This window comes from Chlamydia serpentis (genome assembly GCF_900239945.1).
Taxonomy (GTDB): domain Bacteria; phylum Chlamydiota; class Chlamydiia; order Chlamydiales; family Chlamydiaceae; genus Chlamydia; species Chlamydia serpentis.
This window is the reverse complement of the sequence record NZ_LT993738.1, coordinates 115,344-173,014: the sequence shown is the minus strand read 5'-3', so window position 1 is coordinate 173,014 and position 57,671 is coordinate 115,344. Positions and strand designations below refer to the sequence as shown.

Below are 57,671 nucleotides of genomic sequence, written 5' to 3'. Positions count from 1 at the left end.
TTTCTCCTGGCGTTTGCCCGAATTGGGCAGCCTCTGTTATGAGTAAACTGGATTCTTATTTTTGTTTAGGGGGCAAGACTACTCGAGTTATTTCTTACCCATCTCCTTCTGAGCTTACTTTAGCGAAGGAAGAACATACCAAAGTTTCTACAATAGTAAAGATCTTAAAAATTATTTCCTTTATCATCTTCTTCCCTCTTGTGATAGTTGCCCTAGCCATACGCTATCTCTTACACAAAAAATTTGATAGGAAGTGCTTCTATTTACCAGAAGGAATCACTAAAGAAGAAGAGCTTATCCTTGCTGCCAATTCTAAATTAGTTAAAGAAGCTGCTCTAGAGGTTTCTCCTTCATTCTTTGCACTTCCTAAAAAATATCAGGTTATAAAAGTTGAAACTCCCGAAGGACAAGCTCCTAAAATTACTTTCTCTATCAATATAGAACTGCTTTTAAAAGACTTGGATCTGCAATCTATTGATTGGCCTACAGTACATCTATACGATGACATAGACTTTACAGGTCATCCAGAAGAGAAAGCCCTAATTGATAAGATTCGTAAAATTGAAGGAAAAGATAGCAAGCAGATGAGTCTAGAGAGCAAAATACTCTTAACACGTCATCTCTTAGAACATGTTTTTGTTTATAGCACAAAGGACCTGGTCTCAATAAACCCGGAACTTACAGATTATCCTTCTGGTAGAGCTACATATATGTCTTGGCAATCTCCGTCCTTTGAAAAAAGACATGAACCCAGCTTTTGGAAGAAAATGTATTTCGATATTCTACCTGGCCAAACCCGTGATTATAAAAAAAGTGATTGTGGAGTTGGCTTTATAATCTATGATAGGCTCTTAGAACTCGGATTAACCCTCCCTATACCAACAGAACAACTTATAGACCAATATGGCTATCCTGTGAATCTAAGATACTTCATGATATTCTGGGAAAATGAGTTTCAGTCTGTTTTAAAAGATCAAGGGCTTATTCAAGAGTAATCTCCAAAAAAAACGATTAAAAAGGCTAGTCTTATATGGGCCAGCCTATAATTTCTCTCTTATTTTGAACACAACCGCTCTTTTGTTCTTTGGTTGAAATATTTGTCATTCTTAAAAAATTCTTCTTTATAAAGTAACCATCTCCACTAACTTGATAAATAAAAATAAATTTTAACAATTGCATTAATGCGGCCTAAAAACTAAAATACATGTTTAACTCATTAAAAATAATAATTTTATGAACGTTTATACTTTTTGTCCTAGCGCTTCTCCTAGTTGGCAAGCCTCTCTTATGAGGAGTTTAGACTCTTATTTCGATTTCTCTGGGATTAGAGAAAGAATTGTTCTTATAGATTCTAATGGCCTTACTTTAGCCAAGGAAGAACATACTGAAGTTTCTACAATAGTAAAGATCTTAAAGATTATTTCCTTTATCATCTTCTTCCCTCTTGTGATAGTTGCCCTATCCATACGCTATCTCTTACACAAAAAATTTGATAGAAAATGGCTTTATCTACCAACAGAAATAACTAGAAAAGAAGAGCTTATCCTTGCTGCCAATTCTCAACTAGTTACAGCAGCTGCCCTATCCGTTACTCCTTTATTCTACGGCTTCCCTAAAAAATATCAGATTATAAAAGTTGAAGTTGTTAAAGAGCAAGTTCCTAAAATTACTTTCTCTATCAATATAGATCTGATCTTAAAAGACTTGAATCTGCAATCTATTGATTGGCCTACAACACATCTATACGATGACTTAGACTTTACGGGTCATCCAGAAGAGAAAGCCCTTATTGATAAGATTCGTAAAATTGAAGGGAAAGATAGCAAGCAGATGAGTCTAGAAAGCAAGAAACTCTTGGCAAAGCATTTCTTACAATATTTTTGCTGCAACCTACCTGATCCTACTATAAAGAGTGCGCCCTTACTTTTTTATACATATAATAAAGACAAATATGGAGACTATAAAACCATATGGCATGAGATCTACTTTGTTCAGACGGGCTCTATATTCCACAAAGTATCTGGAGCGCTACTCTACGATAGGCTCCTAGAGCTAGGGTTTGCTCTTGGACGACTAACTTCTATGGGAGCTGTTCTTGGAACCCGTTTCACTATAGAATGGGATAATGATACTAGGGTTGAGTTTTTACAAAGCATAGACTTTTTGCCAAAGTAGACTTATGAAAAAATATATGTTTAACCAAGAAACAGCGTTAAACTACAATATATTTACTTTTAGAAAGACTTGATTAAAAAAATAGATAGCTAACGATTAGCGGAAATAGCGGTAGTCGGATTTGAACCAACGACACGCAGATTATGATTCTGCTGCTCTAACCACCTGAGCTATACCGCCAATTAAATTGGTAATAGCGGGAGAAGGATTCGAACCTCCGACCTTTGGGTTATGAGCCCAACGAGATGACCTCTACTCTATCCCGCGATATGACAACGACTTTATCAAACTTAACTATTTTTATACAAGGGAATATAGCTTTTTAATGCATTCCATGTACGATCAAAAGCTATCTCTTCTGTTTTTAAAAAAGCTTTTCCTTTTTGTATATAGCTTTCACGCGCTTCGATATCGTGTATCAATAGAGACACAATATTAAATATAGGTTCTGTTCCTTCTAAACACAGTCCTGCGCCAGAAAGGAGTAGGCGCTGCGCAAGTTCTGATTGCGATGCAATAAATGGGCCAAAGAGCAAAGGAACCTCACACTGCAATGGTTCCAATAAATTATGTCCCCCAATTTTCGGATCGAATGTACCTCCGACAAAAGCTAGGTCACCAGCAGCATAAAGTTGCTTTAATAAGCCAATTTCATCAACAAGCACAACCGGAGCATAAGAAAAATTTGCTCCACGACTCCACAAACCGTAGGGAATACGAAATCGGCTTAAAGTCTCTTCAATATCTTTAGTCTTTTCAATATGTCTAGGCACCCATAAAACAGAAACATTCTCTTTTACTAACTTTTGTACTGCGGGCAGCCACTTTTCAGCATCACTCCTATGCATCGAGCCTAAAACGATTAACTTTGATTCGTTAGTTAATCCTAGCCGCTCTCTCCAAATCTCGCGCTCCATATAAAGAGAATTTTGCTTTTTGAAATAGGTCTTGATATTTCCTGTAACATGCAATTTGCTTTCAGGTATCCCTAAAGAAAGAAATCGCTGCTTTTGAACCTCGTCTTGCAACAAGAATTCGTCTACTGGGGAAAAATAATTCTTACCTAAACGTTTTAAAAAACTAAATCGCTTTGAAGAATCTAGAGAAATTTTACCGTTAATCACTAAAGTAGTGGCTCCTACGCGCTTTGCTTCTTCAATAAAATTCAACCAGCAATCACCTTCAGAAAAGACTACAAGAGAGGGATGTAATTTACGCACTAAAGGTTTGATAATTACGCTAAAATCTAAAGGTAATATCGAAACTGTTACACCCATAGGAGAAAACACTTGTCGTGCTACCTGTTCTCCAAGTTCTGTACATGAGGTAACTATACAACGCCAACCAGGAAATTCCTGAAAAAACTTCTCAACTACAGGTAAAAGCAAACGCACTTCTCCAACAGAAGCTCCATGGAACCATACCAAAGGGCCATTTCCAGGAACCTGTGGTTTTTTTAAACCAAAACGAGTAGCCAGAGATTTTTTATACTTACCGTAAACTACCATTTTATAAAGAAGCTTAGGAAGCGCAATTACAAATGCGCAAACTAAAACAACATCGTAAAAGCACTTAAAAATACGATATATACCTCGTAGCATCATAGGACAAAATTCACTAATTTATTAGGAACATAAATTTCTTTTTTTACTTGAGCATCTTCTAAATACTTGACAACTAAATCCCGAGACAAAGCTAAAACATCTTTTTCAGCAGTTCCTTTGTTAATCTGCATACGTCCTCGCAACTTCCCATTCACCTGAACAACAAGAGTTACCGTTTCAGAAACTAAATAGCGTTCTTCTACTCGAGGCCAATTTGTTTGATCAATCCCTGGAGAATTCCCTAAAGCAACCCATAGTTCCTCGCTAATATGCGGAGCTATAGGAGCCAAGACACGCACAGCCATGGCTAAAGCACCTTTAGCGTAAATTGGCAGCCTTGAAAAGTCATTCAAAAACTCCATAAATGAAGACGGTATAGTATTTAAAGAAATTTTTTCAATACATTCCGTAATACGGTGTACTAACCTATGAGCAAGGGCAAATCCCTCATGATCTTCTATATCCTTAACCTTTGATGAAGTAACTAGATCATAAAAGCGATTTAAGAAACGACGACACCCTCCAACACCTTCGTTGGACCAGATTTTATTTTTGTCTAAAGGACCTGAGAACATAGCATACATACGTAAGGAATCGGCACCATACTCCTCGATAAGAATCTGCGGATCCACGCCATTAAGCTTTGACTTTGACATTTTTTCTTGACGAACCTCTACAATCTCTCCTGAAGTCGAAACCCATTCTCCATTTTCTTCTCTAATCTGATCTAAGCTCAAGTACCCTTTACCAGGAATTCGATATGAGGGGGCAAGTACTAGCCCTTGATTAATAAGCTTCCTAAATGGTTCTGGTGTAGAAACAAACCCAGCATCATAGAATACACGATGCCAAAATCTAGCGTAGAGCAGATGCAAAACAGCGTGTTCCGCCCCTCCGATATAGAGATCTACAGGCATCCAGTATTGTTCTTTTTCTTGATCCCAAGGAGCCTGAGAATTGTGTGCATCACAAAAACGCAGGTAATACCAACAAGACCCTGCCCATTGTGGCATGGTATAGGTCTCTCTACGTGCACGTTTTCCTGTTTTTTCATCATGGATATAGACCCAGTTTTGATCCTTTGCTAATGGGCTTTGACCGAATCCCTCAGGACGATAGTCGTTAATATCTGGAGGGAGAAGGGGTAACTCATCATCTTCTAAAGGCCGACAACTTCCATCCTCGAAATGCAAGATAGGGATAGGCTCGCCCCAAAATCTCTGTCTAGAAAAAAGCCAGTCACGCAATTTGTACATAGTTTTAGCCCTTCCCAAGCCGCGTTTTTCTAAGTATTTTAATACATAGTCTCTAGCTTCTTCTCCAGATAAGCCATTTAAACAAAACCCTTCATAATTACTATTAATGCATACCCCGTGCATATCTATCACTTGATGCGCAGGGAGAGAAAACATTTCAGCAAACTCTCGATCTCTTTCGTCATGAGCAGGAACTCCCATTACAACTCCTGTTCCATATCCTAAGACTACATAATCTGAGATCCAAATAGGTAAAAGCTTTCCTGTAACAGGGTGCTTCACATAGTTTCCTGTAAAGACTCCTGTTTTTACCTTAGCAGCGCTAACGCGCTCTCGTTCACTTTTCCTTAAGCTCTGTTCAACATAGGTGGCAACCTCCTCCTTCTGTTCTTCGCTTATTAAAAGATCCAAGTCTGGGTGTTCTGGAGCAATCACCAAGAAGCTCACTCCTAATAAAGTATCTAACCTAGTGGTAAAGACTTCTAAACTTCCCTTTTCCATACCAAATGTTACAACGGCACCTTCTGATTTTCCTATCCAGTTTTTCTGTAATTGTTTGATATTTTCAGGCCAATCAAGATCATCAAGCCCATCGAGCAACTTGTCAGCATATGCTGTAATCTTGAGAATCCACTGACGTAACATCCTGCGTTCTACAGGGTATCCTCCTTCTATAGAAAAGCCATTTTCAACCTCTTCATTGGATAAAACAGTACCAAGTTCTGGACAATAGTTCACTGCCATATCAGCCATATAGGCTAACCCCTTTTTATAAAGGAAAAGAAAGAGTTTCTGAGTCCAACGGTAATAATCAGGATCACTTGTAGCAAACTCGCGTTCCTCATCATAAGAGAATCCCATAGCAGAGAGTTGCTTTTTAAAATTAGCAATATTATTTTCGGTTGTAACTTTGGGATGGGTTCCCGTGCGAATTGCGTATTGTTCTGCTGGCAAGCCAAAGCTATCCCAGCCCATAGGATGGAGAACTGAGAATCCCTGGGCCCTTTTATATCTTGCGATAATATCTGTAGCTGTATAGCCAATAAGATGTCCTACATGTAAACCTGCACCTGAAGGATAAGGGAACATGTCTAAAACATAATATTTTTCCTTATCGCTACATTCATATGCTTGAAAGCTTTTATGTTCTTTCCAAAATTTTTGCCATTTTTTTTCTATTAAGCTAGGATCGTATCGCATAGGAAGCTTGAAACTCTCGTATATATTAAAACTTAAAAACGTTTAGTGTACGTTTCCTAGAGTGAAAAAACAAGAGTCTTAAAGATTTTTCATTTATATCCTTCCTAATATTGACAAAAACAAGTAACGCCCTCTAATCTATTAGGCACTACTTTTAAATTTTTTAATAAAGATGTATAAAGCTATTTTTTTAGCTGCTTTCCTTTTTTCAATAATTCTAAAGACTTCAGCAGCTCCAATACAAATTCCAGGATTTCCTCAAATCCCAGAAGAGCTTGCTCAAATAAGTACGCAAGTTCATCCAAAGCAAGAAGTCTGTTTCGCAATTACAATACCCTGTAGTGACTATAACCTTCTTGGTGTATTACATCTTCCTAATACTCCCACTCCAGAATCAGGATTTCCTATTGTTATCGTGTTTCATGGCTTTCGAGGGACAAAATTCGGAGGCCTAACGGGATCTTATCGACAATTAGGACGGAAGTTAGCAGCTGCTGGTATTGCTACTTTACGTGTTGACATGGCTGGTTGTGGCGATAGCGAAGAATTTGCTCAAGATATTTCAATTGCCAACTATTTGCGTGATGCTTACACAATTCTTGAAACTGTAAAGGAACACCCGGATCTTAATGCCTATCGACTAGGAGTTGCAGGTTTTTCTTTAGGTTGTCATATAGCGTTCGAACTTGCTAAAATCTATAATCCAAGCGAATTAAATATTAAGGCCTTAAGTTTATGGGCTCCCATTGCAGATGGTGCTATCTTATTAAAAGAGCTTTACGAGAATTTTACTAAACACGGAGAAGAGGATATTGTTTCTCTTGGTCAAGATTTTGGTTTTGGTGCTCCTCCTCTAATTCTTCGCCCTGGAGATGCTGAACTCTTGATACGCATTCAAGATCATGTTATAGCAAATTCCCTACCTAAAAAAACTTATATTCTCCACCAGCAAGGCTCTAACGATAGTTTAGTTTCCTCTACTCAACAAATGTTATTTAAAAATACAGCTCCTGGAAGAATGGTTTTTAGTACTTATAATAATACAGGACATAACCTAGCAACTGCTCCTGATTTAGGTACGATTTTGGATGAAATTGTGAATCACTTTAAAGAAAGACTATGAAAGCTTGGCTTTTTTAAAGTAGTAAGGAATACATTCTATTTATAGTTCTCAAAATTCGTTTCTTGATTCCTCTTAGTTGTTATTTTATAATATTATCAAAACCTCTCCTTGCACTCCGAGGGCATTTATGGCAGACGTCTTAATCATAGGCGCTAACCCTACAGGTCTTATTTTAGCAAATATGCTAATACAATATGGGATCTCAGTAAAAGTTATCGATAATAGAAACTCTCCTGACGATTCCAGTTTCTTGGATTGTGGTAAGCTTCCTATAATTTTGTCTTGTTCTTCTTTAGAGCTTCTTCATAACGGAGAAATGCTAGGTCGTTTTGTCCAAGAAAATCATAAGATTTTTGGAGCTCGCTATCACTGGAAAAAAAGAACGCTCCTATTTAAGTTCAGTCAAGCTACAGACTCTCCAGTTCCTTTTTCGCTATCCACAACTTATGAAAATTTAGAAAAACATCTTATTAACGAATTTCTAAAGCGCGGGGGAATCATAGACTGGGCAACACGTCCAGTCACTTTAGTTGATAACAATATCTTTATTGAAAGCACAAAGGTAAGCCAGAATTTCGAAAATCGTGAAATCTATAATCCAAAATGGATTATTGCTTGTGAAGCCGATAACAACTTAGATATCAAGGATCTTGTTAAAAATCATCTCAGAGCCCGGAAGATCAATCGAGAAGTTCTTTTTATCAATTGTGATGAAGGTGAACCCTTTGAAGAGGATCACATCCATCTCCTTCCTATTACTAATAACTTCTTAAACTTTGTTTTTTATAATCCCCAGGAAAGAACCAAACAGCTCTGTCTTCCTCAAGGAACTCATTCTATCTCGACGAAGCTCAAGCAAAAACTATTATATACTTATAATCTAGTCATTTCTGAAGAAAATTTTTATCTTAAAACTAGCCATCTAACTTTTCCATCTGATTATGGAAATTTATTATTCCTAGGGAGCCTATCAAACAATCTCCTTCTCTCGTATCTTAACGGTATTAATACGAATATTCACGCCGCCTTTAACCTCGCTTGGAAATTGCTTCCTGTATTAAAAAAGGCTGCACTGAAACATTTGGTAATCACAAAAGAACAGGAGGATGGGAATATTCTTCCTTATGTTAGCCCTAATACGGAAAAACGAGCCAAAAAGCTACCCTTTTCCCGGCTCTATACACCTGCTTTGATGTACTATTTTTTAAAAGGATGTCGGAAGTTTAATACTACAGGAGAAGAATACTACTATCCTCCCTACAAAGCGTTAAAATATCGTTCGAGCGATATTATTAAAATGTCTCCTCAAGACAAAGAAATCAGCGGTCCTGGGCCAGGAATGCGAGCTATAGATGCGCGTCTAGAAAGTGGATCTTTTCTCTTAGACCCTTTAAAAAGCAGTAAACATCTTCTTATCTTTTTTAAAGATATTCCCGATCTAAAACAAGCTCTCCAAGAAGAGTATGGTGAGTGGATAGAGGTTAGTAATATTAAAGAACCTCGAATCCTCAAGCTCTATCATGCTAATCCAAACTCTTTATTTATCATTCGTCCAGATCGCTATATTGGCTATAGAACACATACTTTCAAACTACACGAACTCATTTCTTATCTCCTAAGAATCTTTGCTAGTGAGAAGACCGTATAGCAAAATTTCTCTTCCTCTCTAACGTAGAACTAATATCTCAATCACTTAGAACTAGCATAAAATAGCTCCTAATCTTTCTCAGGCATTGTTTATTTTTATTTTATAACAGGAAAAAAAGGAGTTTAAATAAACCAATGCAAAAATTTTAGGTATGAGACTCATTGCCTACAATCAGACAATCCTTTCCTCTCTTGAGACTTTCTTTTTTCAATTATTCTTCCTATATTTAGAACTGTACATTGTCAAGAGCCTAGGGTAATAATATTCCTTTTAGAAGTATGAACTTCTCAACTCAAGATTATAGTTGTGTATTAGCCCCTTCAATGCTTGCCTTTTTCTAATATCATGAGGATAAAAATAAACTCTGCCTGCATATCTCTTTTTGAATCTTTCAGGATATACTTTGACAACCACTTTCTTTTAAAAGGAGTTTACCCTAAGTTATTTTGAATAAAATTAGAAATTTGTGTGCTGAGAAGACCTAACTCCATTCTTAAATCTTTCTTGGAGGCATTTATTTGGCCAAGAACTTCTTCAATCTTAGTTCGCAACTCTGTTTCCACTGCACCCCCCCTGTTTTCTAGGGTATCTAATTCATCAGAAACTAGATTAGAACGTATTTCTAAATCCAAAAGTTGACTTTGATTCTCTAACCACTCCTTTTTATCCTCCAAAGCACCTAGTTGGAGAGAAAGTTCTTTAGTAAGAGATTGTAAATTCAAAAAGTCGGACTTATCTTCCAACCAAGTTTTTTGATCTATTAAACGATCGTATCTATAAGAAACTTGTTGAACGCGAATTTCTAAATTCAATAACCAATTCTGATTTTCTAGCCATGTTTCACTATTCAATAGGCTATTCAACTGGATAGAAATTCCTAAAAGAGAGATTTGTAAATTTAACAGCTTAATTTCTCTTTCGAATCCCGTTTCTTTACTATGTAATACCTTTAACTTGTCATCAATTTCTGCGAGTCGTGCCTGAGCCGTTTCCCAATAAGGATGAAATACTTTGCTTTTTTCCTGAATATAACCTTCTGCTTCAGCCTGAGCTATTTTAGTTTCTTTAAGGTTATTTAATTCTGTGACACTAAGTAAACAACGATTTTTAGCATGTCTAAATGCCACATATAATCCGCTAACAGGAAACTTAAGAAGTTTTTGTAAATACTTATGATATCTTACATCTTCGGTCGCTGCCTGGTTACTTTTTAGATGCTCAACGCAGGCCTGCAATATATCCATAATACTACCTACGGAAGATTCTTTATCAACACTAGACTTATCCAAAACAGAGTTTATAAGATGAAGAATCTGATCATTTCGATTAACCTGAGATAAGGTTAAACTTGTCTCAACTATCTGTCGAGCAGCATATAGTTCTCGCATCATTGTTGTGACTGTAGAGTTCGTTCCTGGTTCTTGAGCGTGCAATCCATACGTCAATCCTATTAAAGATTCATGCTTACGCACATAAGCGGACAAAGCAGCTTTCGCAGCAGCATAATCTTCTGGACTAACAGATTGTTGTCTCTCTAGTCTATTACTAATATCTACAAGCAACTGATAAGCTTTAACAATTTGATTGTATCCGGACAGACTAGTCTCAGGCGATACAAATCTAACAAAAGGTTCCAAATAATCTAGCCCCAGAGTCTTCAGCATTTCTTCTCTAGAAGCATTTTTCCTATCTACTTGTCCTTGTTTTGCACGATCTGGTTTTATCAAAATTTTATCTGAAAATGTAGACTGCATCTCCATGTTACAGAGTCCTTGAGAAGATGAAATATTCAAATAATTCTCTAGAACTTCTAAGCTACCAGAATTCGCTATGCGTAAAACACTTTCTTTAAACTTTTTTTTCGCTTTATGTTTCTCTGCCCTTTCACTTGTATGACTATAGATCACTGTTGCCAACGCGTGTAATTCCTTAGCTTCTTTAGCTATATCTATATCTTGCGTTCCTAATTGAGATAATTTTTGTTGAATAAGATCTCTAAGCAAGTTTTGGATAAATAATTTAGACTCAAAATCTTCCTTTAATACTTCTTCACTCTTTAACTTTGAAACCTTATTAGCCAGACTCTGCGCATGAGTCCGTTCGTTATCATATTTGGTCTTCTCTAGGACTAAGCCTATGCGCTCTTTAACTAAAGCATCCTGTTCTATATTAACGTTTTGCTTCTCCTTTTCAAGTCGCTTTAGTTCATTGTTCAACGTTAAGAAAGATTGAGATAAAGTTTCCCTCTGGGGAATCCCAAGTACACGTTGCTCTCCTTCTAATTCACCCTTAAAACGCCTCTTTATCCGTTTATCTAAATTTTTAGCATCCTTACGAAATTCTTTAGTAATATCCTTTAAATTCTTTTCTTTAGGTTGAATATTCTCTAAATCATGAATGACACTACGTGCCCACGACTGATTAAAACCCTCAAGGCTTAAATTTTCCTGAAGTTTAGCTAGGCGATTGAGATCTTTATTATCGAATTCTGAAGGAAGAATTTTAGTTGCAGGAAGCAACGACTTTGCTGTTTCTAAAACCTTTTTTTCAAACATCTTTTTCTGAAATATATGATCAAAGAATAAAGGACACATTTGAACACACAGTAAGCCTATGCAAACAAGGATGACCAACCATAATGCTTGTTGTGCAAGAAAGAGAGCGCCGAGAATGCAAAGTATTAACCCTAGAATTCCACTAATGATTCCCTTAGCTAACCCCCATTTATCTATAGATTTTTGTAATGTACCAAGCATTTTATCTAAGTCATCACAACGCTTTTCTAAAAAATGGCTCTGCTTTTTCTGAATTATAGAGATATGGTTGGCAAGCCCAATACGTACTTCTGGAGAAATTTCTCCGGAAGATTCAGGAATCTGAATAGGAGCAGCAGAGTTACTTTGCATTTCCAATATTTCAAGCAAATCAGTATAGGTATTCCGATCAAGACTCTGCATAGAGCTAAACATCCTAGAAGAAAATCGAACTAACGTTTCAGTATCGAAACTCCGGATATCTTTTTGCAAAATCGAGTTAAATGACTCCATATCAGAAAGGATGCTAAGTAGGTGCTCTTGATTTTTCTGAATTAAAGGAGCTATTCCTTGATTCTCAGTCTCCCGAGCATCTATACGTGCTTGTTTTGCGCTCGCTACTAGTTCTTTCCTTTTTTCCTCTGTTTTTTTAGATAAAGCATCCTCTTTATTCACTAGAGAACGCAATAACATAGATCCCTCTGAGACACCCTCATTATAGATTTGTTGTCGAATCTCATTAACCGCTTCAAATATTGGAGAGAGTTCGTTGATTAGGTTCTGGTATTCGATAGCTAACTGGGCAATGTCTTCAGGATTCATTCCAATGTTCTTTTCTTCAACCTCAGCTTGCATCGACTTTAAATTTGATGAAATTCTATTAATAGTCGATAAGAGATGTTCGTCTGAAGTATCTTCACCTTTTAATGAATCTACAAGACGTAGAAAATGAGAATGAGAGCTTGCAAAATCGTGCAGTAAAACCCCTGTAAGCTTATTTTCCTTAAACGCCTGATAACTTTTTTCCCACCTATTTAATACATCTTTAAGTGCTTGCAACTGATTCTGCAAAATGTCTTTCGTCTGAAGGATATCGGTATTTTTCTTTCCTGAGACTGCTCCCCAATCATCTCGATTCAATACCCCTTGCATTTGCCCTATAGCATTTCGAAGTCCGATGATTCTTCTTTCAGGGTGTTGTAAAATTGTTGACTTCACACTATTTTCAACAGATTTTCCAAGAGATATTGCTTTATGGAAGTTATTAATTAGTGAGTCGTTATCCCCAATGCCTACCAAGTAGCTTACAAGTTTTTGCTCGGCTCTGCTAACGCATTCTGTGCTGTTATTACATTTACCAAGGATCTCTTTTCTACTTTTTTCTAATTGTTCTCTAAGACCATCTAGCACCAGCAACAAATCTGCATCTTCTATTGCCTTGTCTTGTTTCTCCTGAATAGCAGCTGAGAACTTCTGGTGTACACCAGACCACTGGTTCAATAATTTTGAATCACAACCATCTCGCAGTGCAAGTTTGAGATGCTGCTCATGTATCAATGTGATGTTATTTTGATCTAAAACCTGGGATTGAGTTAATTGTTTATAACACCCAATTAAGATATTTAAATTCTCGAGAGATTGAGCGGCGCTGTAAGCCGCTGTCAATGCAGAAAGATCTTGAAAAATCTTACAAGCATAATCGAGCTGTTGCTGATGATTTAATAAGTAGCTCTTTACACGATCAGATAACTGCGCATTCCAACTCATAAATGTTGGGCTGTTGAGAAAGCACTTTATATACTGATCTATAGATTTTTTTGCCTCGATGCCGACATTTATACCATAACCACAAACCGCCAAGATTTCTCTAGCAAAACCTAAAATACCTCCAGAAGGTACCTTACCTATGTTCTCTCCATTCGTTGCTAAAGCAGACTTCTGAATTTCCCGAATCGATTGATTTCCCTCTGTATCTTTTAAGATTCCCTCCTTAATACTGAAGACCTGACTATAGATGCGCTTCCATTCTGGACTATTCACTCCAGAGATTCCGAGTAAAGCGTCTGTCTGATAATGCTGTAATCCAGATCCAGCTAAATCCAATCTGGAGTCCAAAGAAACACCTCCGTCCTCCTTTGTCTCATGTAAATCAGGACGGAGGCTTTCTTGTAGTCTAGACAAGAAGCCTTTCTCCGGTTTTGTTCCAGTAATATTATACTTATGAAGAGTAGACGTTCTTAAATCAGGGTACTGACTAAGCAACTGCTGGCGATATAGTTGGAAAGCACGGTATCTTAACTGGATATCCTTACACTTGGTTTGAAGACGTCTAGAGATTAATACAGACGAAAGCCCAAACCCAAATAAAATAAGACAGGGTACCCACATAGGTAGCCCGAACATCATGCATAAGGGAACTATGCAAGATAGAGCGATGGTAATTAACGTAGCAATAATAATAATAACTTTATAGCGCGAGTATTTACTCAGCTCCGTATTCTCTATACGTTCTATACTAGCATCTAGAACTTCAAGAAAATGCCTACGGTTAGCTAGCCAGCCGCGGGAACTTTTAGCTTCTTCAGTTAAAGGAACGCCTTCCGAAGGTGAATTCAATACAGAGTGGGAATTCAATGATGAACCAGAATTGTGCTGAGATGGATTAGTTGAAGAAGAGGCCACGTTTACTCCTAAAGAATAAAAGAACTTATGAAATAGGGAGTAATTATAAACGAACAAGAATTTATAATAAATAATTTTAAATCGAATTTAATAAAAAAGAACTGAATATATTAATAAAAAATTTAAATAAAGAATTCTTTAAAAACAAATTATTTTAAATCAACAAGATTTGTAAAGGCGTCTTGATCTAGCATACAGACTCCCAAATCTTTAGCTTTTTTCAATTTAGATCCAGGATTGGTACCGACAACTAAATAATCAGTCTGTTTTGAGACTGAAGAGGCTGTCCTTCCTCCACAACTGCGAATTGCAGCTTCTGCATCCGACCGAGATATCCCTAATAAAGTCCCTGTAATTACAAAAACCTTCCCAGAACACTCGGACCCCGGTTTATGATAATGAAAAATTCGCACCCCTAAATCCTGCATTTTTCTAATTTCATTCAAATGATTAGCATCTGAAAAATAATTAAGAATAGCGTGGGCAACCTTTTCACCAATACCCTCAAGAGAAAGCAGCTCTTCTACATCTGCTGAAATCAATCGTTCCAACGTTTCAAAATGTCGCGCAAGTACTGTAGCAACACCTACTCCTATATAAGGAATCCCTAAAGCAACAAGAAAACGGTCAAGATCGACATTTCTAGCCTGAGTTATACTTTCTAGAATCTTTTTTGCTGAACGTTCACGAATCCCCGGGACTTGCATTAAATCTTCAGCAGTAAGCAGAAAAAGATCTACACGTGTATGAATTATACCTAGCTCAAAAAGCTTTGTTATGACCTTGATACCTAAATGCTCTATGTTTAAAGCGCTTCGGCTAACAAAAAAGCGAATCTTCTCAATCGCTCCCGCCATACATTTAGGATTTATACAACGAACTGAGACCTTATCCTCTTCTCTCACTACCTGACTGTGGCATACAGGACACCATTCTGGCATATTCCAAACTTGGGAACACTTGGAACGTTTTTCTTTACAAACCCTAATAACTTTCGGAATGACCTCTCCCCCCTTAGCAATACAAACAGTATCACCAATACGGATGTCTTTTCTATGAATCTCGTCCTCATTGTATAGAGAAGCCCTAGATATTAACGATCCTGATAACAATACTGGCGTAAGTTTAGCAACAGGAGTAAGAACCCCTGTTCTCCCTACTTGCACAATGATGTCCTCAAGAATTGTTTCAGCTTCTTCTGGAGCATACTTGTAAGCTATTGCCCACCGATAATGCTTTCCTGTTACTCCAAGAAGCTTTTGACTCTCTAAACTGTCAACTTTTATAACGGCCCCATCGATTTCCATAGGCAAAAAACTACGTTCAGTTTCTATGTTCTGTAAAACTGAGATAACTTCTTCTGGATTAGAACATAGTCTTGGTCGACCAGAAACCGGCAATCCCCATTCGATACAGTTTTGAAGATTTTGATAATGGGAATCACTATTCTCTGAAGCAATCACATTATAAATAGAAATTTCTAACTTACGTTTTGCTACTTCTTGAGGCGAAAGTAGTTTTAGGGTTCCTCCTGCAGCATTCCTTGGATTAGCAAAAACACTTTTTTTAAGGTCCTGTTGTTTATCATTGATAGTTTGAAATGTAGAATAAGAGAAAAAGACCTCCCCACGCACTTCAAGAAATTGCGGAGCATCTTTAGGAAGCTTCAAAGGCAAAGAGCGTATAGTACGAATATTTGCTGTAATATCTTCACCCTGCTTACCATTTCCTCGAGTAAGCGCTTGAGTCAAAATATGATCTTCATAACGTATTGCTACAGCAATCCCATCGATCTTAAGTTCTATAGTGTATGAGGGGCTCTTTCCTAAAAATTTCTCTATTTTAGAGAAAAATTCCCTTAATTCTTCCAAAGAATAGCTATTAGCTATCGAGAGCATGGGTTCTTTATGGTGAACTAAAGAAAAATGTCCGGAAGGGCGATCTCCAAGACGATTTGAAGGAGACCATAATACTTTCCATTCGGGATGACTTTCCTCGATCTGGAGAAGCTTGCGTATCTTCATATCATATTCATAATCAGAGATTCTAGGACGATGCAGGACATAATAAGAATAATCGTGGTCTTCTATTTCATTACATAAAGTTAGATAATGTTCTCGAGCACTCTCTTGAGTCATGAATCTCTCTTAATGGATATTTCTAGCACACCGAAAACCATAGGTACTATTTACTGCTCCAGGATTGTTACGATGACGATGAGCACAACGAAGATCATCTTTTAAACTTTTCCAACATCCCCCTCGCAATACACGATAAACTCCCTGAGCAGGACCTTGAGGACTTTGTGGCTCTTGGGAAGAAATTTCATAAAAATCATACCCATACCAATCTTGACACCACTCATAAACATTCCCTGCCATATCATATAAACCATAAGGATTCGGAGGATAACTCATTACAGCCGTCGTATCCGCAGTAAAAAAGTTTGCTCTGCTTTTTTCTATTTCTTCACCACAAGGGTAACGCAGTGAAGCCAAACCTCCAGATGCAGCAATCTCCCACTCAGCTTCTGTAGGAAGGCGTTTTCCTACCCATTCCGCATATCCTGATGCGCCATACCAAGTAACTCCTACTACGGGATGCTTCACATAACCAGGCTCTATAATAAGTTTTCCTGAGCGACGTTGTATACGTGAATCTCGTAATCGAATTAGTTCATTATAGTGTCTATCTTGTTCACTACCACAAGACTCTAGATAACGAATGAACTGTTCATTTGTTACAGGATGAATATCTAAAAAAAAACTGTTTAAAATCACTTTATGAACAGGAAGCTCGTCACGTTGACCTTCTACGCTCCCTCGAGAAAATTCTCCTCCTTCTATTAAAACCATTTCTGTAAGTATAGGTTGAGGCTTAGGTTCTTCTTTCTCTGCTTCTATATAACGACTAACTACTGGCTCTCTGACTAATAACGACTGTAAAGCTTGAGAATATCCCACCTCTTCTATTCCTGAACTTCCCACTGGTTCTATCGCGGTATCCATAGCTTTATCTATGGAACATGCTTCCACTAAAACAAACTCTAAATGTTCTACACATTCTTTTTTTTGTTGAGTTATCTGAAATTCGCTTTCTTTAAGAATAAGTTCAGGAAGTTTTTCAGGCATGTCCAAAGGTTCTGCTATTTCTCTTAAAGACGTCTCAAGGCAATTAGAAACAACATTCTGTAGCTGTTCCCCTGAAGATTTTTTTCTTATCAAAGGTAGAAGTTCTTTTGCTCTATTCTCCTCAAAGTAACTTAGAGAAGAAAGAAGTAAAAAATCCCAGTCATAGACATATTGAGAGTAAGTTTTAGAAGGCATAGGAAAAATGCCTTGAGGAAGAAAACCAAAAAGTAAGTAATACGTTATAGCACCAAAAGCATATGTATCTCCATGTTTTCCTTCTGTAGGGTGAAGTAATATCCTTTCTTTTATCCTGGCTTCTCCATTTTTATGATCTGTAAAAAGGGATTGCAAAATACGCTCTTTTAACAACGAAATAAATCCTAAATCAGGAAGAACTACTATAGGGACCCCTTCAGAAATACGGATATGTATGCTATCAAGGTTCCATTCTTCTTGGTACAATCCTTCTGAATGCGCATAGTCTAAAAGAGTTGCGAGTTGGCTTATAAGGTCTACAATTTCTATTTCTCTAAGTTGACGCGAAAGACTTTTCAAATATTGGGTTAGAGAAAGCATAGGAACATCTTGTCCTTGAGTGACTAGAAAATATCGTCCCGAAGCTTCGGAAACATTCTCTATAGTAAGAATCCCTGGTTGGTTTAGTTTGGCAAGCTTAATAACAACATCTCGAAAGGCTTCCATAAATGTTTGGGAAGATCCTAGATCAGGAAGAAGAAGACGAATAAAATAACGTTTTTTTATAAATCGATGTTCTGCTAGAAGATCTTCGCTCCATAAGCTTTGTCCTTTGCGACAAAGAATCTTGTAGTCACCTAAAAACTGGGCTTCTATATCCTGTTCGCTTTCCATAGAGCCAACTCTCCATTATTAGCCTGATATTTGTATAAGCCAACTATAAATAGCAAAAGGGAAGATTGCAATAAACAAACAAGAACCTGAAGAATAACTTGAGGTTCTTTTAAAAGAAGAGTAGAGGAAACCCAAAATTAAAATATTAAAAAAATTACATGTTCGTCTAAATTCACATTACTAACTATCCAGACTATCCTCTTTATTCTCTACCACCTCAGGCGTTTTTACCACCTCAGGCGTTTTTACCACCTCAGGCTTTTCTACCACCTCAGGCTTTAATTTAATTATATTAAGAAGCCTCAAAGCAATTAGTACTGCCCATGCTAATAAAGCTACTCCAAGTAGTGTTGCGACAGCACCTGCTGCCATCGCTAAAGGACAGCAACCAGAAAAAACAACAAAACCAAGCACGATTAAACTTATAGCTATTAAAGCAATTATAGCAGCTAAAACGCATCTACCAATACTAGCTACTTTTTTTGTAGCATCAAATTTTGGAATAGCTTCACTAGAACAATCTAGAGATCCTACTCCTTGAAATATTGCTTTTACAGAGTTAATATGAGACATTCGCCCCCCCTTAATTTTTTACTTTGTATTAATTATTTTGATATATCTTTGTTCGTTTCGTTACTTACTATTGTTATCACTAATAGTTGGCGTTAGACCTTGTTTGCGGTTAGGAAACAAATTAATGATCCAAAACATACTTAAAGTTAAAAAGATTAAACCTAAAACTATTGTACAAATCCCTCCTATTAAAACAAGACCCGGGACACACCAACAAGTAATTGCAATACCACAAACCAACATCCCCAAGCTAAAAAGCAAAACTATAGCAGAACAGACCACACGGGGTGCATCAGACCACTTCTTTTTGAAAGGAGAAACATATTTAGAAGAAAATCCACCAAAACCTAGTCCTTGAACTGTTAAAGAGATAACTTCCGAACAGTTCATATTAACTCCCAATGGCTATCAAAAAAAATACTCATCTTACTCCTTTAGTTAAAATCACCTGCCCATGATTAATGCGAGTTTAGTGGTAGAAGAAAACAAGGGTGCTCTTAATCAAAAAATAATTACAACAAACAAAAAAGACTATCGCATTTAGCATGTAAAAACGATATAAAACATTATAAATAAGCACAAATAGAAAAAATAATAGCTCTTTAAATCTTTGTTGAATACAGAGAGTCTATGCTTAAGGAGCTATTGTGGATATAATTTTTCTCATCTCATAAAAAAGTGTAAATGAGCGACTATCTTCTTCAACGAATCCTTGATCTGTAATGAGAGTTTCAGCAATTAAAAAATATTTTAAAGCCTTTGTATAGTCATGTCTCTCACATAAAATTTTACATAGCCTAAGATGAAGGGAAAGATCATTAGGAGTATCCTTAGCGCATGCTTCTAAAAAAGAAACCCCTTCAGCTACCTTACCCAAATGAAATGCTACTGAAGCTAGGCGACGCTGTCCTTCAGAACATAGCGAAGAGTTTTTCATAGCTTTTTTCAGTTCTTCTCCATAAGAAGCTATTTCTTCATAATTAGAGCCTGGATAACAAAATAAAAGAGCCAACGTAGCTAGGTCTATTCTTCCCTTAAGGTAGTCATAAGCTAAGGATCCCTTTTGATCAGCACGATGGCTATGTTTGATTAAAGTCTTTCCCTCTGTTTTATTTCCCCTAAGGATCTGAACAAATCCTAAAAGCTCTTGAAGTTCTGGATCCTGAAGATACTTTTGAGCTTTCTTATAAGCCCTTTCCGCTTCCTTATACCTTTTCTTTTGCAAAGCAAAGGAGCCTTGGTTCATAAAGGTAAGTCCTATTATTTCTTTAGGAGTGCGTACCTGCAACTCTTCTATAGCCAGGCAATCACAGTAATTTTCTGTAGGGAGATGACGACCACCTGCGGTAGTTTCTATATTTACTTCACCTCCTCGATAGCGCAAATAGATGTGCCCAGGAGGAGTTACCGCTTCTAGAGGCAAATCTAACCGCTGAGACAAAGAAAAATAAAGAGAAGTAACTCCTAAGCATACCCCAAACTTCCTGTCTGTTACTGAGGAAAGAAAAGAAAATTCGTCGGAAAACATTTCTTTCTTGGAGGGATAACGAATAGCTTCTTCATAAAAAAGAATTGTATTAATAGCCTCTATAGTCGCCTTATGGAACTCTGTCGTCCCTGGAGTACTGGGATGTGAATCCAAATAACGCTGGCGTTCCGCATGAATCCGCAATGCTAATACATCGAGATAATTACTGTAGTATATAGCTCGACTCTTTCCAAGATCTTCAGGAAATTCCAACTCTACTAAAGCCCGAGCCAAATCTTTTTCTGGGTCTACTTCTGAAGACTGTTCAAGAGAAGATAATCTAAGGCCAGGACAAGAAAGCTTTTTCATCAAGGAAATAGCCTCTTTAGAAAAGCTGTGCTCTATATTCCCTAAAGAAAGAATAGTTTTAGCAAATAAGCTAACTTCATTTTCTTTGATTTGAGGGAAAAGCTGACGTATTCGTTGAGAACTATAGAAATCACGATAAATTAGCTGATAAGCACAAAGACTGTCCAATTTATATGAATCGAGATTCCAAAATTTGTGACATTCTTCTTCTATTTTAAGGTCTTTAGATATAAGGAAAGTCTTATTATAAGAAGACCGTTTTGAATTGGCACAATCTAAGTAAAATGGAGAAAACAAAAATGAACAAAAACAAACCCTAAATATACGCCTTACTGTAAAGTACTTTAACATGCTGTTTCCTAGGCTATTTTCTCTGGGTTTTCTTTAAAAAGTTTTTCTTTTATATATTTATATATAAAGAGAGGTTTTCCCTTTAAAATATTACAAATGCCTTAACGCAGTGTTTAATATATTTAATTCTTACATACCAATAACTTGAATAGACTTGTCTAAAAAACAAACCTTTAGGAAGCCATTCTATCTAATAAAAATTCATGGTTTCCCTCCTAGTTAAGATTTATAACCATAGGTAGTTGAATGATTTAAGAAGAGGTATTAGCTTTTTTAAATACTAAAACGCCCTTTGCCATCGTAAGTTCAATTGCTGTATCGGGCTTAATATCTCCTTTAAGCAAAGCTTTTGAAAGCAAGATCACTACCTTTTGTTGAATCACGCGTTTCAAAGGACGGGCTCCAAAAGCTCTATCATAACCCTGTTCACTAAGAAATAGCGTTACGGAATCATCCCAAGATAAGTTAATACGGCGTTGTTTTAATCTCTGCGCAATCCTTCGCATTTGAATTCCAACTACTTTCACAATATCTTCTTTGGTCAATGGAACAAAGGGAAGAATTTCATCGATCCTATTGATAAACTCAGGACTCAAATATTTCTTCAGTATTGGGGATATTACAGAAAGGACGGCTTCCTTTGTAATCTCATTACCTTTTTCTGAACAATATTCTGCAAGTTCTGGAGAACCTATATTTGATGTCATAATAAACAATGCATTTTTACAGTTTACTTTCCGCTTCTTCCCGTCTGTAAGAACACCGTCGTCAAATACTTGTAAAAGAATATTAAGAACTTCTTTATCAGCTTTTTCTATCTCATCAAATAAAACGACTGAATAAGGGCGCCTTCGAAGAGCCTCCGAAAGACTACCTCCTTCTTCATAGCCAATATATCCTGGAGAAGAGCCTATAAGCTTAGAAATCGAGTGCTTTTCCATATATTCAGACATATCGAAACGTACCATAGCTTCTTCTTTATTAAAGAGAAGATCGGCTAAAGCTTTAGCAAGTTCTGTTTTTCCAACTCCTGTAGGGCCTAAAAATAAAAAGACGCCTAAAGGCCTTTGGGGATCATTCAAACCAACACGCGCTGCACGAATAGAATCACTGACTGCAGAGACCGCAAAAGGCTGACCTACGACACGCTCTTCTAATGACTCTTCAAGAATTAGGAGCTTTTCGGCTTCTCCTTCTAGCATTTTTTGCACAGGAATTCCAGTCCAATTAGCAACAACCTGAGCTATAAGCCTTTCATCAACCTCTTCTTGAAGAAGACGATTATCTCTTTGATTTAAAGAAATCTCATCTTGTTTTATTTCCTCTTCAAGCTGAGGAATTAAACTATATCTTAACTCAGCCACACGATTATAATCTGCAACACGTTCAGCTTCTTCTTCAGAAAATTTCATGCTTTCTAAAGAATTCTTTTTCTCTTTAAGTCCAGAAATTAACTTTTTCTCTTCATCCCACCCTAAACGTAGGGACGCTAATTCTTCTCTCAAAGCGTCTATAGACTTTTGAATAGCATCGGCTTCTTCCTGATATGAAGGAGCTTTCTCGCGCTTTATTGCCTCTTGCTTCACGATCAAAGCAGCAAGTTCTCTTTCTTTTTCATCGATAGGGAGAGGAAGACTGCCAATTTGCATACGAATTAAGCTTGCTGCTTCATCTATCAAATCGATAGCTTTATCTGGCAAAAAACGGTCTGGAATATAACGATAAGAAAGTAGGACTGCAGCATGCAAAGCTCCTTCTGTAATTCGTACACCATGGAAAATTTCATATTTTTCTCGTAGTCCACGAAGAATAACAACAGCATCTTCCAATGAAGGCTCAGTAACAAAAATAGGTTGAAATCGCCGTTCTAAAGCAGCATCTTTCTCTATATATTTCTGATACTCATTAAGGGTCGTAGCACCAATGCAGTGCAAGGTCCCTCTTGCCAATGCAGGCTTTAAAAGATTAGCAGCATCCATTGCTCCATCAGTAGCTCCTGCCCCAACAAGAGTATGCACTTCATCAATGAAGATAATGTGCTCTCCGTCTCCTGATTCTACATCTTTTAAAACACTTTTTAATCTTTCTTCAAATTCTCCTCGATACTTAGCTCCTGCAATTAAAGCTCCCATATCTAGGACATAAAGCTGCTTACCTTTAAGAGATTCAGGTACATCCCCTTGAACTAGTCTAAGTGCTAACCCTTCTGCTATAGCAGTTTTCCCTACACCAGGCTCACCAATAAGCATAGGGTTATTTTTAGTTCTACGTGAAAGCACTTGTATAGTTCTACGAATCTCTTCGTCTCTTCCAATAACAGGGTCAAGTTTGCCTTCGCGAGCTAGTACTGTTAAGTTTTTACAATACTTGTCTAGCCCCTGAAAATTGCTATCTGCGTTTGGGGAATCCATACGATTTCCACGTCGTATTTTAGTAATGAGCTTTTTAAGATCTTCGAAAGAGACCTTCGTTGTTTGTTTCCAAGAGTTAAACGGTTCTTTATTTGACTGCCAAAAGGCAAGCAAAAGATGATCTCCAGAAATGTACTCATCCCCTAATGCTTTTGCCTCCTGTTTTGCATTATTAAGAAGAGTTTGTAAACTCGGAGTAGGTTTAGGATCAACGTCTCCTTCAACTACAGTAGGCTCCCGAGACAAAGCATCTTTAACGGCAGTATTGAGTAAACTAGGATTCCCATGAATTTCCTTGATTACTAAATAAAAGAGGGATTCTGTATTCTCGAGTAAAGCAAGTAAAAGATGATTTTCTGTGACATAGGTATTTCTTGAAGACTTTGCAAATTCAAAAGCTTTTTCTAAAGCTTCAGAAACAGCATCAGAAAATTTCGCCATATAATTAACCCAACACACTTCTTAAAATGGTTGCTCTTATTCCATAGGAAAGATAAAAAATCCATAAATTTTGCTATAAAAAATCTTTAGAGCACAATATAAGCCGTTGTTATAAAAATTTAGTGGTTTTGATAATTTTATCTTATAAATTGATATAACAATACTTTTTCCCTTTATGTTTTAGAAAAAAGAACAGCGCTTCTAAAGCCATAGGAAAACACTCGCTAAAATTTTTATAAACCCTTACCCTATAGAGGAACTTTTTTCAGTTTTATGCCGTTCCCTTAATAAAATCGAAACCCAAACGACCTTAACATTGCAAACAAACTCAGAGCAAAAGCGATAATAAAAAGTTCTGGAACGAAAAGAGTTAAAGACGCATTCAATGACGGTGAGTTATCTAGATCAGTTTGCGTAATATGCTTCATTGACAATTTTACTGTTCTTTCTTGTACAGAGGACAATACTAATAACGAAAACATTTCAAAAATTCGAAAGCTTAAATTAAATTATTCTATCGAAAAAAATCTTTGACAATCAAACCTATACTATTAGAAAAACAGTCTAAGACAATCTAAATTTCTAATGAAAATCACAGCTTTTCCTTGAAAAATCGAATACGCCAATTCTCGCCCTTGAAACACTCGTCTGAAAACCCTTTACTTTTATATAGTATTGTAAACATCTCGCATCTATATACTATAGGAATTATATAGTGGAAAAGGATCTTTATCTTCTTCAGAAAAAACACCTTGCTTCTAAAGCTGCTATGGAAGTAGCTTCGGGAATGATCATAGGTTTAGGAAGCGGATCTACAGCCAAAGAATTTATCTCTGCTCTTGCTAACAGAATGCATAAAGAATCTCTAGAAATTTATGCTGTAGCTTCTTCTCAAAATTCGCATTCTCTAGCAAAGAGCCTTTCAATCCCTATCTTAAATCCCGAAGAATTCTCTACGCTAGATCTTACTGTAGATGGTGCTGATGAAGTCGATCCTAATTTACATATGATTAAAGGAGGTGGAGGCGCTATTTTTAGAGAAAAAATTCTCTTAAAAGCCGCAAAACGGAGAATTATCCTTATTGATGAAAGCAAACAGGTTTCGACGTTGGGAAAGTTCGGTGTTCCTTTAGAAATCAGCCGCTTTGGCTGTCTGGCTATTATTGAACAAATCCTAAGCCTTGGATATCAAGGGTCTTGGCGTCTACAACCTAACGGAGACTTGTTTATTACAGATAGTGGTAATTACATGTATGACATTATTTTTCCTAATCTCTATCCAAATCCTGAAGAAGACTTATTTAAGTTAATACAAATTCATGGTGTTATTGAAGTCGGGTTTGTTATAGAAAAAGTCGAAGTATGGTCTAGCAATAGCCAAGGTTTAATTAACAAAAAATATTCTGTATGAACTTAGAAAAAGAACTACTAGAACAAACACCTTTAATACTCCTTAATTTTTACAAGCTCGTAAGTTTTTGTAATTATGCCGGCATGATCTTAGGTACTGAAGAAAAGAAGTTCGCTATCTACGGGCATGTTTCTATGGGACAAGCCTTTCAAGGCATCGACGTTGAGGGGGATTCTCCACAAAGACCCTCTACTCATGACCTAGTGAATTTTGTTACATCAGGATTCGACATCCGTGTTTTACATGTTGTGATTAACGATTATAAAGATAATGTGTTCTATACACGATTATTTTTAGAACAAAAAGACCGGGAATTTCTATATGTTGTTGATGTAGATGCCCGGCCTAGTGACAGTATTCCTCTTGCCCTAACTCATAAAGTACCTATATTATGTGTCAAAGCAATCTTCGATGCTGTAATCCCCTATGAAGAATAAACTGAGAGATATTATGAAAATTCCTTATGCACGATTAGAGAAAGGGTCTTTATTGGTTGCCTCTCCTGATATGAATCAAGGAGTCTTTGCTCGCAGTGTTATTTTACTATGCGAACATAGTCTTAATGGTTCCTTTGGTTTGATCTTAAATAAAACCTTAGGCTTTGAAATTTCTGACGATATCTTCACGTTTGAAAAAGTCTCTAACCAAAATATTCGCTTTTGTATGGGAGGACCCCTACAAGCCAATCAAATGATGTTGCTTCACTCATGTTCAGAAATTCCTGAACAAACTTTAGAAATTTGTCCTTCAGTATATTTAGGAGGCGACCTCTCTTTTCTCCAAGAAGTTGCCTGTAGCACATCCGGCCCCGAGATTAATCTATGTTTTGGCTATAGCGGATGGCAAGCGGGCCAATTGGAAAAGGAATTCTTAAGTAATGACTGGTTTCTAACTCGAGCAAATAAAGATTATGTTTTCTATTCGGAACCAGAAGATCTCTGGGCTTCTGTTCTTAAGGATCTTGGAGGAAAATATGCCTCCCTCTCTACAGTCCCAGATAACCTAATGTTGAACTAACTATTCGCTTTTTCTAGCCATTAAAGACAAGGTGTTTCAAAATGCATGCAAATTCACTGTAAGACACTCTATGTTCAACTGTTCGATTCTTCAAGAGACTCCACTAACTTTTAAAGAGGCTTGTCAGGTTTTCCCTGGTGGAGTTAACTCTCCAGTTCGAGCATGTCGTTCTGTAGGGGTCACCCCACCTATAGTTAGTTCAGCACAAGGCGATGTTTTTTTAGATAATCAAGGTCAGGAGTTTATTGATTTTTGCATAGGTTGGGGAGCTTTAATTCATGGTCACGGGCATCCGAAAATCGTCAAAGCTATTCAACAAGGTGTCCTAAAAGGAACCTCATATGGATTAACCTCTGAAGAAGAAATTCTCTTTGGTAAGATGCTGCTTTCTTCTTTAAAACTGAAGGAACATAAAGTCCGCTTTATATCTTCAGGAACTGAAGCAACAATGACAGCAGTCCGCATTGCTCGAGGCATTACAAATCGACCTATCGTCATTAAGTTCATAGGAGCGTACCATGGTCACGCAGATACTCTTCTTGAAAGCATTTCAATCAATGAACAAACTATTGAGAAACTCCCTTTATTAATAGAAAAATCTTCTGCGAGTCCTTTGTTATTATCCCTACCCTATAACAATAGTGATATTCTCACCCTTGTTATGGAATCTTTAGGATCTCAGGTAGCTGCAATTATTTTTGAACCGATATGCGCAAATATGGGTGTTGTACTTCCTCAACCTGAATTCCTACACCACATAATAGAGCTCTGCAAACGCTTTAAAAGCCTTTCTATTATGGATGAAGTTGTTACAGGATTTCGTCTAGGATTCGACGGAGCTAAAACTGTCTTTAACGTCTATCCAGACATTATCGTCTATGGAAAAATCCTAGGCGGGGGCATGCCCGTAGCAGCACTAATCGCGCACCACTTAATTCTCGATCAACTTATGCCTGAAGGGTCTATATTTCAAGCAGGGACAATGTCGGGAAACTTCTTGGCCATGGTAGCAGGACGTACTGCCATTGAGCTATGCCAATCTGAAGGGTTTTATAGCCATCTAAATGCACTAGCAAAACTATTCTATTCTTCAATTGAAGAAGCTATTCAATCTCGAGGATTTCCTGTCTCTCTAGTATACCAAGGTCCTATGTTTAGTTTATTCTTTAATGAGTCTCATCCGAGAAATTTTGATGAAGCAAAAACCTCTAATTACCAACTCTTCCAAAAATTCTACCAAGAGGTTTTTAATAACGGGATTTTCCTTTCACCATCTCCTCTGGAAGCCAGCTTTATTTCATCTGCTCATAGTGAAGAAAATCTAATTTATGGACAAAATATCATTATTGATAGTCTGATTAAAATTTTTGACTCCTCAACAAAAAACATTTAGATACTATGATTAAAAAATAAAAAGGGAGCGTCTAAAAATCTTAAGATTTAGAAAATTCTTAAGATGAATAGTAATTGTTCCAAGTTTTAGATAAGCCGCATTCATAGTTCCCCATCTCTCCATTAGAAATACATTCGACTAACATTTCTATAGTATTCTGCTTAGAAAGTTTAGAAAGGCTGGAAGCATGGACGGTTCCTAAATAAGACAATAGTTCTTTAGTTTCTTTACATAAAACAACAATAGCAAAACTCTCATAGAGCCAAGAAGCAAAGTCTTCTTTTCCCTCGGTTGTAGAGGGTATACAAGCCTGTAATATACTTTGAACTTCAGCTACAGATTTCCAAGAATCAAAATTTCTATATTTTTGGCTTAAAGAGAATAAAGTAGAGTATGCATTAAAATCTAATAAAGCTAATACTGGTAGGTAATCCTTATGAACAAAACCTGGAAATGTGGGATGCCCCAGTCCCAAAAACTCAGACAAGCTTAAGTGATGTTTCTTATAAACAATATCTCCAAGATTGCTGAACCAATACACAGGACAATGTTTAGCCAATATCTCTTCTAAGTTCAATCCCTCAGTCACCAGGTTGGCTAAAGCACGGCGATCCTCTATACTGAGTGCTTTATAAATATTTAAAGCTTCAGAATGACGAGGAATACTATCTTCAGGAAATCCTCCACAAAGAAATGCAAGCTGGTATAGATCTGAAATCGTCGGATTGTGTTCTTCAAAAAGAATATTAAAGAAATTAGACGAGACAGGATTATCTTTTCCGAATCTATGGAGCAACTCACTTTTAAGAGCAATGCATAAATCAGAGGGGAGATTTTTATCAGAATAAGGGAGACTAGAAGGCTCGGTAGGCTCATAACTCATATAAGCAGCAAAAAAGGCTAAACCTAGGATTCCAAAAACTAGCGAGGGAATGATAAGGCCAAGATATAACCCGGAGCTTAAAACGAACCCAGCGCAAACCAAAGCAGCTAACCCAAGTATAAAATGAGCAACTAAAAAGGCGAAACTAACAATCGTATAAAGATACCTAGTCTTACTTTCTATCTGTATATGACTCCTATGGTCTTGAATTAAAAGACCTCTGGGGGACGAATTACAATAAATATTTAGATTTATCATACATAACTAATGGAAATTAGGACTCTTATTTTACCATTTAAAAAATGATTCTGGTATCAAAAAATATATAAATATTTCTTTTTAAAACAAGAATCTTTATAATAAGGCCTCAATGATCTATTAATAATTGTGATTTTACAAGTTAACCCTATGAATGTTGCGGAACTACTTTCTCACCTCGATAACCTTCTTGCTTCAGGAACATTCCAAGATTACGGACCTAATGGCCTTCAGGTTGGAAATGCTCAGGTTGCACTAAAAAAAATTGGCGTTGCTGTTACTGCTGATATAGAAACGATAAAACAAGCTATCAAAGCCAATGTCAATGTGCTAATTGTTCATCACGGTATTTTTTGGAAAGGCATGCCCTACCCTATTACGGGCATGATGTATAAACGCATCCAGTTACTGATCCAACACGATATCCAGCTCCTTGCCTACCATCTTCCTCTAGATGCCCATCCTACTTTAGGGAATAATTGGCGAGTCGCTTTAGATCTAAATTGGAAGGATCTACAACCCTTCGGCTCTTCTTTTCCTAATCTAGGGGTCCAAGGATCTTTTTCCCCAGTCCACATAAATACTTTTACTAATCTCTTATCTCAGTACTACCAAGCCCCTTTAAAAGGATCCGCCTTAGGCGGGCCATCGACAGTCTCTTCCGCAGCAATCGTTTCTGGAGGCGCTTATAGAGAACTCTCTTTTGCAGTAACCCGTCAGGTTGATTGTTTCATCACAGGCAACTTCGACGAACCCGCTTGGTCTACAGCTCTTGAAAACAACATTAATTTTTTAGCATTCGGACATACAGCAACAGAAAAAATCGGTCCAAAATCTCTTGCCCATCATTTAAACAGTGTACTGCAAGTCCCTACAATTTTCATAGATACAGATAACCCCTTCTAATATTTAACTGAAGATTCGTTCTTGGCTTTTTCTTAAAGATTGTCCTATAGTAAAGCCTCTTGTCCATTTTCCATCATAAAAAGGAGAATAATCTTTATGACCTCAAAACTCAAAAGTGAGACACCTCCAATGCGAGCCGAGGTAGATCCTGCAAACTGTTGGGATATAACTCCCCTTTATATGACTAGAGAGGACTGGAAAAAGGATTTTGATCTCTGCAGCTCGGGGAAAGATTGTTCACCAATATGGCCTGAATTTGCTCCATCTCATTATCAAATCGATAATCCTGAATCCTTAAACAAGCTCTTATCGAAAAAATTTTCTGTAGAACGAAAACTTGATCAACTCTATGTATACGCTCATCTGATCCACGATCAAGATATTGCCAGTCCCCAAGGAGAGAAAGACTATCTATCGGCTATCTATCTTTATACCCTCTTTTCTCAAGAAATCTCATGGATCCAACCTGCTTTAGTTGCCCTTACTGAAGAAAAAGTAAACTACTTGTTATCAAGTGCAATTCTTACTCCCTATAGATTCTATCTAAAAAAAATTTTCCGTCTTGCCCCTCATACTGGAACAGCAAATGAAGAAAAGATCCTTGCCTCAGCATTTTCTGTCCTTAACGTCTCTAATAAAGCCTTTTCTTCATTGAATGATTCTGAAATTCCCTTTGGAACAGCTAGAGACTCTAAAGGGGAAGAGCATCCCCTATCTCACGCAACGGCTTCTTTATACATGCAATCGCCAGATCGAAAGTTACGTTCTACGACTTATTTAGCTCAATGTCAACGCTACTATGATTACCGCAATACATTCGCTAATCTTCTTAACGGAAAGGTCCAAGCGCATCTCTTTGAAGCAAAAGCAAGAAACTATGCTTCCTGTTTAGAGGCTTCTCTTTTCCAAAACAATATCCCTATAGCTGTTTATACTAATCTCATAAAAGAAATAAAAAAACATATCTCCTTGATTAACCGCTATTTCAATTTAAAGAAAGATGCATTAAATCTAAAAGAGTTTCACTTCTATGATGTTTATGCTCCTATTACTCAAACTATAGAAAGAAAGTATCGATACGAAGAAGGCGTCGACCTTGTCTGTGAGAGCCTTCTTCCTCTAGGAACCACTTATGTTGATATTTTAAGAAACGGCCTTCTTTTCAATCGCTGGGTAGACAGATACGAAAATAAAAATAAGCGGTCAGGAGCTTATTCTTCAGGATGCTATGATAGTCCCCCCTACATCCTGTTAAATTATACCGGTACACTTTATGACGTCTCAGTTATAGCTCATGAAGCAGGACACAGCATGCATACCTATTTCAGCACAGAAGCTCAACCTTATCATAACGCTCAATATCCTCTGTTTCTTGCTGAAATTGCCTCAACATTTAATGAAATGCTCCTTATGGATGCTCTAAGCAAATCTGATCAAACTAAAGAAGAGAAAATCATAATCATTACCCGAACTCTTGATACGATATTCTCAACCCTATTCCGTCAAACATTATTTGCAGCCTTTGAATATGATATTCATTCTGCAGCAGAACAAGGCCTTGCACTTACCGAAGAATTCTTTTCAACAACTTATCACAATTTACAACAAGAATTTTATGGAGGTGTTATAACCTTCGACCCACTATCTGCATTAGAGTGGGCAAGAATTCCTCATTTCTACTATAATTTCTATGTGTATCAATATGCTACAGGTATTGTAGCCTCTTTGTCTTTTGCTGAAAAAATTCTCACCAACGAGCCAGGTGCTCTTGATCTTTATTTAAACTTTTTAAAAAGCGGAGGATCGGATTTCCCATTAAATATTTTAAAAAAATCGGGATTAGATATGACAACGGTTGATCCACTCCACCAAGCCTTTGCATTCATTACCAAGAAGATCGATCTACTCTCTTCTCTGCTTTCAAAAAGTTGAATTTTTTAGCACTCAACAATATTAACTGCTAAAATTATTGCACAAAAAAAACCACTTTGTTATCGTGATGCCAGAAATAACAAAGTCTCTTAGAACGTAAAACATAAGGAGCATATAAATGTCTGATCAAGCAACGACCCTCCGAATTAAGCCCTTGGGCGACAGAATCTTAGTAAAAAGAGAAGAGGAAGAAGCCACTGCTCGTGGAGGAATCATCCTACCCGATACAGCAAAAAGGAAACAAGATCGTGCCGAAGTTCTTGTTTTAGGCACAGGCAAACGAACCGATGATGGCACACTACTTCCTTTCGAAGTTCAAGTTGGCGATACCATTTTAATGGATAAGTATGCAGGTCAAGAAATCACAATCGATGACGAAGAGTACGTCATTTTACAATCCAATGAAATCATGGCCGTCCTAAAATAAAATAATAGTTTGCAGATTATAGAAAGTTAAGGAGAACAAAGATGGCAGCGAAAAATATTAAGTACAATGAAGAAGCCAGAAAAAAAATACATAAAGGAGTGAAAACTCTTGCAGAAGCAGTAAAAGTCACCCTAGGTCCTAAAGGACGTCACGTAGTCATTGACAAAAGCTTCGGCTCTCCCCAAGTGACTAAAGATGGTGTTACAGTCGCGAAAGAAATCGAGCTTGAAGATAAGCACGAAAATATGGGCGCTCAAATGGTGAAAGAAGTCGCAAGCAAAACTGCTGATAAAGCTGGCGACGGAACCACCACAGCAACTGTTCTTGCAGAAGCTATCTATAGTGAAGGGTTAAGAAACGTCACCGCAGGCGCTAATCCTATGGACCTTAAAAGAGGTATCGACAAAGCTGTAAAAGTTGTTGTTGATGAACTTAAAAAAATTAGCAAGCCTGTTCAACATCATAAAGAAATTGCTCAAGTAGCTACTATTTCAGCAAATAACGATTCTGAAATCGGAAATCTTATTGCAGAAGCCATGGAAAAAGTTGGTAAAAACGGATCCATTACAGTTGAAGAAGCTAAAGGATTTGAAACTGTTCTTGATGTTGTAGAGGGAATGAATTTCAACCGTGGCTATCTCTCTAGCTACTTTTCTACAAACCCAGAAACTCAGGAATGCATTCTAGAAGATGCTCTTATACTAATCTATGATAAGAAAATCTCTGGAATTAAAGATTTTCTTCCAGTTTTGCAACAAGTAGCAGAATCTGGTCGCCCTCTTTTAATCATTGCAGAAGAGATTGAAGGAGAAGCTTTAGCAACTCTAGTGGTCAATAGACTCCGCGCAGGATTTAGAGTATGTGCAGTGAAAGCTCCTGGCTTTGGTGATAGAAGAAAAGCTATGCTAGAAGACATTGCTATTCTTACTGGTGGTCAACTCATCAGTGAAGAACTGGGTATGAAATTAGAAAATACTACCCTAGCCATGTTAGGAAAAGCTAAAAAAATTATCGTAACTAAAGAAGATACGACAATTGTTGAAGGATTGGGTAATAAATCTGATATCCAATCTCGATGTGATAATATCAAAAAACAAATCGAAGATAGTTCTTCAGACTATGATAAAGAAAAACTCCAAGAGCGTTTAGCGAAACTCTCTGGCGGTGTTGCTGTAATCAAAGTTGGGGCAGCTACTGAAGTAGAAATGAAAGAGAAAAAAGACAGAGTAGATGATGCACAACATGCAACTATTGCAGCTGTCGAAGAAGGAATCCTCCCTGGTGGTGGAACTGCTTTGGTTCGTTGCATCCCTACATTAGAAGCTTTCCTTCCTATGTTAGCTAACGAAGATGAAGCTATTGGTGCTCGTATTATCTTAAAAGCATTAACAGCTCCATTAAAACAAATTGCAACTAATGCTGGTAAAGAAGGAGCTATCATTTGTCAGCAAGTTCTAGCAAGATCTGCAAACGAAGGTTATGATGCTTTACGCGATGCCTATACAGATATGATTGACGCAGGAATTTTAGATCCAACTAAAGTTACTCGTTCAGCTCTAGAAAGCGCAGCTTCTATAGCAGGTTTGCTCCTAACAACAGAAGCATTAATCGCAGATATTCCAGAAGAGAAGTCTTCTTCAGCTCCAGCAATGCCTGGTGCAGGAATGGATTACTAGTCTTTTAATTTAATACTAACAATTATTCGCGAGGTCTCTTTTCTTTACTCAAAAGAAAAGAGACCTTTTTCTTTTGGAATATTCATTTCTTAATCTATCTTAATTGTTAAGATAAAAAATTCTCTGGCTATGTTTAAGCTTCTCAAAAATCTACTTCTTATAGGATGCTGCTTTATTGCTTATTTCTGGATACGCAAAGAAAGTATCGTTGAACATTGGTTATCTAGTCGCTTGCATACTCAAGTGACTATAGGAAGGGTCTCAATAAGAACTTCTGGGGTTAAAATCCGCCATGTCTGTATTTATAATCCGCTGTCCTCAGAGCGTTTCCCTTATGCTGCTGAAATCGAATATGCAGATGTACGATTTTCCTTAGTATCTATGCTACTAACTAAAAAATTAGAAATCTCAGACCTAATTATTCACGGAGCAAACTTCACGATATTTCCTTATGACAACCACGGGACAAAAACAAACTGGTCCCTAATATGGAAAAACTTCTATCCCGAAAAAGAGATCTCTTCAAACCTATGGATAGATCGTACTCCCGTGCTAATTCGCAAATGTCTACTCTTAAACACGAGACTGTATGGACTACGTACTAACCACAAAGATATTCCTCATCTCTCGGTACCAACTTTGGAATTCCACAGCCACAATAGCTTTTCTAAAGAACATCCAAACCTCTCTATAGCCTTGCGGTCCTTATTGTATCTTGCACTAGAAGAAAGCCTATATCATCTAAATCTTCCTGGAGATATTGTTAAACCTTTATCACAACAAGCCCATAAATACTTTTATTCAACATATCCAGGATTTCAAGATTATCTCAATGATGTAAACACCCCTGCAACACCAACAGAGGAAATTATCGGCTTCATCCGAGGACTATTTTTTCATTAAACTAGGTCTTTAAAATCGTCTAACGAAATCTTCCATCCTCGAAGAACTCTTTTTCTTTCCAGAAGACTTGGCATATTTTTTATAAACTTATCCCAAGTAAGATTTTTAGGAACTTGAGGACAACCATAAATCCCATTAGATTCCTTCCCCAAAGCTAAAAGAAGTGCTGGAAACTCCCCAGAAAAGTAACTTATCATCTTTAAATATCTTTGGTATCTACAATCGTTCATATCCCCCTTTAAAAACTTAAGACATCCCTGATAAACATGTTGATCCCAAGAAATTTTCTGGCTAAGATTAATTTCTGGATACCCCTTCATTATCCACTTTTCAATTTTATTCTCTAAGTTTTCAAGATCGAAATGACTCTTCAAAAGAGCAAAAAATTTTTCACAGGTCATACCAGAATCGTTTAACCAAGGAAAAATTTTTTCTTCGTAATCCCTCCAAGAAATTTCTCCTAATAAAATGAAACAAGCCTCCCGAGATAAACGATCTTTTTCTTCCATGGAATGATTAGCAAATAAACCTGTCACATAAGGAAACTCTAAGAAAAATTGCTCAGGATCTAAAAGAGCACTGAGCTCAGGAAAGGACAGAGTATTTTGTAAAATGTCTTCAACAACATTTGAAGAGAGATGTTTATAACACGATAGACTAGAAGCAATAGCTTCTCTAGGCAAAAAACGAAACTCTTTAAAATCATAATATTTAAGTTCCTGAGCAACAAAATACAAAGAACCAAGCAAAAAAACAGACGCTATCAAAGAAAGTACAAATAAAATAAACCCTATGATACATGTACTTGTACCAAATAATCCTGCAATTGATATACCCATAATCACAGCAGAGATAGCTAATATAAAGAGACTCGCTATTGCTAAGGTAGAAACCTTTTTCATTCGCAAGCCAATGCGTTCCTCGATCTTCTGAAGATTAATTGCAGAAGTAGGATGAGCAAAGGTAAATTCAATCATATATTACTCAACAAAAATTGTTTTACATGCTCAATATAAATACCTTTTGGATTTTTCAAAAAGGCAGCCTTACATGCTGCAATAAATTTATCCCATTCTACATGCTTGCAAATATTTAGAAATTCAGGATCGGATAAATCTTTAGGATTAACAAATAAAGATAAGTAATGAACAAGATTTCCTTGAAAGCAGCTTATGAGATGCAAACGTTCCAACTCTAAGGAAGTCAAATCAGGACGTCTTAAATAACGATATGCCGAAAACAGTGCCCTTGAGACCTGAAAATTAATATCGGGTTCTAATTCGAGGCTTATTTCTTTCAACCAAGATATAACCTTATACTTTAAATCTTGAACCCCATAATCCTTTGCTTTCTTACTTACAAAAGGAAAAAAATTCTGTTCATCTAAGGGAATACTATCTTTCCTGATATCGTTAAGAGTAAAGACACTCAATAAAACTAAAAGTGATGTTCTTTCTAGCCTAGAAAGCAAAGGGAACGTGTGGTCTGTATATTCATCCCCCTCTTGTTGAGGAATCGGAAATAAAGCGCTTGAATCCATAGACGAAAAAAAAGTCCAGGGAGAAAGTAATACAACTGCAGCTTGTCCAGGATCCTCAGATATATCTGCTAAAGGGAGTAAAGCTCTTGATTTAATATAGGGAGATTTTTCTAAAATTTCCCTTACTAGACGTACATCCAAAAAAGGTCCAAGCTCATTTTGACTAAGAGCATATCCTTTTTCTGACAACCATAAGCGATCATTAAGTGAAAAACGCAAGCCACGCATCAAGAAAAATAATGCAATGCTTATACCAAGGACAAAGAAAACTATAGTCAAAACAAAAGCAATTACATACTCAGGAAATATACAGAAACTTATTCCAATAGCTACCAAAACTATAATTGAAGCAATCAATAAAAGGTAAAAGGCCTTACGATGTTGTTTAAAGACTTCCTGAGCCACCGATGTTTTTAAAATCAATGAAGATCCATTATAAGTAGGTCGTTCTACTTTAGCATCCCCCATAAATCACTCCAAAAACTACGTAATTTGAATGAAGATAAGTAATAGTGCAAAAAAAATTAATAAAAATCGGAAGATTATAATGAACCTTTATCTTATGAGATTGTGAAAATCATTGACTTTTTACCATTGTGTAATAGAACATGTAGGCAACAAAGTCTGTTCCGGAGTAGCTCAGCGGTAGAGCAGTGGACTGTTAATCCATTGGTCGTTGGTTCGAACCCATCCTCCGGAGGATTTTTCTATTTAATTTTATTTTTCATCCTTCTCTAGCATATAGACTCTTTTAATGAGTTCTTTGCTATTACCTAATGCCATATGGTTAGATATTCCCCAGTTACCAATCACTATAAAGAATCTCAATTAACCCAAGAACAGTCTTCATCATGCGGATTAGTTCAACTTTCTCTCACAGTCCTTTCTCTGTTCTTAACTATAGCGATATGCGTGATCATTCTATTAACCGGACTACTTCCAAACACTCTATTAATTGCTGCGCTATGCATTCTTAGTGTGATATTCATAGTTACAGGAATCTCTATTCTCTTTCAAACACATTGCTGTTCAGTCATCAAGAGAAAATTTGACAAACCTATACTAGAGCCTAAACTTCCTAAAAAAACTCCTTCATTAACTCCTGACCTCCTAAATATCCTTCGAAATAAGGTAACACCATCTGATTCATCCTGTTTAGATTTACAGACATCGTTATATCGAGGAAAACAAGTATATCAAGGAGCACAAATCTTCTTTCCCTCTCCTAAAAAGTGGAATAACGTGTTTCTTAAAGATCCAAATTTTCTAATTAAAAGCGCCCTTACAAGTTGGACAATAATAGAAGAAGATTCTGGGTATGCTCTTTCTCATCTTCATATGGATCCAACAGTCTTTGTAACCTCTGAATCACTAGAGACGCTTCGCTTAAAGTTAGAGAAAAAAAATATAGGGACTTTAGGCGTAGCTTCTCAAGTCTCCTTTGAGGATTTAAATATCTCACCCGAATACGATGATGGTCTTATCCAAACTGTGATCAATAATGCAACCTACTATTTCCCTATAGTCAAGAACAAAAAGGTCTCTTCTAATCAGCTCTATGAGATTTTTAAAAAATTTTTTATCCATTACCACAACTTATTTTCAATAGCATTAGAGGAAAGTCAAGTTTTGCTTATTCATCCCTTGATAACGGGAAGTGAAAACCTCCTATTAAGAAAAATAGAAGTACTCGCTTTTCTCTGCGTATTTGAGCAGCTCAACTATAATGAATATGAATACGTATTAGAACCTGAAGACTATCTCAATCGGTTTATATATAAAAAGAACCTTGCACCACCAAACGTTGCCTCCTTTGGATTAATCCAAGGCTATGAAGAGAGGTCCTGCATCACTAATAAAACTAACAATATTCGAAATGTGGTTACCCGTTCCATAGTTCTTTCTTGTCCCCTTCTCTATCAAGTTATTAAAGACTTCAATGTCACAAGAAAGCCAACTTGATTAATTCTCAAGAATTCAAAGATTCTATCGTTCCAATTCGGAAAACAGAGGGAACAGTAGCCGCTTGATAAGATTCTCACAGTAGCAGTTCAACGTTACAGACTCTCTTCGAAGAAATTCACGAGCCTCCTGCACATTACCCTCCATCATCTGGCAGTAGTAAGGAAGATATTCTATATGAGGTCCTGAAAGAACAGCCAGACCTTTACCGAAAATCCTAGATACTATGCTGGCAGGTTGTCCAGGAAGATCTGCATAACGAGACTCAACGTTCATTTCGGGATACTCTTCAACTCCTTCGAAAATACATCCACCATTAAACATAGCGTATCCTAACCCAAACTCTGAAAACATCTGAGGGGAGACTCTTACCCCAGCAGGACTAACATAAGAAAATCCACCATAAGCTGGACCTTTAGCAGTCCCTGGGAAAAATCCTAAATCTCGTATCCCTTGAAGCGGCGCTCCTTCAGATTCATAAAAATAAATCATCCTAGAGCCAAAATAAGCTCCTGCACAAATACCTAGAAAGTTCCCTCCTTCATAAACATACTCAGAAATACGCGCAGTTCCTAAGCCATGAAGCACACGATGATAAGGCCGATCGGCACCACCTGGGAATACAAGTAAGCGAGTCGATGCTTCCCAAAAGGGATTTTTAATTAAAAAATTCCCATCGACCCTGAGAATATCTAAATCTCTTATCTGGCGACTATAGTGCCGAAGAAAACGTATGGTATGTCGCAGGTAATAAGGAGAAACCCCTTCACTACAATAAACAAGGACTTGGTTTTTAAGCATTTTTCTCTTGTGTTTCTATCTTTCCTCTAGAAGAGAAAATCGTTTCGTATTATTTAAAAGTCCGAATATCGAAAAAAATCCCAGCCATGTTAAAATTATGAGTAGTTTTTTTGCTCATATTCTCTGAGAACTTTATGTTTCCTAACGAAAATCAAGAGTCTAAATCCCGCAACCTACCTCTAGGTATATTTCAAGGTCTTATTGCCTGTTTATATTGGGGCATGGTCTTTGTCATTCCAAACTTCCTGAGTTCTTTCGGGGATCTTGACATTGTTCTTACTCGTTATACCATTTTTGGCATTTTCTCTCTGATTGCTTGTATTATAAAAAATCCCTCATTAATAAAAAAAACTTCTTTAAGTCTTTGGGGGAAAAGCATACTTTGGACCCTACTCATTAATCCTCTTTACTACTTCGGAGTCACACTGGGCATCCGCTATGTTGGATCAGCCATTACAGTAGTTATTGCGGGTCTAGCCCCTATAGCGGTGCTCTATTACTCCAATACAAAGCAAAAAGAACTCTCATATCCTTTACTCTTTGCTATCAGTAGTATCATTATCATAGGAGTAATCTTAACCCATATCTCTGCCCTCGAATTACCAACAGCAGCCTCTCCTCTCTATTCCATCTTGGGAATTGGAATGGTTATATTCTCTACAAGCCTGTGGGTAATCTATGTGATCTGCAATCAATCGCTACTGGATAAGCACCCGGAACTTAATCCTAGATCATGGAGCTATCTTATTGGAATCAGCGCTTTAATAGTTTGCCTCCCTCTGATTGTAGTCCTAGATTTCTTGGAGGTTACCCATATTACAAGAACCCTAATCACATACACACCTATCTCAGAACGGCTCCTCTTCTTCCTTCTATGCGGAGCTATGGGAATCTTCTCCTCAGCAAAAGCTCTAACGGCCTGGAATAAAGCTAGTGTTAACCTCTCTCCAGCCTTATTAGGCGCTATATTAATTTTTGAACCTATTTTTGGTCTTGTGCTTACCTATCTTTACTCAAGGAGTCTTCCTTCCATAAAAGAAGGCCTAGGAATCTTTTTAATGTTAGGAGGAAGCTTACTTTGTCTTGTACTCTTTGGCAGAAAAATAGGAAAAAGCTCAAAAGGTCATCAAGTTTCACCTTCTCTTGAATAAAGAAACCAAAAAAGACTGCCACATGCTTTTCTATGTTCCTGATGTCTTTCTCTCATGTTATCCAGCCTATTCTACAATAGATTTTGGTAATCTTTATCTTTATGATATTAACAAAGCTGGATAGAAGGCACGTCAAAAAGTAGCTTTTTGCCAGCAACTAAGAATGAAATCCCTCCGTATGTTCATTATGATTAGAAGCTAGTGAAACAAAAGTTGTTTTATTTCTATTCGAACCTACAATAGAGCTAGTCTTTTCTACTCATTGTAGTAGTAAAAATCGTTTTAGTAATGAGGGTTCCCTGGTTGCCTTGATTTTGCATCCGAGAATAAAAAACAATGTACGAGGAAATAGTTACTATATAAAATAATTCATTGATATGTTTACCCCAAGATTAAAAACCCTGGGATTTTTCGTTTTTATCCGAAAAAGTTTATGATCCTTGTTTTTTATAAAGATTCCCTAAGGTACTTCATTTTCCAGAAAACAATGTTTTAGAATTCTATGGAAAAAATTTGCGGATACTTAGAGCAAATACTTGTTGAAAACAAAGACTCCGGGGAAGTTACTGCTTATATTAAAATACCTGATAGACATACTCCTATTTTGATTAAAGGCAAACTTCCCTCCCCCTTGGTACTAGGCTCCCAAGTTCAGATTTATGGCGTGTGGAGTCAATCTTATTCAAATACTAAGTACTTCCAAATTCATAGTTATGACTCTTCTCTCCTTTATGAATATCGTGGTGTCTTTCACTATCTCACTTCGAAACTCATTAAAGGAATAGGTCCTAAGATTGCTGAGAAGATTATTGAAAAATTTCAAGAAAAAACCTGCTATATTCTAGATATTAATCCTGAACGCTTAAGTGAAGTTGCTGGCATTAGTGACACAAGATGCGCTAACATCTGTAAACAACTTTGTGAACAGAAGATCTTAAGAAAAACATTACTCTTCCTTCAGGAATACAATATTCCAATTCATTATGGCGTGAGGATTTTTAAAAAGTACCAAGAAAAGTCTATAGAAAAAATCTGTGAGGATCCCTTTCTTCTAGCTAGAGAAATGGAAGGAATTGGATTTAAAACTGCTGATTTTATAGCTATGAAACTCGGTGTTCCTAAAAATTCTGAAAGTCGCCTATGTGCTGGTATCGAACATTCCTTAGAAGAACTGCAAGAAGAAGGCCATACTTGTTATCCCCTAGAATTGCTTACAGAGATCGTTGCCAAGCTTTTAAATCAGGATGTGTTTGAATCTCCTATTACCCTAGAAGAAATCCAGACACAAATCCTTAATATGCAAAGCCGTAAACTACTATATACTCAAGATATTGCAGGAACCTTGCATGTCTGGACACGTTATCTTTATCTTGCAGAAAAAACTATAGTTGCTGATTTGAAGCGCGTTTTATTTTCTTCAAGAAGAACACGCTCTATCGATGGAGAAAAAGCTATTGCCTGGGTTGAAGACAACTTAAGCGTAACTCTAGCAGAACAACAACAAGAAGCTATTAAAGCTTGTTTTTCTGAAAAGCTGCTGATCATTACAGGAGGACCTGGAACAGGAAAAAGTACTATCACTCAAGCAATACTCAAAATCTTTGAGCAAGTGACTCATAAAATCATCCTAGCGGCTCCTACAGGAAAAGCTGCTAAACGAATGACAGAAATCACACAAAAACATTCTGTTACGATTCATGCGCTCCTCCAATATGATTTTAAAACTAAGTCTTTCCGAAAAAATCACGACAACCCTATAGATTGTGATTTAATCATTGTTGATGAATCAGGAATGATTGATACACACTTATTACACCATTTCCTAAAAGCTCTTCCTGACTATACTACTCTAGTGTTTATTGGAGATATTCATCAGCTTCCAAGTGTAGGTCCAGGCAATATTCTTAAGGACCTAATTACATCAAATAAAATAACAGTCATCAGATTAAATAAAATTTTTCGCCAAGTTCATGACTCAGGAATCGTGACCAATGCACATAGAGTAAATGAAGGAGAATTTCCTATTTTGTACCCAGAAACAGGACGTCGAGACTTCTTATTTTTCCAAAAGGACGATCAGGAAGAAGCTCTCAATCATATCATTCATCTCATTACCCAGTTTGTTCCAAAAAAATATCATATCTATCCTCAAGATATTCAAGTCTTAGCCCCTATGAAAAAGGGAACCCTAGGAATCTATAATTTAAATAAAGCACTCAAACATGCGCTAAACCCTAAAAAAGCAAATCTCCATGGAAGGTTTCAATCCTATGCTATTGGAGACAAGGTCATGCAAACCCGTAATAACTATAATAAAGAAGTCTTTAACGGAGATATAGGCTACGTATCTACAATCAATTTCGAAGAAAAATCTGTTGTTGTTCGTATGGAAGGAAGACATATAAGCTACTCTTTTTCGGAGCTTGATGATTTAGTATTAGCCTATGCTACTTCAGTACATAAGTATCAAGGGAGTGAAAGTCCTTGTATTATTATTCCTATCCATACATCGCACTTCATGATGCTCTATAGAAATCTCCTTTACACTGCTATCACTCGAGGCAAACAATTAGTGATTCTTGTTGGAACAAAAAAAGCTATTGCTATTGCAACAAGAAATAATCGAGTCCAGCACCGATGTACAGGCCTAGCAGATGCGCTTAAAAAACTAGACTCCAAATAAAATCCGAAAATCAAAATCTTAACAGTATACAACGTCTAGAGTCTAGTCTACGGTTGTAAATAGCAACCATGGAGACTTTAGGTGAAACTCTTCACTTATAATATCTAAAATTGCTTGATTCCATAGATTTCTAGCATACATTTTATCAAACTCACAGTTTTCTAGAGACTTTGGTGAGATCATCTTCCAAATCGCTATAGCACTTTCAGGCATGATCGGATAACTAATCAAACCTAGCAATTTCTGACAATAACATGCGCAGAACAAAATTGCCCCGACACGATCACGAGCACCCTCTTTTAAGAGCTTCCAGGGAGCTTTTTGATTAAAATAAACATTTCCTAAAGCTGCCAGTGCCATAATGACGTTCGTTGCTTTACGTAAGCTATAATCTCTATAACACTTTTCAGCATCCCTAACAAGCTCAAGAACCTCTTTAAGAAATACCTTGTCACTATCTTCTAAAAGCCCAGAATTATAAGAAAGCTTGTCATAATGATTCTTCTCAGCAAAAGCTAGAACACGGTTTATAAAGTTCCCAAACTTTCCTACCAACTCGGAATTACAACGTGTCTTAAAATCAAGGAAACTAAATTCACTATCTGAAGTTTCTGGAGCTGTAGCGGCGAGCACATAACGCAATTTATCTAGAGAATATGAATTCAAAAATGCATCCATATCAACGTAGTTACCCTCAGACTTACTGAATTGACGCCCCTCTAAGAGATAAAACTCTGAAACTACTAAGGCATCAACTTTCTTATAATGAAGTTTCTGCCCTAATTCCATAGCTGGGAAAATCACAGCATGGAAAGGAAGATTGTCTTTACCTATAAATTGGATATACTCTACGTCTTCTTCAAGCCAAAAAGACCTCCACGCCTCGGGATTGCCTTGGGAGGCCGCCCATTCCATAGTTCCGCTGATATATCCTATAGGAGCATCAAACCATACATAAAACACTTTCCCTGGAAAATCTGGAACAGAAATCCCCCAAGATAAATCTCGAGTAATAGCGCGAGGTCTAACATTCTCTATATAATCTACAACAAATTTACGAACATGTTCAGGTAAATAGCAGTCTTTAATAAAAGCAAGCAAAGCATCTTGAACATGATCTAAAAGAAAATACGAGTGTTCTGTCTTTCTTTTTATTAACGCAGCTCCAGAAATCTTAGACTTAGGATCTACCAAATCTGTTGCCTCGTAGTCCGCACCACAATGCTGACATTCGTCACCCCGAGCACCATCAAATCCACAACGAGGACATTTTCCTTCTACATACCGATCCGCAAGAAAACGTCCTTCTTCTTCAGAATAGAGTTGGTCAGAAAGACGATTCTCAATCAATCCAGAAGCTTTAAGCTGCTTATAAAAATCTTGGACAATCTCTTCATGAAAGGAATTTGTAGTTCGAGAAAAGAAATCTAAAGCAAACCCTAACTTTTCAAAGGTATCTTTATGTAGCTTATGATATATATCCACATATTCTTGATATCCTAACCCTTCACGATCTGCATTTAAAGTAATCGCTATGCCAAATTCATCCGAGCCACAAATATAAAGGACATCATCCCCTAATAACCTACGAAACCTCGCATGCACATCCGCAGGAAGATAAACTCCTGCAATATGACCAAAATGTAGTGGACCATTAGCATAGGGTAAAGCTGAGGTAATCAAAACCCTTTTTGACATTACTTTACATCACTCCAAGTATATGCTGATGGATCTTTTTTCCTAGAATTTGTGTGTTCTGATCTTTTTCTTTCTACAGGAGGGGAGACAGTAATTGTAGTCTCTTCAATAAAATCTGGTTGTATCCCATCGCGATCTAATAGTAGGAGAGTTTCAATCGCAACATTGGAAGAGCGAACGTCGCCTTTTGCAATCTTAATCTTTGCTTGTTTAATCGCATAGTTCACTAAACTAAAAGGACTATCGAAAAGTTTGTTTAACTTTTCATTAGTGAAACGATCTTTTTTATTCATAATATATTCCTATGTTCTTCAGCTATAAAAATGCTTTTTAAAACCTTATAAGCTTGATTTAAGTCATCATTAACAATAACATAGTCAAACTGATGTGCAGCTGCAAGCTCAACAAGGCTATGCTCTAGTCGTTCTTTTCTTTGGATTCGCTCTTCAGACCCTCGTAAAGCTAATCTTCTCTCAAGTTCCTCTTGTGAAGGTGGAGCAATAAAAATAGATGTGCTCACCATGTGAGATCGAATAAATAAAGCCCCTTGGATATCAACAACAGCAATCGCGTGTTTTCGAAGATTCCAAATTCGTTCAATCTCTAACATACTTGTCCCATAATATTCTCCAAACAGAAAAACTGACTCCAATAGAGACTGATCATCTAAAAGTTTTTGAAATTCTTGATGTGAAACAAAATGATAATCTTTACCAGAGACCTCCCCTTCTCGAGCTTTCCTTGTTGTTACCGATATAGTTTTAACAAAGGTAAAAGGAAATTCCTCCTCTAGCATACGGACAAGAGTTGTTTTTCCTACTCCCGCCGGAGCACTAATAGTAAAAAGCTTTGGCAAGCACTCAGGACCATCTGGGGAAAAGGGGTAGTCGACTAAAATCTTATTCATAGAGCAACACACATTTGCTTGATCGGAGAAAAGGTCTTTCTATGGCAAGGACTGGGACCATAACGGCGTATTGCTTCTAAGTGAAAAGTAGTTCCATATCCCTTATGCCTATCAAATCCATACTGAGGATATAGCTCATGTAATTTTAGCATCAATTCGTCACGATACTCTTTGGCTAGTATAGAGGCTGCAGCTATTGATGCCGATCTAGCATCCCCTCGAACTATCTTTTTACAAGGAATTACATGAGATAGATACAAGCCATCAACAAGAAGAAAATCTGGGAGTATTGATAAAGAAGAAATCGCTTCAATCATCGCTTCTTTAGTAGCTTCTAAAATATTGATTTGGTCTATTCTTTCTACGGAAACAACACCTATACCAAAAAAGACCTTTGGATCTTGTACTAAAGTTTCACGAATTTTAGCTCGTTCCTTAGGAGTTAATTTTTTACTGTCGTTTATTCCAGGAAACACTGTTCCTCGAGGTAAAACACAAGCACCAGCAACTACGGGGCCTGCAAGTGGCCCTCTTCCAGCTTCATCTACACCAGCGATTAGACTAAATCCTTCAGAAGCAACTTCATTCTCAAAAGTCATCATAGAGAGAAAACGCTGGACTTCAGAATCAGAAATAGAAGTATTCATACGCTACTGCAGATTATTAATACTCATTAAATAGGAAGATATTCTGTCGCTGGCTAGTGGAAGTAGGCTATTTTTTTGAGGATCTGGGCCCTACAAATTCTTTAACCTTAGCAGCTTTACCTGTTTTTCCTCTTAAGTAATATAAGCGCGCTCGAGCAACTTTACCTCGCTTAATAACTTCAATACTTACAATCCTAGGACTATTAAGCAAGAAACTCTTTTCCATACCCTCGCCATAAGCTACACGATGTAAAGATACCGTCTCTCCAGAACCACCGCCTCGACGAGTCATTACCGTACCCTGAAATACCTGAACGCGTTCTTTACCACCTTCAGAAATCTTTGTAGCTAACCGAATAGTATCACCAACATGAAAATCAGGAAGATCGTTCCTACACTGTTCTTGCTCCAACTCTTTTAGTAAATTCCCCATAATATACCACCTAAAATTCTCTTCCTTCTTATTTTATCTTATGCCAAGAGAACATCCATACATGTCCATCTAGATCTTCCGCTAGGGCCAAAACAACATGCTCATTAGCGTGTTTCTCTAACAATGTCCCACCAAACAACTCCCATCTTCTTAGAAGACAAAGAAAATCCTCTTCAGAATTAAAGTAAACAGATAGTGTGGTCGTATTTTTTTTCTCGGCTCCAACTTCTTGCAACCAAAATAAGGTTTTGCCTTCATCAGGAAGGCAAAATTTATCCTCAAGACCTATCCAAGGTTGGTCACACCTAAATACTTTACAATAAAAACTTTTTGCCTGTTTTAACTTCTTTACTTCTAATATTATAGCAATTTTTCCACACTTGAATTGATGTTGATTCTCTCTACTATCTACACCAAATTCTTCGCTCATAGAGCGATTGTAGAGATAGTTCAAATACAAATCAGGTCGTCTTTCACAAGTCCTTTGTTTACTTGCATCCAATCTCCATTGGGCAATAGCATTATGATTACCCTGCAACAAGACTTCAGGAACCGCTTTCCCTTCAAATATTCTAGGACGTGTATACTGAGGCCCTTTTAATAAGCCGTTTTCTAAAGAATCGCTTTCAGCACTTTCTTGATTCCCTAAAACACCAGGAACAAAGCGCGAGACCGCATCGATAAGGACAAGAGCAGCAACTGCACCATTAGTTAGAACATAGTCCCCAATACTAATTTCTTCATCTACTTCGCTCTCGATAGCACGCTCGTCAATACCTTCATAATGACCACAGAGTAATATCAAATGGTCAGTCTGAGCTAATTCTCGGCTCTTCTCAGCTGTTAATAAAGCTCCTTGAGGAGAAAGATAGACTACCCTAGAACTTTCTTTTCTTATACTTCTAATAGCTGAAGTAACAGGCTCCGCCATTAATAGCATCCCACTACAACCAAAAGGCGTATCATCCACCTGCTTCCATTTGCCGAGTCCAAAATCACGAAGATTTATTAGTTGGACATCTAAGAGTCCTTGCTCTAAAGCTCTACCTAAAATACTTGTTTGCAGCGGACCATCAAAATAACCTGGGAATAAAGAAAGTATATCTATCTTCATCCCAGTTCATTACCTATTTAGTTGCAGCTTTAGCTGCTTCTTCTCTTTGTGCAGATCGACGTTGTCTATAGACACGACGCTTTTTACGCATAACTAGTTTGCGAGCTTCTTGTTTAGAGACAAGCGCGCTATAAACCCCTGGAGCACCTTGTTTTACTAAAGCTTCAGCTTTTGAAGAAAGTTGTGCACCCTGTTCTAACCAATAAAAAATTCGTTCACTTTTCAACTGATAATTTACAGAACTATGAGGGTCATACCACCCCAATAATTCTATGTACTTACCATCACGAGGAGACTCGACATCTGCGAGTACTAATCTATAAACAACATGATTTCTACGCCCTTGTTGTCTTAAACGAATTTTTAACGCCACTGATTTCCTCCAGACATTTTTTTCTTCATTTGTTCCATTTTTCCTTTAGACATTCCTTTAAAAAACTTTTTAGATTGCAACATCTGTTTACGGAATTGATTCACATCGCCTAAACTTAAACCACATCCAGAGGCAATTCTCTTCATACGGCTCATATCCAATTCCACTAGCTCCTTTCTTTCTTCTGGAGTCATGGAAAGGATGATTGCTTCTGTTGTTTTCATCCGTTTCTCAGAATCCTCTAAATCCTTTTCACTTGGATTAGAATTATTAAAACCTGGCATCATACCCAAGAGCTTTCTCAAAGGCCCCATGCGACGAAATGCTTTCATTTGCTTATAATAATCTTCATAAGTAAAAGCTGCAGTAGCAAGTTTTTTACCTAACTCTGCATCTTCTTCTTCAGAGATATATTGCCGCATTTCTTTAACGAAGTTTATTGTATCTCCCATTCCAAGGATACGGTCGGCCATTGATTGGGGATCAAAAGAACGCAAATCTTGAACACGCTCTCCACATCCCTCAAATTTAATGGGCTTACCAAGGACATGCTTAATTGAAAAAACTGCTCCTGCTCGCGCGTCCCCATCAGTCATCGAGAGAATCACTCCTGTAAGATCTAAATACTTGTCAAACGCTTGCGCTATTCCTACAATATCCTGTCCCATAGCTAGGTTCATTACAAAAAGCCGCTCATTGGCTTGAGAAGCTTTTTGTATAGCTCTTAACTCTTCCATAAGTTCGTTATCTATATTGAGACGCCCTGCAGTATCAAGAATAACAAGATCATGACCTTGCTCTTTAGCATAGGCAAGCGCGCGAGTAACAACAGATACGGGGTTATCTTCTTGAGTTTGGTATAGTTCAGCTTTTGTTTGGGAAACCAAAATTTTTAATTGCTCTATAGCTGCAAACCTTTTTAGATCACAGGGAACCACAAGAACTTTCTTAGCCTTACGATCTTTAATTACATATTCAGCAAGTTTAGCAGCTGTTGTTGTTTTTCCCGACCCTTGGAGACCACAAAGAAGAATTACCGAAGGCATTCCTTCAATCAAAAGTTTTTCTCCATCATTGCTTAAAAATGTGGTTAACTCTTCATGCAAACAACGTATAAACTGCTGACCTGGGGAAATATGCTTCCAAATCTCTTCTCCAAGGACCTTTTCCTTTACTTTAGAAATAAAATCCTTAACGACATGATAATTTACGTCAGCATCTAACAGAGCCAAACGAACTTCTCGAATAGACTCAGAAATATTTTCTTCATTAATTCTACGAGAAGAAACTAAAGAAGAAAAAATAGAAGATAACTTTTGCGACAAAGAATTAATCATTTATCCAGAAAAAATCAAGAATAAATTGTTGAGGATACAGGATCTCTTGGATCCATTTCAAGAAAAAAAATCCTATCGTGACCAGACAAATCTTGATAAATACGACCACCTATGCCTTTTTTCAAAAAAATATTCTGCACACTTTTTCCCTGATTATAACCAATCTCAAGCCATCCCACTCCTTTCGGAATCAAAATCTTAAATAATTCTTGAGCTATACGCTCGTAAAACTCTAATCCTGTAGGACCTCCAATAAGAGCCTTCCATGGCTCATAACAACGCACTTCAGGATCTGTACGAATAATTTCGTTAAAGGACAAGTAGGGAGGATTACATACAAAAGCGTCAGCAGGACTATCATAGGGAGCAAATAAATCCCCAAGAAGAATTTTGACATCTAGTCCATGACTTTCTGCATTAATCTTAGCAACAGCAATAGCCTTAGGACAAATATCTGAAAGTACAACATCAACATGAGGACAATATTTTTTTATTGCTAGTCCTAAACATCCACTGCCACAACAAATATCATAAAAAGTTTGAATCTCAGAGTGGAGCATGAGATACTTAATGATATACTCAGCAAGCAACTCGGTCTCTGCTCTAGGAATTAGGACCCTAGAATCTACATTTAATGTTAGCCCTAAAAAATTAGTCTTCCCGTGAAGATAGGCGGTAGGATACCGTCGAGCTCTTATGACAAGTCGGTTTTGATATTCGTGCAACATAGATGCATTAATTTCAAAAAGATCTAGCAATTTTGCCCGTGAACTTAGTCCTAACAAATCCATAAGGATATAAAGAGCTTCCGAATGAGATAAAGGTACGCCGTAATAATCTAAATAGGCAATACCCTCTTCAATAACTTTTTTAATTTCCATGCTCAAGCAACTGATGATACGCATGTCTAACCAAGGCCATCGTAATTGGATCCAAGTCTCCTTCCATAACTTTATCCAGACTATATAAAGTTAAGCCTATCCTATGATCAGTAACACGATTTTGCGAAAAATTATAAGTGCGAATTCTTTCTGAACGATCTCCGCTACCTACTTGAGCAGAACGCATAGCAGAAGCCTCGTTATGTCTTTTTTGCATTTCTGCATCACGAATCCGAGCTTTAAGAATACGCATTGCCTTATCTTTATTTTTATGTTGACTACGTTCATCTTGACAAGTGACTACTACCCCTGTAGGTAAGTGAGTAATTCTTACCGCAGAGTCCGTAACATTTACGTGCTGTCCTCCGGCTCCAGATGCTCTGAATGTATCTATTTTTAAATCCTTCTCATTAATGAAGAGTTCTGTGTCTTCTTCTGAGGGTTCGGGGAGAACTGCTATTGTAATTGCAGATGTATGTACTCGTCCTTGAGTTTCTGTTTCAGGAACTCTCTGAACACGATGAGTACCTGCTTCATACTGAAGTAAACGCTTAACTCCAGTTCCTGAGATCCCCATAACATATTCTTTATATCCTTTAAGATCAGATTCAGATACAGAGAGCACTTCATATTTCCATCCTTTAGCCGAAGCATAAAGATGATACATCCGAACACAATCTCCAACAAAAAGGGCTGCCTCCTCACCTCCTGTACCTGCTCGTAATTCCATAATAACATTTAAATCATCATCAGGATCTGGAGGGACAAGTAAACTTTCCAATATCTTATTTAATTTCTCTAGCTCTATTTTATTTACGTTAATTCCCTCTTCTAGCATCACGATCATTTCTTGATCCTTCTCAATAGCTAGGGCCTGCTTATCATCAGAAAGCACCTTTTCTAAATTCAATATCTTATCGTATGCATTTTTTAATTCTAGAAGATACGAATGTTCCTTACTAAGAGCAGTATACTCTTTAGAATTAGAAAAAATTTCAGGATTTGAAATTTTTATTTCGATTTCTGCTAACCGGTTTAAATATTCGGCAATTTTGTTCTTCATGAATCCCTAAAAGAATGAGAGAAAATTGATAATAAGCAACATTTGAAAGAATAAATCCTTCTAACACTAACAGAATTGTGCAGCTTTCTGCTTAAAATTATCACGCATCTAGAAGAGGATAACGCATTATAAAAGCCATTGCAAGAGAGAAAGCCTATAAACGAAAACACATTGCAAATCACTGGGATCCGCAATGCGTTCTATAAAATTAAACGTTAGAAAAAGCCTTACTTCTTTTTCTTACTTACAACTTTTTTCTTTCCCTTAACAGAAGTTAAATTATCTTCTTCGGGCTGCGCCTGCTGTACAGATTGTCTGACATTACTGTAGCGTTTCAAGAACTTATCTACCCTACCTTCAGCATCAACAAATTTCTTACTTCCAGTGAAAAAGGGATGCGAAGAAGAGGAAACGCTGACATAACATACAGGATACTCCTGACCTTCAAAAATTTCTGTTTTTTCACTTTGATATGTAGATCCACAAACAAACTTATACCCTGTCGAAGAATCTACAAATAAAACTTGTCTGTATTCAGGGTGGGTATTTTTTTTCATATTGACAACTCCAAAATCGCTATCCTACTATGGAAAATGATAGCTCGATATATTTGAAGGGATTCTACAGAAATATCTCATGAAAAAGCAAGGAAAAATACTCTTCTTAACTCTCTCTTTGTCATTCTTTTTTTGCATACCTTTTTCTTCATTTTGTGCCTCTAAAATAACTTCTTCACAAATAATTCAAGAAAATATTTTTCTAGCCCAGTCAGGGGATTATACTGTTTTAAGCAAGGGCTCTCAAAGGGCTTTTATTTTAATTAAATCTACCTCTCCTAAAGTCGTTTGGTTAGAGATCATTCATTTTCCCTGTATAATCTATAAGGAACGTGCTTTAATAGAAAAAGTTTCTTGGAAAACCGCAGTTCACGAGTTAAAGTCACCATCCAAAGTATTTGTTGTTTCTCTATCTTCAGACGGTACTCATCTTTTTTCTTTAAACACTCGCACCCAGAATCTAGAGCCTATAGTGAGCTCCAATGAAGTGCCCTTTTTTTCTCAAATTTTTAAACTCCGTCTATCGCCAGCTCCTTTGCACTTAATTAAGGTAGAGGGTAAAGGAAATAAATCTTGGTTTCCAAAAGTATCCTTTGAAGGAGCTCCACCCATACCAGTTCCCGCTGATGCATGGCATGGATTTTGGCCTAAAGACGGGGGTTCCTTATCAGAAACGAGTATACTAATGTATTTTGCCACACCTAATATTTCTCCGTTTCCTTTATGGGCAAACATTGAGACTCCTAAAGGAAATACCATAATCAGAGCATTGGATGTAGGACATGGAGCAACCTCTCCCTATCTATATTCTATTCCTGATTGTAAGATCGATTGATATAGCAAAATAATTTTGGATCGAAAAATCTAATACGCATAGAATGTGCTTAGGCATTTAGCATTAGGATTGTTTTGTTGTTTCTCTTGTCGATTAGCTCTAAAAGAACTAATAACCCTTCTATAATAATCAATCTCAAAAAATAGAATTAAGACTTTCTTAACCCAGTATCACTATGAAACAATACTATTCTTTAAATAAAAGTCGTCATATCCTCCACAGTACTTATAAAATTTTAAAAAGTAAAAAACTCCACCATTCTCCTGAGTCTAAAAAGAAACTCCAAGAACTATTGGAACAACTAGAAAAAGCTATCTTTCAACATAATCAAGAAATGGCAAGTGAATTAGCTGCCCAGGCTTTAACATTTTGTAAGTGCTATCCCACTTCCTTAGCAAGCAAAACCTATGAACTTACTAAGGCAATTCTTTTTGCTGGTCTTGTTGCTTTTTTAGTTCGTCAATTTTGGTTTGAACTTTATGAAGTTCCGACAGGATCCATGAGACCTACAATTTTAGAACAAGATCGAATTCTTGTTTCTAAAACTACATTTGGTCTTCATTATCCTTTTGGTAAAAAGCCTTTAGCATTCAATCCTGAATCAGTGACTCGAGGGGGCCTGGTTGTGTTCACTGTAGGAGACCTTCCTATTCCAGATGCCGATACAAAGTACTTTGGTTTTATTCCTGGAAAGAAACGTTATATTAAACGTTGCATGGGAAGGCCGGGTGATATTTTATACTTTTATGGAGGGAAAATTTATGGTCTTGATTATGCAGGTAAGCGGATAGACTTTCCTTTCGTCCATGGTTTAGAAAACTTATACCATGTTCCCTACATATCTTTCGACGGGACTACAAGCATCAATGCATCTGAGCAAACGACTACTATAGATTTCAAACAAATGAACCAAAGTTGTGGTAGGCTAACGTTTCCTCAGACCTCAACTTACGGGGAATTTTTCTATAATAAAGAGTGGCATCGAGACGAGCCTAATAAGTTAAAAGAGCCCCATATCTTTCCAGTAAGTTATGCTGATCTTTTCGGCATGGGAAACTATGCTATGGTACGTATCCTTACAGAACAACAAGCACGCACAATCCACTTAATTCCCAATCCAAGCAGCCCAACCAAACTTTATTTAGAAATCTCTCATACCGGGAACCTTTCCTATCCTCAGCCTCTATTACGTCAATATGATCACCAACTAATTCCTTCAATTCAACCTATGAAAACCCTTCTTCCTTTACGCAAGGAGCATTTACACTTAATTCGGAAAAATCTTACAACATCTCGTTTTATTATCTCCGAAGGATTAGCTTATAAGTATCATCAATTCAAAGTTAATACTTCAGGTATCGCCAAAGCCTACGCTATTCCCCTTCCTAAGGTTCCTGATGGTTGTTATGAATATTCTAAAGGCGAGGCATATAAAATTAGTTTTGGCGGAATTCGCTATAAGTTAAAACCTGCCCATCCCTTAACTCAACTTAATGATAAACAAGTCGTTGACCTATTTAACTGTGGAATTAATTTCAGTTCTATTTATAACCCAGTGAACCCTAAGCAAGCACCTCTACCTAACCGTTATGCTTTCTTCAATCAAGGAAATCTTTATATCATGGATTCTCCGGTATTTATAAAAAATGACCCGGCTCTGCAAAAATTTATAACCTCTGAAAAAGAAAAACAAGAAACATCTTTAGAAACAAAACCTTATATAGCCTTTATTGAAAAGGGATTACCTCCAGAAAACTTTGAAGAATTTAAGGAATTTATGCAGAACTTTGGCATTCAAGTTCCTCAAGGTCATGTTCTAGTTCTAGGAGATAATTATCCTATGAGCGCCGATAGCAGGGAGTTTGGTTTTGTTCCTGTTGAAAATCTCTTAGGATCTCCTCTATGTACTTTCTGGCCTATTGGGCGTATAGGACGCCTAGCTGGAGTCTCTGCTCCAACAACACTCTCAGGCTATCTAGTGAGTGGTATAGCGTTAGCAACTGCTATTTCCCTAATGGGCTATATCTATTATCAAAAACGACGCAAGCTGTTTCCTGATACAGACAAGAAAAATCCCAAGAAATAGGGATTTTTACTAAGAATGTTCTAAGAATCTATACACCTTACTGTAATTTCAATTTGTGTAGCATGTCCATTGATGTCCCATGCTACACTCTGAAAATCAGAATCTTGCAAGAATTCATACCCTACAATCAGTGTTTCTTCACAAATGTAGTCTTTATAATGCTGAAAAGCATCTTGAACAACCTCTGAAGTCTTCATTTTTAATGTAATACGGTCAGAGACATGAAGTTGTTGATTGCGACGCATCGTATTAATTTTATTGACTAATTCTCGAGCTATCCCTTCAACTATCAGAGGTTCTGTTAATTGGCAGTCTAAAATCACACTAAACATAGATGAGCTACGAGCAATATATCCAGGATCTGTATCACGACAAATCACTACGTCGTCAGAATCTAGGGTTATTTCTTTCCCATCAATGTTTAGGATACATACCTTTCCCTGAATCAGCTGATCTATACCTGTTGCTGAAAGTTCACTAAGAGCTTGTTGGATTTCTTTCATCTTAGATCCAACTTTTTTACCTAACGTACGAAAATTGGGTTTTATTTTAGTATGAATAAAACTTGGAGTTTCTTGATAGAAGATCACATTCTTTACATTTAATTCTTCGGCGATAAGTTCTTTAAATGTTAACAAGGAGTTTATTCGAGGTTGAGGTCCAACAAGATAAAAGCATCCTAAGGGCTGACGAACCTTTAATTTATGTTCTTTTCGTAAAGAATGGCCTAAAGCTACAATCTCTCGAATATCACACATACGCTGTTCTAAATCAGGAAACACTTTATACATCTGTACTTCCGGAAAATCACAAAGATGTACGGATTCTGGTTCTTTATCTAACTTTAACTTTTGGTAGATATCCTCAGCAATAAAAGGAATAAAAGGAGCTATTAGTTTACAAAAAACTGTAAGCACTTCATACAAAGTACAAAACGCAGCTCTACGGTCAGGAGTATCACAAGCTTCCCAAAAACGTCTACGAGAACGACGTATATACCAGTTAGTCAAATCATCAATAAACGTTACAAAAGGCTCTACAGCAAAGTTTAAATGATATTGACTCATGCTTTCACGCACTTTACCTACAACAGTGTATAAATTGGATAGAATCCATTTATCAATTTCTGCATAAATAGGCTGGTCTTGTGATTCGATATCAAAATTATAAAGTTCCGCATACGTTTTAAAAAAAGAAAGTACACTATTAAGAGGAATAAGAATTTTCTTCAAAATACCCTCTATCCCGTTATCAGAAAAGCGAAGATCCTCAGCTTTTACAACAACACTATGAAGTAAGTATAACCTGAGAGCATCAGCCCCAAAGGTATCCAGAACATATTTAGGACTCGGGTAATTATTTAAACGTTTCGACATTTTATTTCCGTCTTCCGCAAGAACAATCCCATTGACAATAGCGTTACGGAATGCAGGACGATCAAATAAAGCTACAGCAATAACTGTAAGAGTATAGAACCACCCTCGAGTCTGATCTAAACCTTCTGCAATAAAGTCTGCTGGGAATCCTTGCTCAGTTTCCTTTTGATTCTCAAAAGGATAATGATTCTGAGCATAGGGCATAGCTCCAGAATCAAACCAACAGTCAAATACATAAGGAACACGGTAGAAAGATTTACCATCCTTTACAATCTTTAAATCATCAATAAAATGCCTATGGATATCCTCAATTTCAGTGCCTACAAGCTCTTCAAGCTCTTGAATAGATCCTAAAACAAGAACTTCACCATCAGCACTTTTCCAAATCGGCATTGGTGTTCCCCAATAACGATTCCTACTAACAGCCCAATCACGAGCTCCTTCTAACCACTTGCCAAAACGCCCTTCTTGAATATGTTCTGGAACCCAATGAATAGTCTTATTAGCACAGAGCATCTTATCTTTTATCTTTTCTACAGATACAAACCAAGAGTTAACAGCTTTGTAAATCAAAGGTGTGTCTGTTCTCCAGCAAAAAGGATAGCGGTGTTTTAAAGTTCCATGATAAAAGATTCTCCCTTCATTTTTTAAAGACTTAATGATTCCCTTATCTGCTTTTTTAATGTACTCCCCTTGATATTGAGGAACCTCCTCAGTAAAATTTCCATGAGCATCTATAGGGCAGACCAAGGGAATATTATTTTCTTTACAAACTAAAAAGTCTGCTTCACCAAAAGCTGGAGCCATATGTACCACTCCTGTTCCCTCACTCTCTTCAATAAAGGGCGCTGCAATTATACGAAAAGCACCCTCCTCTTGTTTGGATTGAAAAACAGTAAACAAAGGTTCATACGTTCTGCCAACAAGATCTTTTCCAGAAAAAGCCTCTAAAATCACAAACTCCTCTTGATCCAGAAACCAACGAGGAAGGCATCCTTGACTTAAAATCCACTGCTCCCCACTTTTTTTATCTTGAATACGAACATAAATGAGGTCCATCCCGACAGCTATAGCCATATTAGAAGGCAAGGTCCATGGAGTCGTAGTCCAAACAAGAAGAGATGCTGAATCATTATGAAGAGGCATTTTGACCACAACAGAGGGATCGTCAACCTCTTTATAATTCTGACTCGCTTCAAAATTAGAGAGAGGGGTTCCTAGTGCCGTTGAAAAAGGAACAACTTTTATACCTTCATAAACTAAACCTTGGTTGTATAAAGATTTAAAAACCCACCAAACACTCTCCATAAAAGAGGCGTCCATAGTTTTCCAAGTAGAGGAAAAATCCACCCAACGCCCTATACGATTAACATAGCTTTCCCAATCAGCGACATACCTAAATACAATTTTACGACATTCTTCGTTAAAATTTGCTATACCAAACTCTTCAATTGATCCAGGAGATGTTAAGCCAAGAGATTTTTCTACTTCATATTCTACAGGAACGCCATGACAATCCCAGCCAAAACGGCGGGGCACATAAAAACCGTTCATAGTTGCGTAACGTCCAACTACATCCTTAATT

The 57,671-nt window shown here is 37.1% G+C and carries 43 protein-coding genes and 3 tRNA genes (2 of these 46 cut by a window edge); 19 read left to right on the top strand and 27 right to left on the bottom strand.

Annotation, left to right across the window (positions count from 1 at the left end; translation table 11 throughout):
• On the top strand, positions 1-995 hold the 3' portion of the coding sequence (locus C834KP_RS00665) for a DUF648 domain-containing protein (RefSeq protein WP_108896301.1). It extends 16 nt beyond the left edge of the window; 995 of the gene's 1,011 nt are visible here — the last part of the coding sequence; its start codon lies beyond the left edge, outside the window; its stop codon occupies positions 993-995.
• Between the two features lie 238 nt (positions 996-1,233).
• A complete protein-coding gene (locus C834KP_RS00660; RefSeq protein ID WP_108896300.1) occupies positions 1,234-2,175 on the top strand; it encodes a DUF648 domain-containing protein in 942 nt (313 codons plus the stop codon).
• A gap of 106 nt (positions 2,176-2,281) precedes the next feature.
• Here the strand turns inward: C834KP_RS00660 and C834KP_RS00655 are convergent.
• The 4 genes from C834KP_RS00655 to leuS form a co-directional block, all read right to left on the bottom strand.
• Positions 2,282-2,355, bottom strand: a tRNA-Met gene (locus tag C834KP_RS00655).
• A 14-nt stretch (positions 2,356-2,369) separates the two neighbouring features.
• Positions 2,370-2,442: transfer RNA gene (locus C834KP_RS00650), tRNA-Met, on the bottom strand.
• A 23-nt stretch (positions 2,443-2,465) separates the two neighbouring features.
• Positions 2,466-3,779, bottom strand: coding sequence for a lipid IV(A) 3-deoxy-D-manno-octulosonic acid transferase (gene waaA / locus C834KP_RS00645; RefSeq protein WP_108896299.1), 1,314 nt, complete (start codon positions 3,777-3,779; stop codon positions 2,466-2,468).
• A complete protein-coding gene (gene leuS, locus C834KP_RS00640) occupies positions 3,776-6,235 on the bottom strand; it encodes a leucine--tRNA ligase (protein ID WP_108896298.1) in 2,460 nt (819 codons plus the stop codon). Before leuS ends, waaA begins: the two co-directional genes overlap by 4 nt.
• Positions 6,236-6,407: 172 nt before the next feature.
• Between leuS and C834KP_RS00635 the strand changes: the two genes are divergently transcribed.
• Both C834KP_RS00635 and C834KP_RS00630 read left to right on the top strand, forming a co-directional pair.
• Entirely contained in the window at positions 6,408-7,358 is a 951-nt protein-coding gene (locus tag C834KP_RS00635; RefSeq protein WP_108896297.1) for an alpha/beta hydrolase, read from the top strand.
• A gap of 127 nt (positions 7,359-7,485) precedes the next feature.
• Positions 7,486-9,006 (top strand): FAD-dependent oxidoreductase, encoded by a 1,521-nt coding sequence (locus C834KP_RS00630; RefSeq protein WP_108896296.1) that lies wholly within the window; start codon positions 7,486-7,488, stop codon positions 9,004-9,006.
• Positions 9,007-9,437: 431 nt separating this feature from the next.
• Here C834KP_RS00630 and C834KP_RS00625 read toward each other — a convergent pair whose 3' ends face one another.
• The 7 genes from C834KP_RS00625 to C834KP_RS00595 all read right to left on the bottom strand — a co-directional run bounded on the left by C834KP_RS00625 (position 9,438) and on the right by C834KP_RS00595 (position 23,836).
• Complete coding sequence (locus C834KP_RS00625; RefSeq protein WP_108896295.1) at positions 9,438-14,222, bottom strand: hypothetical protein; 4,785 nt, start codon at positions 14,220-14,222, stop codon at positions 9,438-9,440.
• Positions 14,223-14,371: 149 nt separating this feature from the next.
• A complete protein-coding gene (gene ligA / locus C834KP_RS00620) occupies positions 14,372-16,360 on the bottom strand; it encodes an NAD-dependent DNA ligase LigA (RefSeq protein WP_108896294.1) in 1,989 nt (662 codons plus the stop codon).
• 9 nt (positions 16,361-16,369) lie between these two features.
• On the bottom strand, positions 16,370-18,223 hold the full coding sequence (locus tag C834KP_RS00615) for an SUMF1/EgtB/PvdO family nonheme iron enzyme (RefSeq protein WP_108896293.1): 1,854 nt from the start codon (positions 18,221-18,223) through the stop codon (positions 16,370-16,372).
• Positions 18,224-18,403: 180 nt separating this feature from the next.
• Positions 18,404-18,796, bottom strand: a complete 393-nt coding sequence (locus C834KP_RS00610; protein WP_108896292.1) for a hypothetical protein — start codon at positions 18,794-18,796, stop codon at positions 18,404-18,406.
• A gap of 60 nt (positions 18,797-18,856) precedes the next feature.
• Positions 18,857-19,186, bottom strand: a complete 330-nt coding sequence (locus tag C834KP_RS00605) for a hypothetical protein (protein ID WP_108896291.1) — start codon at positions 19,184-19,186, stop codon at positions 18,857-18,859.
• A gap of 244 nt (positions 19,187-19,430) precedes the next feature.
• On the bottom strand, positions 19,431-20,984 hold the full coding sequence (locus tag C834KP_RS00600; RefSeq protein ID WP_108896290.1) for a transglutaminase family protein: 1,554 nt from the start codon (positions 20,982-20,984) through the stop codon (positions 19,431-19,433).
• A 251-nt stretch (positions 20,985-21,235) separates the two neighbouring features.
• A complete protein-coding gene (locus C834KP_RS00595) occupies positions 21,236-23,836 on the bottom strand; it encodes an ATP-dependent Clp protease ATP-binding subunit (protein ID WP_108896289.1) in 2,601 nt (866 codons plus the stop codon).
• Between the two features lie 715 nt (positions 23,837-24,551).
• On the opposite strand from C834KP_RS00595, the gene rpiA reads away from it, so the two are divergent.
• From rpiA to hemL, 4 genes are all read left to right on the top strand, one after another.
• Positions 24,552-25,247 carry a ribose 5-phosphate isomerase A gene (gene rpiA, locus C834KP_RS00590; protein WP_108896288.1) on the top strand — a complete coding sequence of 232 codons (696 nt, stop codon included), beginning with the start codon at positions 24,552-24,554 and terminating at the stop codon, positions 25,245-25,247.
• Positions 25,244-25,684 (top strand): bifunctional nuclease family protein, encoded by a 441-nt coding sequence (locus C834KP_RS00585; RefSeq protein WP_108896287.1) that lies wholly within the window; start codon positions 25,244-25,246, stop codon positions 25,682-25,684. Before rpiA ends, C834KP_RS00585 begins: the two co-directional genes overlap by 4 nt.
• A gap of 10 nt (positions 25,685-25,694) precedes the next feature.
• Positions 25,695-26,264 (top strand): YqgE/AlgH family protein, encoded by a 570-nt coding sequence (locus C834KP_RS00580; protein ID WP_174165550.1) that lies wholly within the window; start codon positions 25,695-25,697, stop codon positions 26,262-26,264.
• Between the two features lie 70 nt (positions 26,265-26,334).
• On the top strand, positions 26,335-27,657 hold the full coding sequence (gene hemL, locus C834KP_RS00575; protein ID WP_108896285.1) for a glutamate-1-semialdehyde 2,1-aminomutase: 1,323 nt from the start codon (positions 26,335-26,337) through the stop codon (positions 27,655-27,657).
• Positions 27,658-27,715: 58 nt separating this feature from the next.
• Here the strand turns inward: hemL and C834KP_RS00570 are convergent, their stop codons facing one another.
• Positions 27,716-28,798, bottom strand: coding sequence for a hypothetical protein (locus tag C834KP_RS00570; protein WP_108896284.1), 1,083 nt, complete (start codon positions 28,796-28,798; stop codon positions 27,716-27,718).
• A 150-nt stretch (positions 28,799-28,948) separates the two neighbouring features.
• Between C834KP_RS00570 and C834KP_RS00565 the strand changes: the two genes are divergently transcribed.
• The 5 genes from C834KP_RS00565 (at position 28,949) to C834KP_RS00545 (ending at position 34,642) form a co-directional block, all read left to right on the top strand.
• Positions 28,949-29,704 (top strand): Nif3-like dinuclear metal center hexameric protein, encoded by a 756-nt coding sequence (locus C834KP_RS00565; protein ID WP_108897110.1) that lies wholly within the window; start codon positions 28,949-28,951, stop codon positions 29,702-29,704.
• A gap of 96 nt (positions 29,705-29,800) precedes the next feature.
• On the top strand, positions 29,801-31,636 hold the full coding sequence (pepF, locus tag C834KP_RS00560) for an oligoendopeptidase F (protein WP_108896283.1): 1,836 nt from the start codon (positions 29,801-29,803) through the stop codon (positions 31,634-31,636).
• Between the two features lie 118 nt (positions 31,637-31,754).
• Positions 31,755-32,063 carry a co-chaperone GroES gene (locus tag C834KP_RS00555; RefSeq protein ID WP_108896282.1) on the top strand — a complete coding sequence of 103 codons (309 nt, stop codon included), beginning with the start codon at positions 31,755-31,757 and terminating at the stop codon, positions 32,061-32,063.
• A 41-nt stretch (positions 32,064-32,104) separates the two neighbouring features.
• On the top strand, positions 32,105-33,739 hold the full coding sequence (gene groL / locus C834KP_RS00550; protein WP_108896281.1) for a chaperonin GroEL: 1,635 nt from the start codon (positions 32,105-32,107) through the stop codon (positions 33,737-33,739).
• 129 nt (positions 33,740-33,868) lie between these two features.
• Complete coding sequence (locus C834KP_RS00545) at positions 33,869-34,642, top strand: AsmA family protein (RefSeq protein WP_108896280.1); 774 nt, start codon at positions 33,869-33,871, stop codon at positions 34,640-34,642.
• Here C834KP_RS00545 and C834KP_RS00540 read toward each other — a convergent pair.
• Together C834KP_RS00540 and C834KP_RS00535 are read right to left on the bottom strand one after the other, a co-directional pair.
• Entirely contained in the window at positions 34,639-35,619 is a 981-nt protein-coding gene (locus C834KP_RS00540; RefSeq protein ID WP_108896279.1) for a hypothetical protein, read from the bottom strand. The genes C834KP_RS00545 and C834KP_RS00540 overlap by 4 nt on opposite strands.
• Positions 35,616-36,650: a hypothetical protein gene (locus tag C834KP_RS00535; protein ID WP_108896278.1), complete on the bottom strand. Its 1,035-nt coding sequence runs from the start codon at positions 36,648-36,650 to the stop codon at positions 35,616-35,618. Before C834KP_RS00535 ends, C834KP_RS00540 begins: the two co-directional genes overlap by 4 nt.
• 160 nt (positions 36,651-36,810) lie before the next feature.
• Between C834KP_RS00535 and C834KP_RS00530 the strand changes: the two genes are divergently transcribed.
• Positions 36,811-36,882 (top strand) — tRNA-Asn (locus C834KP_RS00530).
• 83 nt (positions 36,883-36,965) lie between these two features.
• Positions 36,966-38,144 (top strand): hypothetical protein, encoded by a 1,179-nt coding sequence (locus C834KP_RS00525; RefSeq protein WP_108896277.1) that lies wholly within the window; start codon positions 36,966-36,968, stop codon positions 38,142-38,144.
• Positions 38,145-38,168: 24 nt separating this feature from the next.
• On the opposite strand, the gene C834KP_RS00520 is transcribed toward C834KP_RS00525, so the two are convergent.
• Positions 38,169-38,945: a BPL-N domain-containing protein gene (locus tag C834KP_RS00520; RefSeq protein ID WP_108896276.1), complete on the bottom strand. Its 777-nt coding sequence runs from the start codon at positions 38,943-38,945 to the stop codon at positions 38,169-38,171.
• Between the two features lie 134 nt (positions 38,946-39,079).
• Between C834KP_RS00520 and C834KP_RS00515 the strand changes: the two genes are divergently transcribed.
• Both C834KP_RS00515 and recD2 read left to right on the top strand, forming a co-directional pair.
• Positions 39,080-40,096, top strand: a complete 1,017-nt coding sequence (locus C834KP_RS00515) for a DMT family transporter (protein WP_108896275.1) — start codon at positions 39,080-39,082, stop codon at positions 40,094-40,096.
• A gap of 502 nt (positions 40,097-40,598) precedes the next feature.
• Positions 40,599-42,779 (top strand): SF1B family DNA helicase RecD2, encoded by a 2,181-nt coding sequence (gene recD2, locus C834KP_RS00510; protein ID WP_108896274.1) that lies wholly within the window; start codon positions 40,599-40,601, stop codon positions 42,777-42,779.
• A 42-nt stretch (positions 42,780-42,821) separates the two neighbouring features.
• On the opposite strand, the gene metG is transcribed toward recD2, so the two are convergent.
• The 11 genes from metG to C834KP_RS00455 all read right to left on the bottom strand — a co-directional run bounded on the left by metG (position 42,822) and on the right by C834KP_RS00455 (position 51,789).
• Entirely contained in the window at positions 42,822-44,477 is a 1,656-nt protein-coding gene (metG, locus tag C834KP_RS00505) for a methionine--tRNA ligase (RefSeq protein ID WP_108896273.1), read from the bottom strand.
• A complete protein-coding gene (locus C834KP_RS00500; RefSeq protein WP_108896272.1) occupies positions 44,477-44,770 on the bottom strand; it encodes a hypothetical protein in 294 nt (97 codons plus the stop codon). The genes metG and C834KP_RS00500 overlap by 1 nt, the downstream gene beginning before the upstream one ends.
• Complete coding sequence (gmk, locus tag C834KP_RS00495) at positions 44,767-45,384, bottom strand: guanylate kinase (RefSeq protein WP_108896271.1); 618 nt, start codon at positions 45,382-45,384, stop codon at positions 44,767-44,769. The genes C834KP_RS00500 and gmk overlap by 4 nt, the downstream gene beginning before the upstream one ends.
• Positions 45,381-46,031 carry a ribonuclease HII gene (locus C834KP_RS00490; RefSeq protein WP_108896270.1) on the bottom strand — a complete coding sequence of 217 codons (651 nt, stop codon included), beginning with the start codon at positions 46,029-46,031 and terminating at the stop codon, positions 45,381-45,383. Before C834KP_RS00490 ends, gmk begins: the two co-directional genes overlap by 4 nt.
• Positions 46,032-46,098: 67 nt before the next feature.
• Positions 46,099-46,464, bottom strand: coding sequence for a 50S ribosomal protein L19 (gene rplS / locus C834KP_RS00485; protein WP_108896269.1), 366 nt, complete (start codon positions 46,462-46,464; stop codon positions 46,099-46,101).
• Between the two features lie 28 nt (positions 46,465-46,492).
• Entirely contained in the window at positions 46,493-47,578 is a 1,086-nt protein-coding gene (gene trmD, locus C834KP_RS00480) for a tRNA (guanosine(37)-N1)-methyltransferase TrmD (RefSeq protein WP_108896268.1), read from the bottom strand.
• A 13-nt stretch (positions 47,579-47,591) separates the two neighbouring features.
• The gene (locus C834KP_RS00475) at positions 47,592-47,951 is read right to left on the bottom strand and encodes a 30S ribosomal protein S16 (RefSeq protein WP_108896267.1); all 360 of its coding nucleotides are present in this window, start codon (positions 47,949-47,951) and stop codon (positions 47,592-47,594) included.
• Positions 47,942-49,288: a signal recognition particle protein gene (ffh, locus tag C834KP_RS00470; RefSeq protein ID WP_108896266.1), complete on the bottom strand. Its 1,347-nt coding sequence runs from the start codon at positions 49,286-49,288 to the stop codon at positions 47,942-47,944. Before ffh ends, C834KP_RS00475 begins: the two co-directional genes overlap by 10 nt.
• A 14-nt stretch (positions 49,289-49,302) precedes the next feature.
• Positions 49,303-50,169 carry a peptide chain release factor N(5)-glutamine methyltransferase gene (prmC, locus tag C834KP_RS00465; protein WP_108896265.1) on the bottom strand — a complete coding sequence of 289 codons (867 nt, stop codon included), beginning with the start codon at positions 50,167-50,169 and terminating at the stop codon, positions 49,303-49,305.
• On the bottom strand, positions 50,159-51,232 hold the full coding sequence (gene prfA, locus C834KP_RS00460) for a peptide chain release factor 1 (protein WP_108896264.1): 1,074 nt from the start codon (positions 51,230-51,232) through the stop codon (positions 50,159-50,161). The genes prmC and prfA overlap by 11 nt, the downstream gene beginning before the upstream one ends.
• 227 nt (positions 51,233-51,459) lie before the next feature.
• Complete coding sequence (locus C834KP_RS00455; RefSeq protein WP_108896263.1) at positions 51,460-51,789, bottom strand: type B 50S ribosomal protein L31; 330 nt, start codon at positions 51,787-51,789, stop codon at positions 51,460-51,462.
• 79 nt (positions 51,790-51,868) lie between these two features.
• Here C834KP_RS00455 and C834KP_RS00450 point away from each other — a divergent pair, with 79 nt between their 5' ends.
• Together C834KP_RS00450 and lepB are read left to right on the top strand one after the other, a co-directional pair.
• Entirely contained in the window at positions 51,869-52,624 is a 756-nt protein-coding gene (locus C834KP_RS00450) for a hypothetical protein (protein ID WP_108896262.1), read from the top strand.
• Between the two features lie 175 nt (positions 52,625-52,799).
• Positions 52,800-54,710 carry a signal peptidase I gene (lepB, locus tag C834KP_RS00445; protein ID WP_108896261.1) on the top strand — a complete coding sequence of 637 codons (1,911 nt, stop codon included), beginning with the start codon at positions 52,800-52,802 and terminating at the stop codon, positions 54,708-54,710.
• Positions 54,711-54,730: 20 nt separating this feature from the next.
• Here the strand turns inward: lepB and ileS are convergent, their stop codons facing one another.
• On the bottom strand, positions 54,731-57,671 hold the 3' portion of the coding sequence (ileS, locus tag C834KP_RS00440) for an isoleucine--tRNA ligase (protein WP_108897109.1). It continues 188 nt past the right edge of the window; the window shows 2,941 of its 3,129 coding nt (coding positions 189-3,129); its start codon lies beyond the right edge, outside the window; its stop codon occupies positions 54,731-54,733.

Bases quoted from the DNA above. Each gene is read 5' to 3' on its own strand.
- C834KP_RS00660 (WP_108896300.1), top strand. From the start codon at position 1,234: ATGAACGTTTATACTTTTTGTCCTAGCGCTTCTCCTAGTTGGCAAGCC.
- waaA (WP_108896299.1), bottom strand. From the start codon at position 3,779: ATGATGCTACGAGGTATATATCGTATTTTTAAGTGCTTTTACGATGTT.
- leuS (WP_108896298.1), bottom strand. From the start codon at position 6,235: ATGCGATACGATCCTAGCTTAATAGAAAAAAAATGGCAAAAATTTTGG.
- C834KP_RS00635 (WP_108896297.1), top strand. From the start codon at position 6,408: ATGTATAAAGCTATTTTTTTAGCTGCTTTCCTTTTTTCAATAATTCTA.
- C834KP_RS00630 (WP_108896296.1), top strand. From the start codon at position 7,486: ATGGCAGACGTCTTAATCATAGGCGCTAACCCTACAGGTCTTATTTTA.
- ligA (WP_108896294.1), bottom strand. From the start codon at position 16,360: ATGACTCAAGAGAGTGCTCGAGAACATTATCTAACTTTATGTAATGAA.
- C834KP_RS00615 (WP_108896293.1), bottom strand. From the start codon at position 18,223: ATGGAAAGCGAACAGGATATAGAAGCCCAGTTTTTAGGTGACTACAAG.
- C834KP_RS00610 (WP_108896292.1), bottom strand. From the start codon at position 18,796: ATGTCTCATATTAACTCTGTAAAAGCAATATTTCAAGGAGTAGGATCT.
- C834KP_RS00605 (WP_108896291.1), bottom strand. From the start codon at position 19,186: ATGAACTGTTCGGAAGTTATCTCTTTAACAGTTCAAGGACTAGGTTTT.
- C834KP_RS00600 (WP_108896290.1), bottom strand. From the start codon at position 20,984: ATGTTAAAGTACTTTACAGTAAGGCGTATATTTAGGGTTTGTTTTTGT.
- C834KP_RS00595 (WP_108896289.1), bottom strand. From the start codon at position 23,836: ATGGCGAAATTTTCTGATGCTGTTTCTGAAGCTTTAGAAAAAGCTTTT.
- C834KP_RS00585 (WP_108896287.1), top strand. From the start codon at position 25,244: ATGAACTTAGAAAAAGAACTACTAGAACAAACACCTTTAATACTCCTT.
- hemL (WP_108896285.1), top strand. From the start codon at position 26,335: ATGTTCAACTGTTCGATTCTTCAAGAGACTCCACTAACTTTTAAAGAG.
- C834KP_RS00570 (WP_108896284.1), bottom strand. From the start codon at position 28,798: ATGATAAATCTAAATATTTATTGTAATTCGTCCCCCAGAGGTCTTTTA.
- C834KP_RS00565 (WP_108897110.1), top strand. From the start codon at position 28,949: ATGAATGTTGCGGAACTACTTTCTCACCTCGATAACCTTCTTGCTTCA.
- pepF (WP_108896283.1), top strand. From the start codon at position 29,801: ATGACCTCAAAACTCAAAAGTGAGACACCTCCAATGCGAGCCGAGGTA.
- C834KP_RS00555 (WP_108896282.1), top strand. From the start codon at position 31,755: ATGTCTGATCAAGCAACGACCCTCCGAATTAAGCCCTTGGGCGACAGA.
- groL (WP_108896281.1), top strand. From the start codon at position 32,105: ATGGCAGCGAAAAATATTAAGTACAATGAAGAAGCCAGAAAAAAAATA.
- C834KP_RS00545 (WP_108896280.1), top strand. From the start codon at position 33,869: ATGTTTAAGCTTCTCAAAAATCTACTTCTTATAGGATGCTGCTTTATT.
- C834KP_RS00540 (WP_108896279.1), bottom strand. From the start codon at position 35,619: ATGATTGAATTTACCTTTGCTCATCCTACTTCTGCAATTAATCTTCAG.
- C834KP_RS00535 (WP_108896278.1), bottom strand. From the start codon at position 36,650: ATGGGGGATGCTAAAGTAGAACGACCTACTTATAATGGATCTTCATTG.
- C834KP_RS00525 (WP_108896277.1), top strand. From the start codon at position 36,966: ATGGTTAGATATTCCCCAGTTACCAATCACTATAAAGAATCTCAATTA.
- C834KP_RS00520 (WP_108896276.1), bottom strand. From the start codon at position 38,945: ATGCTTAAAAACCAAGTCCTTGTTTATTGTAGTGAAGGGGTTTCTCCT.
- C834KP_RS00515 (WP_108896275.1), top strand. From the start codon at position 39,080: ATGTTTCCTAACGAAAATCAAGAGTCTAAATCCCGCAACCTACCTCTA.
- recD2 (WP_108896274.1), top strand. From the start codon at position 40,599: ATGGAAAAAATTTGCGGATACTTAGAGCAAATACTTGTTGAAAACAAA.
- metG (WP_108896273.1), bottom strand. From the start codon at position 44,477: ATGTCAAAAAGGGTTTTGATTACCTCAGCTTTACCCTATGCTAATGGT.
- C834KP_RS00500 (WP_108896272.1), bottom strand. From the start codon at position 44,770: ATGAATAAAAAAGATCGTTTCACTAATGAAAAGTTAAACAAACTTTTC.
- gmk (WP_108896271.1), bottom strand. From the start codon at position 45,384: ATGAATAAGATTTTAGTCGACTACCCCTTTTCCCCAGATGGTCCTGAG.
- C834KP_RS00490 (WP_108896270.1), bottom strand. From the start codon at position 46,031: ATGAATACTTCTATTTCTGATTCTGAAGTCCAGCGTTTTCTCTCTATG.
- rplS (WP_108896269.1), bottom strand. From the start codon at position 46,464: ATGGGGAATTTACTAAAAGAGTTGGAGCAAGAACAGTGTAGGAACGAT.
- trmD (WP_108896268.1), bottom strand. From the start codon at position 47,578: ATGAAGATAGATATACTTTCTTTATTCCCAGGTTATTTTGATGGTCCG.
- ffh (WP_108896266.1), bottom strand. From the start codon at position 49,288: ATGATTAATTCTTTGTCGCAAAAGTTATCTTCTATTTTTTCTTCTTTA.
- prmC (WP_108896265.1), bottom strand. From the start codon at position 50,169: ATGGAAATTAAAAAAGTTATTGAAGAGGGTATTGCCTATTTAGATTAT.
- prfA (WP_108896264.1), bottom strand. From the start codon at position 51,232: ATGAAGAACAAAATTGCCGAATATTTAAACCGGTTAGCAGAAATCGAA.
- C834KP_RS00455 (WP_108896263.1), bottom strand. From the start codon at position 51,789: ATGAAAAAAAATACCCACCCTGAATACAGACAAGTTTTATTTGTAGAT.
- C834KP_RS00450 (WP_108896262.1), top strand. From the start codon at position 51,869: ATGAAAAAGCAAGGAAAAATACTCTTCTTAACTCTCTCTTTGTCATTC.
- lepB (WP_108896261.1), top strand. From the start codon at position 52,800: ATGAAACAATACTATTCTTTAAATAAAAGTCGTCATATCCTCCACAGT.